This window comes from Acinetobacter sp. 10FS3-1 (assembly GCF_013343215.1).
Classification (GTDB): Bacteria; Pseudomonadota; Gammaproteobacteria; order Pseudomonadales; family Moraxellaceae; genus Acinetobacter; species Acinetobacter lwoffii_C.
On sequence record NZ_CP039143.1, the window covers coordinates 1,383,108 to 1,440,301 of the forward strand.

Annotated in this window: 61 protein-coding genes, 1 tRNA gene and 1 pseudogene (2 of these 63 cut by a window edge); 52 read left to right on the forward strand and 11 right to left on the reverse strand. The window is 43.4% G+C overall.

Annotated elements, in window-relative coordinates:
• From E5Y90_RS06510 to E5Y90_RS06650, 29 genes and pseudogenes are all read left to right on the forward strand, one after another.
• A protein-coding gene (locus E5Y90_RS06510; RefSeq protein ID WP_174659743.1) for a phage minor head protein crosses the window boundary here: on the forward strand, positions 1–1,058 show its 3' portion. Its footprint begins 148 nt before the window's first position; only the last 1,058 of its 1,206 coding nucleotides appear in the window; its start codon lies beyond the left edge, outside the window; the stop codon is at positions 1,056–1,058.
• A gap of 54 nt (positions 1,059–1,112) precedes the next feature.
• The gene (locus E5Y90_RS06515) at positions 1,113–1,511 is read left to right on the forward strand and encodes a hypothetical protein (protein WP_174659744.1); all 399 of its coding nucleotides are present in this window, start codon (positions 1,113–1,115) and stop codon (positions 1,509–1,511) included.
• A 57-nt stretch (positions 1,512–1,568) separates the two neighbouring features.
• Positions 1,569–2,534, forward strand: coding sequence for a hypothetical protein (locus E5Y90_RS06520; RefSeq protein ID WP_174659745.1), 966 nt, complete (start codon positions 1,569–1,571; stop codon positions 2,532–2,534).
• Between the two features lie 3 nt (positions 2,535–2,537).
• A complete protein-coding gene (locus E5Y90_RS06525; protein ID WP_174659746.1) occupies positions 2,538–2,912 on the forward strand; it encodes a hypothetical protein in 375 nt (124 codons plus the stop codon).
• Positions 2,913–2,917: 5 nt separating this feature from the next.
• Positions 2,918–3,997, forward strand: a complete 1,080-nt coding sequence (locus E5Y90_RS06530) for a major capsid protein (protein WP_174659747.1) — start codon at positions 2,918–2,920, stop codon at positions 3,995–3,997.
• Between the two features lie 10 nt (positions 3,998–4,007).
• Positions 4,008–4,346 carry a hypothetical protein gene (locus E5Y90_RS06535; protein ID WP_174659748.1) on the forward strand — a complete coding sequence of 113 codons (339 nt, stop codon included), beginning with the start codon at positions 4,008–4,010 and terminating at the stop codon, positions 4,344–4,346.
• 7 nt (positions 4,347–4,353) lie between these two features.
• Positions 4,354–4,794, forward strand: coding sequence for a gp436 family protein (locus E5Y90_RS06540; protein WP_174659749.1), 441 nt, complete (start codon positions 4,354–4,356; stop codon positions 4,792–4,794).
• Between the two features lie 7 nt (positions 4,795–4,801).
• Positions 4,802–5,296 (forward strand): phage virion morphogenesis protein, encoded by a 495-nt coding sequence (locus E5Y90_RS06545; RefSeq protein ID WP_174659750.1) that lies wholly within the window; start codon positions 4,802–4,804, stop codon positions 5,294–5,296.
• The gene (locus E5Y90_RS06550) at positions 5,274–5,693 is read left to right on the forward strand and encodes a hypothetical protein (protein ID WP_174659751.1); all 420 of its coding nucleotides are present in this window, start codon (positions 5,274–5,276) and stop codon (positions 5,691–5,693) included. Before E5Y90_RS06545 ends, E5Y90_RS06550 begins: the two co-directional genes overlap by 23 nt.
• 9 nt (positions 5,694–5,702) lie before the next feature.
• Entirely contained in the window at positions 5,703–5,885 is a 183-nt protein-coding gene (locus E5Y90_RS06555; protein WP_174659752.1) for a hypothetical protein, read from the forward strand.
• A complete protein-coding gene (locus tag E5Y90_RS06560; RefSeq protein WP_174659753.1) occupies positions 5,878–6,612 on the forward strand; it encodes a hypothetical protein in 735 nt (244 codons plus the stop codon). Before E5Y90_RS06555 ends, E5Y90_RS06560 begins: the two co-directional genes overlap by 8 nt.
• A gap of 284 nt (positions 6,613–6,896) precedes the next feature.
• Positions 6,897–7,430, forward strand: a complete 534-nt coding sequence (locus tag E5Y90_RS06565; RefSeq protein WP_174659754.1) for a Rha family transcriptional regulator — start codon at positions 6,897–6,899, stop codon at positions 7,428–7,430.
• Positions 7,427–7,690: a hypothetical protein gene (locus tag E5Y90_RS06570; RefSeq protein WP_174659755.1), complete on the forward strand. Its 264-nt coding sequence runs from the start codon at positions 7,427–7,429 to the stop codon at positions 7,688–7,690. Before E5Y90_RS06565 ends, E5Y90_RS06570 begins: the two co-directional genes overlap by 4 nt.
• A 40-nt stretch (positions 7,691–7,730) precedes the next feature.
• Positions 7,731–8,303 (forward strand): hypothetical protein, encoded by a 573-nt coding sequence (locus E5Y90_RS06575; protein ID WP_174659756.1) that lies wholly within the window; start codon positions 7,731–7,733, stop codon positions 8,301–8,303.
• 82 nt (positions 8,304–8,385) lie between these two features.
• Entirely contained in the window at positions 8,386–8,637 is a 252-nt protein-coding gene (locus E5Y90_RS06580) for a hypothetical protein (RefSeq protein ID WP_218955281.1), read from the forward strand.
• Positions 8,638–8,639: 2 nt separating this feature from the next.
• Positions 8,640–9,065, forward strand: a complete 426-nt coding sequence (locus E5Y90_RS06585; RefSeq protein ID WP_174659758.1) for a Pmp3 family protein — start codon at positions 8,640–8,642, stop codon at positions 9,063–9,065.
• Positions 9,066–9,140: 75 nt separating this feature from the next.
• On the forward strand, positions 9,141–12,908 hold the full coding sequence (locus E5Y90_RS06590) for a tape measure protein (RefSeq protein WP_174659759.1): 3,768 nt from the start codon (positions 9,141–9,143) through the stop codon (positions 12,906–12,908).
• Positions 12,905–13,324, forward strand: coding sequence for a hypothetical protein (locus tag E5Y90_RS06595; protein ID WP_174659760.1), 420 nt, complete (start codon positions 12,905–12,907; stop codon positions 13,322–13,324). The genes E5Y90_RS06590 and E5Y90_RS06595 overlap by 4 nt, the downstream gene beginning before the upstream one ends.
• On the forward strand, positions 13,314–15,281 hold the full coding sequence (locus E5Y90_RS06600) for a hypothetical protein (protein ID WP_174660573.1): 1,968 nt from the start codon (positions 13,314–13,316) through the stop codon (positions 15,279–15,281). The genes E5Y90_RS06595 and E5Y90_RS06600 overlap by 11 nt, the downstream gene beginning before the upstream one ends.
• Before the next feature lie 8 nt (positions 15,282–15,289).
• Complete coding sequence (locus tag E5Y90_RS06605; protein WP_174659761.1) at positions 15,290–16,906, forward strand: hypothetical protein; 1,617 nt, start codon at positions 15,290–15,292, stop codon at positions 16,904–16,906.
• Positions 16,907–16,966: 60 nt separating this feature from the next.
• Positions 16,967–18,187, forward strand: coding sequence for a hypothetical protein (locus E5Y90_RS06610; RefSeq protein WP_174659762.1), 1,221 nt, complete (start codon positions 16,967–16,969; stop codon positions 18,185–18,187).
• Positions 18,177–18,533 (forward strand): carboxypeptidase regulatory-like domain-containing protein, encoded by a 357-nt coding sequence (locus tag E5Y90_RS06615; RefSeq protein ID WP_228723979.1) that lies wholly within the window; start codon positions 18,177–18,179, stop codon positions 18,531–18,533. The genes E5Y90_RS06610 and E5Y90_RS06615 overlap by 11 nt, the downstream gene beginning before the upstream one ends.
• Positions 18,530–18,916, forward strand: a complete 387-nt coding sequence (locus tag E5Y90_RS06620) for a hypothetical protein (RefSeq protein WP_174659763.1) — start codon at positions 18,530–18,532, stop codon at positions 18,914–18,916. Before E5Y90_RS06615 ends, E5Y90_RS06620 begins: the two co-directional genes overlap by 4 nt.
• A gap of 17 nt (positions 18,917–18,933) precedes the next feature.
• The gene (locus tag E5Y90_RS06625; protein ID WP_174659764.1) at positions 18,934–21,021 is read left to right on the forward strand and encodes a hypothetical protein; all 2,088 of its coding nucleotides are present in this window, start codon (positions 18,934–18,936) and stop codon (positions 21,019–21,021) included.
• On the forward strand, positions 21,014–21,247 hold the full coding sequence (locus E5Y90_RS06630; protein WP_174659765.1) for a hypothetical protein: 234 nt from the start codon (positions 21,014–21,016) through the stop codon (positions 21,245–21,247). The genes E5Y90_RS06625 and E5Y90_RS06630 overlap by 8 nt, the downstream gene beginning before the upstream one ends.
• A gap of 80 nt (positions 21,248–21,327) precedes the next feature.
• Complete coding sequence (locus E5Y90_RS06635; protein WP_004646469.1) at positions 21,328–21,654, forward strand: hypothetical protein; 327 nt, start codon at positions 21,328–21,330, stop codon at positions 21,652–21,654.
• Complete coding sequence (locus tag E5Y90_RS06640; protein WP_151206237.1) at positions 21,635–21,937, forward strand: hypothetical protein; 303 nt, start codon at positions 21,635–21,637, stop codon at positions 21,935–21,937. Before E5Y90_RS06635 ends, E5Y90_RS06640 begins: the two co-directional genes overlap by 20 nt.
• On the forward strand, positions 21,918–22,505 hold the full coding sequence (locus tag E5Y90_RS06645; RefSeq protein ID WP_174659766.1) for a glycoside hydrolase family 19 protein: 588 nt from the start codon (positions 21,918–21,920) through the stop codon (positions 22,503–22,505). Before E5Y90_RS06640 ends, E5Y90_RS06645 begins: the two co-directional genes overlap by 20 nt.
• Positions 22,505–22,880 (forward strand): annotated as a pseudogene (locus E5Y90_RS06650) (hypothetical protein). Before E5Y90_RS06645 ends, E5Y90_RS06650 begins: the two are co-directional and overlap by 1 nt.
• Before the next feature lie 197 nt (positions 22,881–23,077).
• On the opposite strand, the gene E5Y90_RS06655 reads toward E5Y90_RS06650, so the two are convergent.
• Both E5Y90_RS06655 and E5Y90_RS06660 read right to left on the reverse strand, forming a co-directional pair.
• Entirely contained in the window at positions 23,078–23,734 is a 657-nt protein-coding gene (locus E5Y90_RS06655) for a hypothetical protein (RefSeq protein WP_174659767.1), read from the reverse strand.
• A 115-nt stretch (positions 23,735–23,849) separates the two neighbouring features.
• Positions 23,850–25,472: a tyrosine-type recombinase/integrase gene (locus E5Y90_RS06660; RefSeq protein ID WP_174659768.1), complete on the reverse strand. Its 1,623-nt coding sequence runs from the start codon at positions 25,470–25,472 to the stop codon at positions 23,850–23,852.
• A gap of 189 nt (positions 25,473–25,661) precedes the next feature.
• On the opposite strand from E5Y90_RS06660, the gene dusB reads away from it, so the two are divergent.
• Both dusB and E5Y90_RS06670 read left to right on the forward strand, forming a co-directional pair.
• A complete protein-coding gene (dusB, locus tag E5Y90_RS06665) occupies positions 25,662–26,639 on the forward strand; it encodes a tRNA dihydrouridine synthase DusB (RefSeq protein ID WP_267314043.1) in 978 nt (325 codons plus the stop codon).
• Positions 26,640–26,886: 247 nt separating this feature from the next.
• Positions 26,887–27,564 (forward strand): hypothetical protein, encoded by a 678-nt coding sequence (locus E5Y90_RS06670; protein ID WP_151203172.1) that lies wholly within the window; start codon positions 26,887–26,889, stop codon positions 27,562–27,564.
• 69 nt (positions 27,565–27,633) lie between these two features.
• Here the strand turns inward: E5Y90_RS06670 and E5Y90_RS06675 are convergent, their stop codons facing one another.
• Entirely contained in the window at positions 27,634–28,680 is a 1,047-nt protein-coding gene (locus E5Y90_RS06675; RefSeq protein WP_174659770.1) for an NAD(P)H-dependent flavin oxidoreductase, read from the reverse strand.
• Positions 28,681–29,081: 401 nt separating this feature from the next.
• Here E5Y90_RS06675 and E5Y90_RS06680 point away from each other — a divergent pair, with 401 nt between their 5' ends.
• Positions 29,082–29,600, forward strand: coding sequence for a hypothetical protein (locus tag E5Y90_RS06680; protein WP_174659771.1), 519 nt, complete (start codon positions 29,082–29,084; stop codon positions 29,598–29,600).
• A gap of 44 nt (positions 29,601–29,644) precedes the next feature.
• On the opposite strand, the gene E5Y90_RS06685 is transcribed toward E5Y90_RS06680, so the two are convergent.
• The 4 genes from E5Y90_RS06685 to metK form a co-directional block, all read right to left on the reverse strand.
• Positions 29,645–30,856, reverse strand: coding sequence for a YeeE/YedE family protein (locus tag E5Y90_RS06685; protein ID WP_174660575.1), 1,212 nt, complete (start codon positions 30,854–30,856; stop codon positions 29,645–29,647).
• A 129-nt stretch (positions 30,857–30,985) separates the two neighbouring features.
• Positions 30,986–31,687, reverse strand: a complete 702-nt coding sequence (locus E5Y90_RS06690; RefSeq protein ID WP_151203169.1) for a VIT1/CCC1 transporter family protein — start codon at positions 31,685–31,687, stop codon at positions 30,986–30,988.
• Positions 31,688–31,807: 120 nt separating this feature from the next.
• The gene (locus E5Y90_RS06695) at positions 31,808–32,152 is read right to left on the reverse strand and encodes a hypothetical protein (RefSeq protein WP_174659772.1); all 345 of its coding nucleotides are present in this window, start codon (positions 32,150–32,152) and stop codon (positions 31,808–31,810) included.
• Positions 32,153–32,479: 327 nt separating this feature from the next.
• On the reverse strand, positions 32,480–33,646 hold the full coding sequence (gene metK, locus E5Y90_RS06700; protein WP_151203167.1) for a methionine adenosyltransferase: 1,167 nt from the start codon (positions 33,644–33,646) through the stop codon (positions 32,480–32,482).
• A gap of 462 nt (positions 33,647–34,108) precedes the next feature.
• Here metK and E5Y90_RS06705 point away from each other — a divergent pair, with 462 nt between their 5' ends.
• From E5Y90_RS06705 to E5Y90_RS06725, 5 genes are all read left to right on the forward strand, one after another.
• Complete coding sequence (locus E5Y90_RS06705; protein ID WP_174659773.1) at positions 34,109–34,492, forward strand: pilin; 384 nt, start codon at positions 34,109–34,111, stop codon at positions 34,490–34,492.
• Between the two features lie 162 nt (positions 34,493–34,654).
• The gene (locus tag E5Y90_RS06710) at positions 34,655–35,623 is read left to right on the forward strand and encodes an IS30 family transposase (RefSeq protein ID WP_253156838.1); all 969 of its coding nucleotides are present in this window, start codon (positions 34,655–34,657) and stop codon (positions 35,621–35,623) included.
• A gap of 434 nt (positions 35,624–36,057) precedes the next feature.
• Positions 36,058–38,046, forward strand: coding sequence for a transketolase (gene tkt, locus E5Y90_RS06715; protein ID WP_174659775.1), 1,989 nt, complete (start codon positions 36,058–36,060; stop codon positions 38,044–38,046).
• Between the two features lie 244 nt (positions 38,047–38,290).
• Positions 38,291–38,713, forward strand: coding sequence for a GNAT family N-acetyltransferase (locus E5Y90_RS06720; protein WP_174660576.1), 423 nt, complete (start codon positions 38,291–38,293; stop codon positions 38,711–38,713).
• A gap of 127 nt (positions 38,714–38,840) precedes the next feature.
• Entirely contained in the window at positions 38,841–39,434 is a 594-nt protein-coding gene (locus tag E5Y90_RS06725; protein ID WP_151203164.1) for a YceI family protein, read from the forward strand.
• A gap of 240 nt (positions 39,435–39,674) precedes the next feature.
• Here the strand turns inward: E5Y90_RS06725 and E5Y90_RS17680 are convergent, their stop codons facing one another.
• The gene (locus E5Y90_RS17680; protein ID WP_174659776.1) at positions 39,675–39,938 is read right to left on the reverse strand and encodes a LysE family transporter; all 264 of its coding nucleotides are present in this window, start codon (positions 39,936–39,938) and stop codon (positions 39,675–39,677) included.
• Positions 39,939–40,125: 187 nt separating this feature from the next.
• Positions 40,126–40,860, reverse strand: a complete 735-nt coding sequence (locus tag E5Y90_RS06735; protein ID WP_174659777.1) for a glutamine amidotransferase — start codon at positions 40,858–40,860, stop codon at positions 40,126–40,128.
• Between the two features lie 223 nt (positions 40,861–41,083).
• On the opposite strand from E5Y90_RS06735, the gene yfcF reads away from it, so the two are divergent.
• From yfcF to E5Y90_RS06810, 15 genes are all read left to right on the forward strand, one after another.
• Positions 41,084–41,722 (forward strand): glutathione transferase, encoded by a 639-nt coding sequence (gene yfcF / locus E5Y90_RS06740; RefSeq protein WP_174659778.1) that lies wholly within the window; start codon positions 41,084–41,086, stop codon positions 41,720–41,722.
• 262 nt (positions 41,723–41,984) lie between these two features.
• On the forward strand, positions 41,985–42,920 hold the full coding sequence (locus tag E5Y90_RS06745) for a cation diffusion facilitator family transporter (protein WP_174659779.1): 936 nt from the start codon (positions 41,985–41,987) through the stop codon (positions 42,918–42,920).
• 190 nt (positions 42,921–43,110) lie between these two features.
• Positions 43,111–44,532, forward strand: coding sequence for a cysteine--tRNA ligase (gene cysS / locus E5Y90_RS06750; protein WP_151207748.1), 1,422 nt, complete (start codon positions 43,111–43,113; stop codon positions 44,530–44,532).
• 65 nt (positions 44,533–44,597) lie between these two features.
• Positions 44,598–44,673: transfer RNA gene (locus E5Y90_RS06755), tRNA-Gly, on the forward strand.
• Between the two features lie 252 nt (positions 44,674–44,925).
• Positions 44,926–45,918 (forward strand): KpsF/GutQ family sugar-phosphate isomerase, encoded by a 993-nt coding sequence (locus tag E5Y90_RS06760; protein WP_151207750.1) that lies wholly within the window; start codon positions 44,926–44,928, stop codon positions 45,916–45,918.
• Positions 45,919–45,921: 3 nt separating this feature from the next.
• Positions 45,922–46,461 (forward strand): KdsC family phosphatase, encoded by a 540-nt coding sequence (locus tag E5Y90_RS06765; RefSeq protein ID WP_174659780.1) that lies wholly within the window; start codon positions 45,922–45,924, stop codon positions 46,459–46,461.
• Positions 46,462–46,494: 33 nt separating this feature from the next.
• Positions 46,495–47,043, forward strand: a complete 549-nt coding sequence (gene lptC, locus E5Y90_RS06770) for an LPS export ABC transporter periplasmic protein LptC (RefSeq protein WP_174659781.1) — start codon at positions 46,495–46,497, stop codon at positions 47,041–47,043.
• Positions 47,027–47,593 (forward strand): lipopolysaccharide transport periplasmic protein LptA, encoded by a 567-nt coding sequence (gene lptA, locus E5Y90_RS06775; RefSeq protein ID WP_174659782.1) that lies wholly within the window; start codon positions 47,027–47,029, stop codon positions 47,591–47,593. The genes lptC and lptA overlap by 17 nt, the downstream gene beginning before the upstream one ends.
• Positions 47,593–48,336, forward strand: a complete 744-nt coding sequence (lptB, locus tag E5Y90_RS06780; RefSeq protein ID WP_174659783.1) for an LPS export ABC transporter ATP-binding protein — start codon at positions 47,593–47,595, stop codon at positions 48,334–48,336. The genes lptA and lptB overlap by 1 nt, the downstream gene beginning before the upstream one ends.
• 141 nt (positions 48,337–48,477) lie before the next feature.
• Positions 48,478–50,013 (forward strand): TolC family outer membrane protein, encoded by a 1,536-nt coding sequence (locus E5Y90_RS06785; protein ID WP_174659784.1) that lies wholly within the window; start codon positions 48,478–48,480, stop codon positions 50,011–50,013.
• A complete protein-coding gene (locus E5Y90_RS06790; protein WP_174659785.1) occupies positions 50,010–52,148 on the forward strand; it encodes a type I secretion system permease/ATPase in 2,139 nt (712 codons plus the stop codon). The genes E5Y90_RS06785 and E5Y90_RS06790 overlap by 4 nt, the downstream gene beginning before the upstream one ends.
• Complete coding sequence (locus tag E5Y90_RS06795) at positions 52,145–53,332, forward strand: HlyD family efflux transporter periplasmic adaptor subunit (RefSeq protein ID WP_174659786.1); 1,188 nt, start codon at positions 52,145–52,147, stop codon at positions 53,330–53,332. The genes E5Y90_RS06790 and E5Y90_RS06795 overlap by 4 nt, the downstream gene beginning before the upstream one ends.
• A 103-nt stretch (positions 53,333–53,435) precedes the next feature.
• Positions 53,436–54,035, forward strand: a complete 600-nt coding sequence (locus E5Y90_RS06800) for an IMPACT family protein (RefSeq protein ID WP_151207761.1) — start codon at positions 53,436–53,438, stop codon at positions 54,033–54,035.
• Entirely contained in the window at positions 54,028–54,645 is a 618-nt protein-coding gene (locus tag E5Y90_RS06805) for an acyltransferase (RefSeq protein WP_174659787.1), read from the forward strand. The genes E5Y90_RS06800 and E5Y90_RS06805 overlap by 8 nt, the downstream gene beginning before the upstream one ends.
• Positions 54,646–54,812: 167 nt before the next feature.
• Positions 54,813–55,655, forward strand: coding sequence for a universal stress protein (locus E5Y90_RS06810; RefSeq protein ID WP_151203149.1), 843 nt, complete (start codon positions 54,813–54,815; stop codon positions 55,653–55,655).
• A 170-nt stretch (positions 55,656–55,825) separates the two neighbouring features.
• Here E5Y90_RS06810 and E5Y90_RS06815 read toward each other — a convergent pair whose 3' ends face one another.
• Both E5Y90_RS06815 and E5Y90_RS06820 read right to left on the reverse strand, forming a co-directional pair.
• Positions 55,826–56,491, reverse strand: a complete 666-nt coding sequence (locus E5Y90_RS06815) for an O-methyltransferase (protein WP_151208120.1) — start codon at positions 56,489–56,491, stop codon at positions 55,826–55,828.
• 132 nt (positions 56,492–56,623) lie between these two features.
• Positions 56,624–57,194, reverse strand: the 3' portion of a protein-coding gene (locus tag E5Y90_RS06820) for a D-Ala-D-Ala carboxypeptidase family metallohydrolase (RefSeq protein WP_174659788.1). The gene runs 146 nt beyond the window's last position; the window shows 571 of its 717 coding nt (coding positions 147–717); the start codon falls outside the window, past its right edge; the stop codon is at positions 56,624–56,626.

Sequence of the window (57,194 nt, forward strand, 5' to 3'; positions counted from 1 at the left end):
TCATTAAGGCCGTGAATAAATCGATTGCCGATGGCGGTACTTTCAAGGACTTTCAGAAGCTGATTGAAGAATCTGAAATCATCCTGCCTAAACACTATTTGGATAATGTATTTCGTACCAATATCCAAAGTGCTTATGGACATGGACGATGGCAACAGCAGCAACGGAATAAAGCTAAACGACAATACCTGATGTACTCGGCGATCAATGATAGTCGCGTACGTCCTGCTCATTTAGCTTTGAATCGTATCGTACTGCCGATTGATCATCCATTCTGGCTAACACATTATCCACCATTGGGATTTCGTTGCCGGTGCACCGTGATTGCCTTAACCGAGAAGCAGGCACTGAAATACGGCATTACACCTGATGATCAGTTGCCTGAAATTGCCGAGGCTTTGGATTGGAGTTCTCACCCATTGCAGTTTGGTGAACTTGAAACGCTGGTAGATAAAAAGATCAGTGCTTCATCCTTAGATAAAGAATATCTCCTCGAACAGAAAGAGGTCATCAAAGCAGAATGGACGGCGAGTAAAAAGCTCACCAGTCTATTTGCTCCAATGGATGATAACGCCCGGGACCTGTTCGACACAGTGGCCAATACGGTGATTCCACTTGATCCAAGTATTCGGCCAAGTGCAATTCGTACCTTCTTGGACTATGTGCAAGGAAATGATGCTGCACTGAGCGGCTATTTAAACTCTGCTACAAGCTCACTGGCTGATGATGTGCTTAAGCGGTGGCTGAGTACCGATATGGCAGCTATTCAGGCTGTGGCAAGCAATGCCGCTTCAACCGTGGTGGGTGCTGCGACACTTCAACAAGTAGCAGCTTATCAGGTAGGGCAGACAGTTCAGTTAAATGCGCCGTTGCTGATGGTAGATACAGCTTCGGATATCGTCATCAAGATTGAGAATGCTAAAGGGCTCGGTATTGATCTGGATATGTTGAATGCTGGCAATGGTGTTTTATTTCCAATTGGACTGTCGTTTGAGGTTATTTCGATTGAAGCGGTTGAAGGGCAGATGATTTATACCCTAAAGGCTTTAATGAACTAATTTTAAAATGAATATGACCGCCTCTTGGGCGGTTTTTTATTGAGGAAAATAAAAATGCGTGTATCTGGAATCGACAGTATGATGTCTATTGATGTTAAAGAAGGTGTGGAGCTACCCAAATTTATTCGGACTTTAACCGTCGAAACAGCGGAAGAAGAACAGCAGTTACGTTTATTTCTAACAGGTGCCTTAAAGGTCGACGAGCATGGTTGTCATGCATTAGGACGCGATTTTAGGGCAAAAGCTTTAGCAGTACCATGCACGGCCAATGGGGATATGTCATTGGGTAATGGTGGATCTATGGATGCTGTATTAAAAGTCGATTACTCATTAGAAGAGAAGTTGCGAATCATTGATACCTTAACCGCTGCAATACAACACAATGAACCAATGATGTATTCCCATACCAAAGAAGCTGAAACAAAGCTTTTAGCGTTGGTTCAAAGTATTTAAACAATCTCAAACATTTAAAACCGCCTTAATTGGCGGTTTTTTTATGGAGCATGAAAAATGCCAGATCCAAATGAAGAACGGCTGAAATATTTATTCAATGCCTCAGCAATCGAAGTGCCGAAAGCCGAAGAAGGGCAGAAGCGGAAATTTAAAGGCACTGCTTATGCTGGTGGTCGTGTAGATGGTCACTGGTATTGGGGGCGCTCTGGTGTCGTTTTTGATCTTGATGGGATCGAGATTGATAAGCCAACAGCCTTGCTTGAAGAGCACTTTGGTTCAAGTCGAATTGGTGTTGTTCAAACAGTAGATACCAACGGAAAGATTGATGTATCTGGTGATTTCCTTACGAATACCAAGGCACAAGAGATTGTCCAGGACTCTGATGATGGTTTCCCGTTCCAGATGTCGATGATGATTGATCCTGGATCGATTGAAGAAGTCTCACAAGGCAAAACTGTCATCGTGAATGGCCAGTCGTTTGAAGGTCCAATCACTATCTTCCGTCAAAACCGTATTCGTGAATTCACGATCTGCTCAACAGGTGCTGATCGCAATACATCAATTAAAGCCTTCTCGGGCAAAGCCAACCCAAACCCAACCAAAGAGGACACAGACGTGACCGAATTAGAAAAAGCACAACAAGCCAAAGAACAAGCAGAGCGCGAACGTGATGATGCCTTGGCTGAACTTAAGCAATTTAAAGCGCAAAAGCGTGCTGATGAAATTGCAGCTTTAGAAGCTGAGCTGAAAACACAATTTAGTGCTGAAGATAAAACGGCTTATACCAATATGGATGATTCAGTTTTCACCTTCACGGCTAAGCAGCTTCGTCAATTCTCGGCAGGTAATACACAGCCACCTGCAGAACAAACACCACAACCTGCGCCAGCTGTAAATCCGGCATTTGCACACTTATTTACTCATCAAGCAAATCCGGGGCAAGGTGGTCAGCCAAATAATACCGACACTCACAAATTCACTTCTGGTGCACAAGCATTTGCACAACAAAACAAGGGGAAATAATTCATGGCCATTCACTATGTACCGCCTATCTCAGTCACTTCAAAACGACTGATCCTGGACAATGAAAAACTACGTCGTGCCAATGCAAAGGTGACAACTGCAACCGCATATAAATACGGCGATCTATTAACGCTGTCAGCTGACAACGTGTTGTCTCATGCTACTGATGAGTCCACTTGGGATGTAATCTGCGGTCAGAATGTCACTGCGGCTGAAGCAACAATCAAGGCAGCTGACGGGATTGAAATTCCAGTGTATTACGGCGGGGTTTTTAGTATTGAAGCCGTATCACTTGATGGAACTTTGCTTGCTGCTGAAAAATATGATGCAGCACGTGCACAGGCAACTAAAAATAAAATCGAACTTTCTAAGGTGTAATTAACATGCCACAGTCTTTTAATATTGAAGGTGCTCCACTTGAGTTGCTTGATGTGGGCGAACTCGCACTGATTCACTCGAATTACCGTCCGATGGATACTTGGCTTTTAGATAAGCTTTTCCCAAATCGCCCGTTATTCACCCGTGATGATGTGCCACTGGCTGAATTGTCAGCTGAGCATGATCTGGCACCATTAGTATCACCGCAACAGCCTGGTAAGCCATTTGATACCACGCAATCAGGTGAAGTGCGTCATGTAAAACCAGCTTACTACAAGCCAAAGAATCAGGTCACTCCGGCCGAAACTTTTGAAATCGCATTGCTGGAACGTTTACGTACTGCAGGCATCATCTCTACAGGCAACCAGCGACTGTCTGAGCAAGAGCAAATGATCATTGCTCAAATTTCAGTGATGAAGCGTAACCATGATGCAATTGATAACTCGGTCCTGATGATGGCAATTGATTTACTGAAAAATGGTAAATATGCGCTTCACTCGGATGATTATGAATACAACCTGGTGGATTACCGTCGTGATGCATCTTTAACATTTACGCCGCTGACCAAGTGGAATGAAGCGGGTGCCAAGCCGGTAACGGATATCCGTACCATGCTTGAACGTCAATTGGCTGCTGATGGTGGTGAAGCTAAGCTGTCTGTTATGTCTGGCTTGGTTTGGGCAGCTCTCTGGAACAATGAGGAATTCAAAAAAGAATTTATCACGCCGTATGCCGGTATTTCTGTTCCAGTGAATCCAAGCTTTGGTGTCAAAGAGTCAGCGACCTTCAAAGGTACTTTTGATGGAATCGAATTCTGGGTATATGACGCAACCTACCGCAACAAAGGTCAAGTGAAGCGCTTCATTCCTAAAGATTACTTCTCACTGATCTCTGATACCAATGGTTCGGTAGCTCACTGTAAGATCAAAAACATGTTGGCCAATGGCGTTGCTCAACAGTACTTTGATCGTCAATGGTACTGTGAAGACCCAAGCGGCATCATGCTGATGACCGAATCTGCTCCACTGGTTGTGCCTTCTAACAAGAATGGTGTCGTTGGTGGTACTGGCTTTATCACTCTATAAGGAGGCTTAAATGCCGAAGTACACAGCAAAACAATCCATCGGGCATTTTATGCCAGGTGATGAAATCAAAGGGCTTGAAGCTAAACAACTTCAGGCCCTTTTAGCATCTGGGGCTATTGAAGAGTATCAAGAGCCGGAAGAACCTAAGGCAGATGGTACCGCCGCACGTTTGGCTGAACTTGAAAAGACCAATGCTGAACTAACAGCAGCAAATAAAACCTTAGCAGATGACAAGGCTAAGGTTGATCAAGAGGTCGCTGATCTGAAGGCTAAGGTGGCTGAACTCGAAAAGGCTAAACCTGCTGCAAAACCTAAAGCAGACTCTAAAGCGGCTGACGAAACCAAGTAGGTGATCTATGTATGCGACTGAAGAAGATTTGGTCGCACGATTTGGTGATGAGATCGAAAATCTGAAAACGATGCTTCCTTCTCAGTCTTCAGTAACTGATGCAATTCAGGACGCAACAGAGGAGATTAATGGTCATATCGGTGGTCGTTATCCTTTGCCGCTACCCAATGTGCCCAGTAATTTAAAGCGTATGGCGTGTGACATTGCACGTTATCGTCTTTACTTTCAGCAACCCATCGAAGAGGCTCGAAAGCGTTATGAGGATGCAATCGCATTTTTAAAACGTGTTGCTGATAACAAAGCACATTTGCAGATTCAGTTGCAGGAAACAAACCAGATCGTGGATGATCAACCTAAAGGGCGGCCTTCGACAGCACCGGTCGGTACAAGTTACACCGGTGGTGTATTTGGTGATGCCACTTTAGACATGATGCCCAGCATGAAGTGAGGTGTTTATGGCTTTCGCAATAACCATCCGAGCTGATAGCTCACCTATTGAAGCAGTGCTTAAGCAATTAGGTAATTTCGATGCTTATAAAGGGGACTTATTTACCGAGATTGGTGGGCATGGAGTTGCATCCACTCAAGCACGATTTATGAATGAGCGTGATCTTAATGGTAATCCATGGAAGATCTCGTGGCGTGCTCGTTTGCAGGGAGGCCAAACAGGTCGAGATACTGGCGACCTAATGAATGAACTTCATTACAACCTTCGCTCAAACGGTGTGGAGTGGGGGTCAAATAAAACTTACGCCCACATCTTTCATTATGGTGCTCACATTACCCCTAAAAACGGTCAATACATTACGTTTGCGGTGGGTGGTCAATTTCGAAAGGTAAAAGAGGTCAATATTCCCTCAAGAACTTTTCTTGGTATTGATGCCGAGGATGAAGCTTCAATTCTTAATATCGTCGGGGGTTTTATAGATGACATTCTTCGCAGTACGTGACGAGATTGCAGAAAAACTGAAAGAGATTCCAGAGTTTCTAAAGATCTATACGCCGTTGAACTCAGTCAGTGTGACCGAGATGTCGCAAGTCACGCCATCGGCACATGTCAATTTTGTCCGTATAGATAAGAAAGCCAGTGCAGGTCGTGGAAGCATCAACCAGATCGGCCAGCAATGGGCGGTCACAGTCGCATGCCGGAATGCTCAATCCCAGATGACCGACGGTCGGGCAGTGAGTGATGAAGCGGGCCTTTTGACTGAGAAGGTTATTCAACTACTTTCCGGCTGGCAGCCTCAAGCATCACGTACTGCACTGGATTTCATATCGGTTCGGGATGGCTATAGTCCAGGCTTTGCATACATCACCATTATTTTTGAATCACAAAAATTCATTTAGGAGCCAGTCATGGCAAAACAATATAAAGCATTACAGCCTGTCGGCCGCTTTCAAAAGGGCGAAGTCGTTGGTGGGCTGGATGATGCTCAAATTCAGGATCTACTGCGGCGCGGTGTGATTGAATTGGATAAAAAACCTACCCAGGCCAAAGCAACTCAAGCCAAGAAAGAAGAGGTGAAAACCGATGGCTAAAAACTATATCTCACTGCAGGGCAAATTCTATTTATCAGAAATTGCTAATGGTGTTGCAGGCGCTATGCGCCATATTGGTAACGTGCCTGAATTTGAGCTTGAAATCACAACGGATCAAGTTGAACATCAGGAAAGCACGTCTGGTCAGCGCACAACTGATTTCGTGCTGACAAAGACCACTGGTGTGAACTTCTCAGGGCAACTTGAAGAAGTGGACGAGGCTAATCTGCAATACATTCTCTCGGGTATGAAATCGGAGGTTGCTAGTGATACGGTGACGGATCAAGCCTTGGGTACCGTGAAAGTTGGTGAAGAAATCAAGCTGAATGGTTATAGCCTAACTGCTGTTGTATTTAAGTCGGGCATTGAAGAAATTGACGATTCTAAATATGACCTGGATACCGTGTTTGGTACTGTGATTTTTAGAGAAACCATTGCAGAGCCAGTCACCGCTACATACACCACTGGTGCCGTAACACATACCACGATCGCCAGTGATTTCAATAAAGAATATGAATTGTTCTTTAAGGGGATTAACACTGCCACTGGTGACAATATGGCTGTTCGCTTGTGGCGTACTAAAAAGTCACCAGAAACAACATTCCCATTGATTCATGAAGACCTTGGCCAGTATGAAATTTCAGGTCAGGCCTTATCTGATGTGACCAAGGGAACGGATGCAACACTAGGTTTATATGGCCATGTTGTGACAATTCCTAAAGTGTAAAACCCCAGGCACAAAGAACTCCACGGCGCTATGCGTCTTTTTTTGTGCCTGTTTTTAGATGGTTTCGAATTGTATTAACTAGTTTTTACAACTCAAAGTCATTTACCAAACTATTGACAGAAATCTATATTTTAAAAGCGAAGCCGGCCTTAACAAGTCGGCTTTTTTAATGCCCGCAATTTGGGCAAACCACTGGCTAGGGCGACGGTTCGAAAAGCACGTTTCCATGTTCAACGTGCCTGCCAGTTTCTTTTTTTGAACATGATCATATAAGAGGAAATCTTATGAACATGATGACAACATTAAATTTACGAGCCATGGTCTCAAATGAAAATGGCGAACCAAAGACAACCAGTTATGCAGTGGCGGAAGCATTTAAAAAACGACACTCCGATGTGCTTCGAGCAATTAAAAACATGAAGTGCTCGCAGAAATTCCGTGAGCGCAATTTTGCGTTTACCTTAGAAAACAAACAGATAGGTAACACGAAAAGAAATACGGGCTTTTATCAAATGACAGAACGTGGCTTCATGTTTCTTGTCATGGGGTTTAGTGGTGAAAAAGCCGATGCTATCAAAGAATCATTTATTGATGCATTTGAGTGGATGTCAAACCAAATAACTCAAGCCTTCCAATCTAAATGGGCCAGATATAACCATATTGTTGGGTATCGCGAAAATCGCAAACAGCAAGTTAGTTGCTCAGCTAGAGACATGAATGTGTGGAAACATGAAAAGCATCCACTTGATCATGAAATAGCGCAATTAGAAAGAGAATTACAGCCATCGCTACCATTTGCGAGCGTGGTGCAATCATGAATATTGCCTATGTAGTTGCAGAATGTCGACCAAGCACAGACGAAGAAAATTATGCGGACATTAATATTGGTGATGATAGCTATGTGTTTTGCTCAATAGAGCCAGTACCAGACACAGGTGATTGGCAGAAAAATATTGAAGCAGCCATATTGATTGGAATTGATATTGAGCGAACCAGGCCAAACCATCGACATATCACGCTGCATGCCCAAAGCATCCTGAAACTATGCAAAGGCATTCAAGGCATAGCGCAGGACTGACAACCTTCGCCACCTTCGGGTGGTTTTTTGAGACCCCATCATGAATGATTTTTTCCTAGCAACGAATCGAAGCATCAAGGTGCCAGTACTTAAAACAGATATCGAAGTTCGCCAGATCCAGATGAAAGACTTCGATACCTGGGCAATGCATGCTGAAGTATTAAAAAACTTCATCAAAGACCAGAATCATTCAGATGAGATTTTGACGGCGCTATTCACAGCTCATACTGTGCAAGTCATTTCGACTATGGCATGCGTCACCAATCTGGACCATGAATCACTGTTAGAACTTGCTGCTGAAGAACAGGGATTTAAGGATCTGCTTAAGGCAGTACTCTTGATCAATCAAGTTTACTTCAAATACGAAAAGCCAAAACGTGGCATCAAAAAGAAAGATGACTCCACCTGGTTTGATTCATTCCAGTTTCTGGTATCAATGGGCCACCAGCATAGCGAAATCATGGAAATGACCTACGGCACATTCCAGGGCTATGTTAAGGCTGCAAACAAGCTGTATAAGCAAGGAATCCTCAATAACGCCGTTGCCGGACGTGTAGCTCAATCTGATAAAAAAGGTTTTGAGTCATTTAAAAAAGAAATGATCTCTGATTGATCAGGCGATAACCTAAAGATATGATGTGCAAATAACTATTTAGGGGGTTATTGTGAAAAAATTATTATTAATTACGATTCTTATGCTTAGTACCACAGCTTTTGCTGTAGAAGTAAACTCTGTGCGTGGCAGCACTAGCTACGTGAAACTCGGCTTTTCATTGGGGCAAATGTTTGATGTCTTGGGTGATCCTGAATCTTCTTATAATCATGTAATTCATGACCGAAATGGCTGGCCGCATAAAGCTACTTCTTATCGCTACACGGTGAATGGTCAGAAATACACAATTACTGTGGTGGATGGTCGGGTTTATAAGATTGATTGGGAGCGTTGAGGATGGCTACAGTTGAGTGTTTAGTGTGTGGTCATGTTGGGGCCCCAAAGACAAAGGGTAGTTTTGCTATAACCATCATTTTGCTATTTATAGGTCTTCTCCCCGGAATAATATATGAAATTTGGCGAAGATCTGGAGGCAAGGTGTGTGGTGCTTGTGGTAGCCACAGTGTAAAGCTTTATATGCCTGTGCAAAGAGTCATACAGCAGCCTGTTAATCATGCACCACATGTTGAGCCAATCAAAACCTATAATAAAACCAAATTGGTGGCAGAAGATGCTTACTCATACAATGCTGGAGTAAGACTTAATCAAGAGGGAAAAAATGAAAATCCTGATTTTAAAGAATGCCCATTTTGCGCTGAAGAAATAAAGATAGCTGCAATTAAGTGTAAGCACTGCGGCTCAGCATTAGAAGGCACTTCCTGAAAAACTTATTAAAACCGAAACTAAGCCCGCTTTAAGCGGGTTTTTTATTGCCTGCAATTTAGATTAGAGGTCAGCATGTCTGGTAAAAACTTAACATTCAAATTGATCATGGATGCCGACACTAAAGGTTTTGTTGGTAACATCAAGCAATCAGAGGATGCAGCTAAGTCAGTATTTAATGCAATAAAACAAGAATCAGAACGGTTGAAACAAGCAACTGCCGATGCTTCGAAAGAAATTGGAAATATTATCCCTAAAGGCACCAGTGAGTTAGCAGATAAGCTCTCCCAATCTTTAAATGCTGCCACAGGCATTATTAAGGATGCGGGTGATAATGCAAAATCTACAGCTAGTAATTTTACTGATTTCGGCAACAAAGCTGAAAAAGCATTAGGCCAACTTAAGGGTGATTTAGCAGAAGCTAAGCGAAACCTTGAGGCATTCTCCAAAACTAGTGCTTCGCCAGCAGACATTGAAACTGCAAAACTTCAAGTAGATCAGTTAGAAAAAGAAGTTCAACAGGCAGACCAGGCATTTAATAATTTTCAGGCAGAAGTAGGCAAAGCAAACACAAACTTAAGAGAAGCAGATACAGCAGCTCAGTCAGCACAAAAAGGAATAGATGGCGCAAAATTTGCGGTAAATGCTCTAGTTGGTGCTATGGCTGCAATCGGTGTTGGCTTGGGTATTCGTGAGCTTGCTGAAGCAGCAGATTCTTATACTAACCTTTCAGCCCGGATCAACATTGCAACCAGTGAAGGCGGGAACTTTACCCATGCCATGGCTGGGGTGCACCAAGTTGCGCTGATGACCAATTCAAGTCTGGATGCTACTGCAGGCCTATTCACAAAAGTGAATGATACTGGTAAGCAGATGGGGATGACCCAACAGCAAAGTCTTGATCTGGTCAAAACCATTAACATGGCCATTCAGACTGGTGGTGGATCAGCAGCTGCAGCTGATGCAGCAATAACCCAATTCACGCAAGCATTACAATCTGGCGTACTCCGTGGTGATGAATTCAACTCCATCATGGAGCAAGCTCCGGGCATCTCAAAAGCATTGGCTCAGTCACTTGGTGTAACTACCGGTGAGCTGCGTAAGATGGCCGAGAATGGTGAGCTGTCAGCCGAGAAGGTTATTAAGGCCCTACAAGGTCAATCAGCCGCGATTGAAGCTGATTACAACAAGTTCCCTACTACTATTGGCAATGCCTTACAGCGTATCCAGACACAGTGGCAAATATTGATTGGCACCATGGACCAATCAACAGGGGCATCTGCAACTGTAGCTCAGTGGTTGGTTACCTTAGCTGATAATATGAGCACTGTAGAGACATTGCTTAAGGATATCGGCAGTGGCTTTGTTTGGATTGGAGATCAATTAACATTTATTGATATCTCTATTTTTGAAAGTCTTAAATCTGCTTTATCCAGTGCTTATGATGCCATTAAGGATGTTGTTTCAACTCTATTTGATCTAGGAAAAACAATTGCAGATATCTTGGGCACCTCGCTAACCAATGCCTTATCTGTACTTTCATCATTCACTGGTGAAGCAACAGCAGCTGGTGAACAAGTCAGTTTCTTAGAGCGTGTGCTACAAGGCTTATCTATTGCATTTGGTTTTATTGCGGATGGCGCAACAGCTATTAAAATTAGTATTAATCTTTTAGCAGGTGCGATGTTTGATTTAGCCAGTGCGGCAAATAGTGTACTGGCTGCTGTAACGTGGGGTGATGTAAGCAAGCAGTTCGCCGCAAATGCAGACACCATGAAAGCCAAAGCAAAGCAGTATTACGCTGAGGCGGATAAGGATGCAATGGATTTCGAATCCAAGGGTATGCAGCGCATGGAGGAGGCTGCGCAAACTCAGGATGAAAAAAATGCCAAAACTATAGCTAAAAATAAAGAGACTTTTGCAGAGCTTGCCAAACAAGCTATTGACTACACAGAAAAATCCAAAGGCTTGGCAGACGAACGTGCTGCCATCGATGCGCAATTAAATCAAGCGCGTAAGGATGGCAACCAGTCGACCATTGATGCAATTATCCAGAAATCTAATGAGCTAGAAGGCCGTGAGAAGGAGCATGCAGCCAATAAAGCCGCATTAGATAAGGATATGCTAGCTTCTGCTCAGGACTATGCTGAGGCCGCTATCAAGGCCAATGGCGGTGTCATGGATGGCGTGATGCAGGCCGATCTATTAACTAAGGGCTATATCGTTACCATCGATGAGGCTGGCAAGGTTAGTGTTCAGGCAGGTCAGAGTGCAGAGCAGGCTGCTGAAAGCGCTGCCAAAAAAGAAGAAGCTCTAAGGCTGGCCAAGGAAAATGTTAAGAAAGCCGATGAGGAATATCTGGCTTATCAGAAACAGGCAGCAGCTGAACGTGCACTCTTGGAGCAGCAGATTGAACAGGCCAAAAAGACTGGTGACTTAAATGCATTAGCATCTGCCCAATCCTCAATTAATGCCATCAACGCTAAAGAAGCAGAGTTGGCCAATAACCGTGATTTACGTATAGCTGAATTAAATAAAGCTAATACTGGATCTGGCCAAGTGGCTGAAACAGCATATTCAAGAGCATCTGCAGCGGCGAAACTATTTGGTGTAGATCTGGATGTCTCGCTAAACAAGGTTTCTAAATCATTCAATAGCTCTGGGAATGACTTGAATGATCTAAAGACCAGATTAGAGGAGGCCGGTATTACCGGCAAGCAGGCTGGTGATGTAACCTATCAGGCTTGGCTTAACTGGCTGGAAACCGCCAAAAGCCAAGCTGAAATTGATATGGCCAAAGCCAAGCTTGAGCAGTTTGGTGAACAGGGTAAGCTATCAACTTCGCAAGTTGAGCAAGGTCTGATTGCAATTAAGCATCAAGCACAAGGTTTGCCAGATGATATTGATCCTGTAACGGCTGCTTTTAAGCGATTAGGGATTGAGACTAAAGAGAATCTTAAGCTTTCTGCGCAACAGGCGTTAATGGATTACATCACTATCCGTGATAGTGGTCAGGCTACGGCTGAAGGCATCCAAAAGGCTTATGAGAAAGCAGCACAAGCAGCCGCCTTGTCTGGTGATCAAGCAGTAATTGCATCGGCTAATGCAGCAGGTGCAGGTCGAGATCTGAGAGTTGAAATCGACGAAACAGGCAAAGCCTCTGTTAAAGCGATGGATGATTTAACCGAAGCCAACCACCGCGTACGTGAATCAGCACGCCGTATTGGTGACGGTTATCGTCATGCTGGGCAGATTGCACGTGAAGAAGCCAAATCTTCTACCGAGGCCTGGGCTGATGCGGTCAATAAGGCCAGAGGTGATTTCAATAAGGAAATGAAACGCCAAGGCGAAGCGCTGAGCAAGGGAATTTATGGATATGACTCCTATACCAAGGACGATGTCTTATCTCAACTCAAGAGCAAAGGCTACAGCGATAAGGAAGCGCAAAAGCTTGCCGGCACCATCTGGTCTAAGGCTATGGCAGCGGATCGCAGCGCCAAAGAGCAGGGTTTAGGTAAAGAGAGCAGTGTCGCAATGAAAGCATTAATCAATGCTGAATTTGATCGGGCAGCAGCGAATGGTCTGACCACTCAACACGGAACCAACAAGATCAATGAGCTGCTTCGTTCTATCAATGTAGCTTCAACTGGTTCCAGTCTGAGTGACTACGCACCATCTATTCCTTCGGTGCCATCTGTCAGAGATACTAGTCAGCCTACCAAAGAAGTTACTTATAACTTTGATTTCAATGGTAAGCAGATGAAATTTAGCGGGCCTGCTGGACAGGAATCCTTAATGAATGAACTTGTGAATCAATTAAAAATACAGGCGAAATCAACATGAAACTCATTCGCTTAGCAACATCCGAAACCGTCCCATTAGAGGACGGTTTTTTATGGCCTGATGAATTCTCATGGAAGGCCATTGAGCAGAATCAGGCCTATGCCATGGATGGCACTCTGCATATTCAGGAAGGCAAAAAGAAATCTGGCCGGCCAATCACTTTACAGCCGGCGGATCCGCAAATGGGCTGGATCAAGCTACGTGAACTACGGACTGTTTTGGAATGGTCCAAGCTGCAAGGTGAAAATTTCAGACTGCAGTTTGAACAACCACATGACAGCCGACAATTCACAGTCAAATTTAATCACCAGGATGGGGCCTTAGAGGCCACACCAGTAAGAGGGATTCCAGCGGTATCACTGGATGATTATTTTAATGTGACTTTGCGCTTTACGGAGTTAGATGATGGCGATTGAAACCAAAGATTTAGTGATCTACAAGTCTGAGCGTTTAACTGATAACTCCGACGGTGGTGGTAAATACTCCGGCGTGGTTGTTCAGGACGGCATCAGCAACAACCTGTTCAATGATGTGTCAGAAATGGATCGAACCATGGGTGATGTCTCCATGCGTAAAGTCTTTCCGGCAGTTACTACTGAAGACACTGATTTATTGATGGGTGCAACGGTTTTTGTATCTGAGCCACCAGAAGATCCAAACGTCTCAGCACTGTTATTCAGCACCAAGAACTGGACTGATGAGCGCCAGTCCGCCCAAAACCGGGTAGAAAACTACTTGGCCAAAGGTGGTCAGATTGCCGGTACGCCGTTGGATACTCACTGGCAGGGTATGTCATCGCTTCAAGTCGCTATGTTTCCGCAAGAAGTTGAATCATCTGTTGGGGATACGATTGTTCTGATTAGTGATGAAGGTAAGGCCTTAGAGCGCGAGCAGTATGTGCGTATCACTAAAGTTGAAACCCGTACCGCAGTCATGGTCATCGATGGTAAAAACATTGAATACAAGGTTGCTACGTATTCCTTGAATGATGCTCTTGAAGTTGACTTTGTCGGATTATCAGCACGCCAGTGGTACAACGGTGAAAAATCAAAAACCATCATCCGCGATACCATTGTGGCGGATACTGGCTTGTATTACTCATCGACTGCACTGGCATCTGATGCGAATGTGGGTGAGTTTACAGTCGATGCTAAAAGCATCTTTGCCCAACTGATTCCATCGGCTCAGACTGAAACACCGATTATTGATGTCAATGCGGCTGGTGAAAGTGTGGTACTGGTGGCGGGTAATGAAGACGCGATTACTGTTAATTATCCAAATATGGTAATTGGTGTTAGTCAGAATCTCTATATTGGCTCTGCAGTGATTCCATCCAGTGTGACTTTCACCTTGCAAGGCCAGCAGATCACCGATCAGGGTGGCCTGCTTAAAAATACTCAAGGCACTCAAGTCGGCACAATTGATTATCAGCGTGGTTTGATTCAATGGACTGCGGCAGCACCAGCCGGCACCATGAGCCTGAATATCACGTTCAAGCCTGCCGCTGCACCAAATCAGTATTATCAAAGCGATGCATTTCCGGTGACTCAGAATAACCAAGGCACCAACTGGACCGGAGTGTTAATTCCGATTCCTGCACCGGGTGCTTTGTCGATCTCATATATGAGTCAAGGCAAGTTTTACGAGCTTAAAGATGATGGTTCAGGACAATTAAAAGCCTCGAGCCCATCCTTTGGTTCGGGCATGATTAATTATGAAACTGGATCTTGGCTACTCACCACAGGTGCTTTGCCGGATGTGGATACACCAATCTTGCTGAACTGGGGTACACCGATTGTTACCTTTGTTCGATCAAACTTAAGTGTTGAAAAGGCTGCATTTGAGTTTGATTTAGGGCGATTAGGCGTATTGCCAGGTGTCACGATTAACTGGACGCTTGAAGGCAAAGCCAAAACAGCGACTTCCAATGCTCGGGGTAAATTTACTGGTGATGCTAAAGGTGAAATTAACTATTCCGCGGGTACTGGAAAAATCATTCCATATGAGTTGCCACAAAAAGGTACGATTTTTTCGGTGATCTATAACTATGGATCATCACTTGAACAGACCAAAATGGATGTTGTGCCAGATCCAAGGCAAAAGCTCACCTTCACCATTGGTACAGGGTCAGCGATCCAGCCTAACAGTGTATATCTGGAAATTCCCGTACAGAGTGCTGACCGGAAAATAGCAGGAACAGTGCGGCTATCTGACGTGCCAGTTGATGCAACTATGGGGGAACTTGTCAATAGTCGCGGACAAGTACAAGGCAAGATTATCTATGTTACGGGCGCGGTTGAAGTTACACCACAAAGCACAGCGAATAGATTTGTGTCGATCTATACACCTACAAATGTCTACGGCGCTGCATAGGAGGAAATATGTCTTTTTATTCTCCACAAACATCCGGTATTCGAGGCGATCAGGTTGAGCTGAAAGCTTTTGATGCTGTCGATATACGAGTGAAATACCGCGATACATCCGGCTCTAACTCAGCAACACACACCGTGACTGCAAACAAGCTTAAGCTGGATTTATCTTCCGGCTTTGATGAACAGATTCTAACAGGTTCTGCGCGTTTTAAGGTTGGCGCTGATACCTTCTTGGACCGTACTGGCTTGCTGTATCGCAATGTGAATCCAACCAATAATAGTGGGATTCAGTCTGGTGTCATTCAATATGGCACTGGTATTGTTGAAATTGATTCCTGGACGCCTAATGCAGATAACACCATTACTCTGGAATCCCTGACTACAACAACTGATATGTTGCCAGTTAATAAGATCAGTTTCAGAACGCCAATCATGCCGATCCGGCCACAATCCCTAACTGTGGTTGTGGGTACTATTGAGCATGGTCAATTAACACTAACTGCAGATGAAAACGGGGTGATTGAAACCAGCCGGGCGCATGGTCAAGTGAACTGGGATAATGGTTTTGTCACGATTTACTTCTACACCAAAACTAAGATCACCGAAGAAAATCGGGCAGAGATTGAAGCGAATGACTGGTACGATCCGCTGCTTGAATATGATGAGTTGGATGGCCGTTATATCAATATTCCAGTTTGGGTCGATGCTTCATCAGTACGTTATAACGCAGTCGCTTATACCTATATTCCGCTTGATTCTGAAATTCTCGGCTTATCAGCTACCCGTTTACCGATCGATGGCCGGGTGCCAATTTTCCGGGTCGGTGGCATTGGAATCGTCAGTTCAAGCAAAGTGCAAGAGCTACCCAGTGCAATTGCAGGTACCACCTATGATTTGAATGATCAGCGCATTTCATGGGCAGAGCTTGAAGACAGCAACGGTACGAAAGTAGGTTTTGATTTATACACAGTTGATTATGACTATGGTCGAGTAACTCTGGGCGGTGACTTTGTACTGAGTAATCTATTTGCCCCGCTGACAGTGAAATACCGCTATCAGGACATGGGCCTGATCCGTGATGTACAGATCAATGGCCAGCTAACCTTTACCAAGCCTTTAACCCATAACTATGATGCGGTGGATACCATTGTTGGATCTGCTTTAGTCATCGGTGACATGCAAGCGCGCTACACACGTAAATTTGTGCAGCAGTCATGGAACAATGCCTGGGCAGATGAGGCGACTGGCGGCGGTATCTCGGCAAACTACAATGATGCTCTGTATCCAATTGTTGTAACGAACAAAGGCGCAATTCAGGAGCGCTGGGCGCTGATATTTACTGATGCAACAAACTTCCGTTGTGTTGGTGAATATTCAGGGCAAATCGGTACTGGCAGCGTGAATGCAGATTTTGCACCGATTAACCCTGTGACTGGTTTGCCTTATTTCACAGTAAAAAAGGAAGGCTGGGGCGCAGGTTGGGCAAATGGTAACGTTTTGCGCTTTAACACTGTAGCTGCAAACTTCCCAGTTTGGGTGATTCGTACAGTGAAGCAATCTGAGCCAGCTGTGCTGTCTGACCAGTTTCAGATCATGCTGCGTGGTGACATTGACCGCGTGGTTTAAAGGTTAAATCAAATATGACCGCTTTATGCGGTCTTTTTTTATGAGCAAAAGAATATGACGATGAAGCAAACACAAACAAAAGTATTTAGATTCTCTGATGTAGACTTGGACCTAACTCCAGCAAGTAAAATTAAGCTTCCTATAGCATTTAAGAAAATTCTATCAAGTGGCTACAATACTCAAATTGTTTCAAGCGTTAGTGTGAGTGGGGGTAGCGTTACTTTAAGTTATGGTGTATCACACGGCTATGTGGCTGGCCGTGTCTTAAAAGTCAATGCACCTGAACTTTTAAGCATTAATGGTGGTGAGTTTGTCATTGATAGCGTAACGGATAATACTGTTAGTTTAACAATTGACGACGCACCATCTCTAATTACAGGTGGGTTTACAACATTGGTTGCCCCGCTAGGGTGGCAGCTATGTTATGAGTCTGAAAGCACATTTGTTCATCTCTACAAGTTAAAGAATCTTAATGGGTCCGAATTGTACTGTCGAATGGTTTTTAGTATGGCAAACGGTGCCACAGCTAGAAGTATGATACAAGCGACTTTAGGTCACACTGCAGATGAATCTACAGGAGTCATCACAGATCAACAATCAAGCGCACAAGGCTTAACAAATACTATAATAGACAATAATTCAGGCTCAATCTGGAAGTTGGCTAAATATGCGAACTCAACACACAATAATTTCACTCACGCACAAGGATTATCTTTATTCCAAGACACTGTAATTATTGGCAGTCAGTTCCACTTGCTCGGTTTGATAACATACATTAGTGAGAACAAAGGGTTCTTTGGTTTTGCGCCAGCAGCCACTCTTTCTTATGAAAAACTTAACTATCCAGTTAATTTTGCAAGTACATTATCAGCCATTTACTCTGAAGATGCAGGTTGGTATTTAAGTAATAATAACTGGAATATCAATGGCATAAAAGTAATAGCTCGACCATATATCTCGACTGGTGCAGCACCAACTCACACCTATCCCACAGCAAATGCATCATATTTGCCAAACAATATAGATGGATTTGAAACAAGTATTGCTTACCCCATTGAGCTTTTTGAAGCATCAACAACGCAGTTTTTAGGTTTTGTCTCGGGCGGCTTGTATAGATGGGCTCACTCATCCTCCAATCTACCAGGACCAACAGAGCTACCAAAACTAACAACAGATGTGGATTTTAACAATCCAATTTACATTCACAACGGTGGATTTAATGGGCCTTCTTCTAGTTTTTGGTTTGTGGCACCAGTTGAGGAGATAAGAATTGAAGGTTAAATTATTTCGAGCGCATTTTTCTAATTATGATGTATCAAATATCATCCTTGCACAAAAGAAATATAGATTGATTCCTTTGCCGATACGCATGTTTTGCCCCAGAACACCTAATCAGGGATTTGGTCGAATTAAAGGGAATATAAAAAAGATGGGGCAGCAGTATCAGTACGCTAAAATCTGTTGTTTTGATAAAGCATCAAGATTGCTTTTATGGGAGGTGAGTCCAACAAAAAATGGCGCATATCACTTCAGAAACATAAAAGAGGGAGTTGAGTATTTCATCATAGCATTTGATTTAAATAATCAATACAACGCGGTTATTCAAGATAATGTGGTGGCAAAATGAGTAAAACATCTATCAATGCTCGGCTTGCCATGATTCAAGCCTTTGCAAATTTTATGGATAACGGTAGCCAAAGTGCTACCGTTATTTTTTATGAAGGTGTTCAGCCTGCAAATACATCAGTTGCAGCAGATTCAAATAATGCTTTGGTCACTTTGGTTTTTCCTGAGCCATGCATTAAAGAAACCACACCAACTTATGTTGAATTACACCCAACTGACACAGGCTCGGTTATTAAGACTGGTACAGCCACATGGGCGCGTATTTTTAACGGTGCGGGCGAGGTGGCAGCAGATCTAACTGTGGGTACTGATATATCACTGGCAAATAGCAATTTAGTCGTGGGCGGCACGCTGTTTATCCAGTCCATCAAACTTAGACCGTAACTGAAAAGGGTGCTCATGTGGATTTTAAAAATAAGCTCGGCACCGTTGATGCTCACAACCTAAACTTAAACTTTAAGCCTGATAATACTGACAGCCATAACATCATTCTGAATTTTGAGCATCTGGCCGATGGCTCAACCAATCTCAATTTTGGCGATGATGTTACAGCTGTAATCGATACGGTACTCGATGCTGAATTCTCATTTGAAATTAACGCAGTGTATGCGGAGAGTGGTGCGAATACTGCGGTCATAGATACGGTACTCGACACTGGATTTAGCTTTGATGCAGTTGCTGTATTTAGTGAAAACACTGATGTTATTGGCCAGATCGATACGATTTTAGATACCAATTTTAGCTTTGAAATCGAAGCAGTATTTAATGAAAATCTGTGCACCATTGATACGGTTTTAGATACTGATTTTAAATTTGAAGTTAAAGCATTATTCGACATCAACCATCTGGTCGGGGTGTCTTATGGTTTTGACATGCGATATCAGAAAGCGATTGCATGCCTGAGCACCTCAGAAATACCGTGGGCCAAACCAGTATTAAGAGTCTCAAATGAGGCTCTTTTTTATGACCAGGGTTTGGTGATTTCCAATCAGGCAGATATCCAGTATGAGCAGGCAGGGTCATTAACCCGGGCGATTAGATCCATACATGAGCAAGCAACCGGTTTAAGTTCTGATGCATATGTGGTTTGGGAAGAAGGTGATAAACGCTTTATTCATCAGCGCTACCTGCATGAAGAAACGATCAAACTGCGGCATAACCGGCAAACGGTCTGGCAGGAAATGATCCGTCGGCGTAAGACTTTTACTTACTCACATGAAGTGGCTCAAGTATTTGAGCACCGTTTTTCATTTGAGTGGGATAATGGCCTGGAGATTGTTACCAAGTCAGATTTGCCTTGGGATAAAGCCAAAGCAATTCACTACAGAAAGCATCCTGTTCAACCATGGCCAAAGCCTGAATTACCCAAATATGAAGGTAGTACGGATCTCAATTTTATCTGTCTCTGTCATGACGTTGATTCACATGATGTTGTTTTAAATTTTGGCGCAGATGACTGTATCCCAGCACTGCCAAAACGAAACTGGTGGTATATCGTGAATACATTAACAGCCGAGCGATTGGATACCGGCGAGAAGATTCAAGTGATTGATGGCAGCTACACTACCAGCAGGTCACAGTGGTGCTGGACTTACTCGATTACCGTGGCTCACACGGAAAAAGACAAGCTGCAGCCGATTAACAGTCAGCCAGTGATTCTCAAAGTCACAATCAATGGGTTCGAACATCATATTCTACTGGAAGATCCAGAGGAAACCCGTCGCTTTGCCAGTGTTTTATACACTTATCCGGGTCGAAGCGTGACCGCTTTGAACTCAGATAAGTACGGGCCAACACGCTCATTCATTCAGGATAACGAACGCACCTCTGTTCAACTGGTTCAGACTGAGATTGATCGGGCGAATAGCGGTACCAACCTGGACTGGAAGCTAATTGATGAGCTAGGCTGGATCGTACCGGTTGAAAGCTTGAGCTATGCCGAACTTGCACCAATTGATGCAATAAAGCAGGTGGTTGATGCAGGTGGTGGTTTTATCTATAGCCAGAAAGCGGGTAATACGCTGACTATCTTACCCCGGTACCAGAAAGGCTACTGGGATTCGATGACGGTAGAGGATTACGACATTCTGCTATCTGAAAGCCTGGTCATGCAGCAGACCATTAAACAGAACGATGAATATATTGCTGACTTTAACGCCATCACAGTGGTGAATAGTCGTAGTGGTGAAAGCCTGAAAGTACAGCAGCGTGGCACCTCGGGTGATGTACCGCTTGAGACGGTCACAGGTCCATTGTTTAATGTGGTATCGGGTGCCAGCTATGGCAAAAATGAACTGGTCAAAGCTAATATTCAAGAGCTGCATACTTTCTCGGATATTCCGGTCAGTCAAGAAATTGGCGAGATGCTACCCGGTAAATCGATTGCATTTAATGGCCAGTGGTGGGGCGTGATTGATGGGGTGAGTGGCAGTTTCTCGCATGAAAAGGTGAATGAAACCATTATCGTGGAGCGCATTAGCCGTGAGTAATCCTTTATTTGAACTGCGTAAGCTGCTTAATCCGACCCATGCGGAATACATCGGTACCATCACTTCAGTGAAGCACCCAGAATACCGGGTGCAGATCGATGGAGGCTCTGGTCCTGTACTTTGTACTTCTGGTACAGCCTACAATTTAGGTGCCCGGGTATTTATTGCAAACCAAATCATTTTGCGGCCAGCACCAACAGGGCAGCATTCACAAGTAGAAGTTTAACGATCAACAAAATAACAGCACCTTCGGGTGCTTTTTTAATGTCAATAATTTAGGGGGATGTATGGCTAAAGGGGATGTATATGGACTTTCTTAGTCAAGTATTGGAAAGCATAAAGAACCATTCACACATCCTTTTTACGGGTGTGCTGGGTGCGACTTTTGGCTTTCTATTAAGCAAGGAGCCGACTCGGGATCGCTGGATAGGATTCTTTGCTGGCTTTATTTTATGTGTGGTCTTTGCTAAACCGGCAAGTTTATTTCTTGCTAGCGGTAACTACCCAGAACTATTTGGTTTCATTCTGGGTGCTGCTGGTAAAAGTACAGCTGAAGCATTGCTGAGTTTGGCTCGATCAAGAGTTCTTGGTTTGGTCAAAAAGGAGAATGAAGATGCTGCTAATCATAAGTAAGACGGCTTTGGTGTTATTTATAGTTTCGTTTGCCATCATGGCATTTCATCCAAAAATTCAACTTCCAAAACATATCGATTTTCTATTGGTGTTGTCGATCCTTTTTGGGGCAGCACTTTTTGTTAAAGATGAGTATTCGCCCAGTCCAGCTGGAACACTTTTTTACACCACTGTAAGCATTTTATTCGCACTCTTTACCCGACAACTCTATATTTGGGGTAAGGGTGGTGCACGTCCTAAATTTTTCACTACGGATAAAGATGATGAACACCACTCAAATTAAAAAACTCCAGCGAGCAGTAGATGTGCATGATGACGGCATTATTGGTCGTGGCACCCTGACTGCGGTATTTAAAAAACTAGGTGCCAGCCAATCACGCGCTGAAGAATTGGGTCTTGCTGCTAATGTTCACTTGAAAAACTATGGCATTCTCGATAATCCACTTCGCTTCACCCATTTCCTTTCACAACTTGCACATGAGTCGGGCAACTTCCGATACATGGAGGAAATTGCATCCGGTGCAGCATATGAAGGCCGAAAGGATTTAGGTAATACACAGCCAGGGGATGGGAAACGATTCAAGGGCCGCGGACCAATCCAATTAACTGGCCGCGCAAACTATCGCAAGTATGGCCAGCAGCTCGGCATTGACTTTGAAAACAATCCAGAGATTGTAGCTATACCAAGTATCGGCCTGATGGTTGCTTGTAAGTTCTGGTCTGATAATGGTTTGAACTCCTTGGCTGATCAAGACGGCGTGCAGATGATTACACGCCGGATCAATGGCGGTACCAATGGCCTTGCAGACCGTAAAGCTCATCTGGCGAAATTAAGAGGATGGATAGTCTAATGCCAATACTCACAGTCTTATGGAAATACAAACACTGGATCGCAATTGCGATCTTTTTTGCTTTATGGGTGGGGCAAATTGCTTACACCAATCATTTGAGTGGAAAGTTGCGTAAAGCCAGTGAGCAATGCACAGCCAAAATTCAGGACATTGAGCAAAAGCACCTCAAGGCTTTGACTGAAAAACAAAATCAAATTAACCAGATGAGTTTCGATTATGAAAACAAAGTCAGAACAGCGTGTACAAGTCGAAACAGTTACACGTGAAGTGCAAAAGATCATTGATCGTCCTGTTTATCTCAATCACTGCTTTGATGATGACGGCCTGCAGCAACTCAACTCACTTATCGCCAGTGGTACCAGCGAACCTCCTTGAGCCATGCGCTGATTTACAGCAGTTGGAGTCCGGGCGGGGTAAGGTTGCTTTAGCCTGGTCCGTGAATACGGTTGCTAAATATAATGACTGTAAGGCGCGACATGGTGCAATTGTAAAAGCCCTCAAGTGAGGGCTACACAGCCCGCTCGATTACGACGAATGTGAATGTGGGGGTGTGTGTTGGTGTGGTTTAAGAGTTAAGCTTTATAGTACCGGCGCAACTCTTCAATTACAGATCTGTATTTCATCCTGCTATTTTCACACAACATATTATACTTTTGAATAAACTCACTAGGCATAGGAGTGTTGAGTCCCCTAAACGTGGTATCTATGGTCTTGTGGTATTCCTCCAAATCATCAATAACTCCTTGCAGGCTGGGTAAAAAATTTCGATTATAATCATTTTTTGGTATTATATGACCCAATATGCATAAGGATGAAGCCATAATATTTATAATATCCCTTAACTGATTCAGATTAACATTCAGTTCTCTTTGATAAGAAATCTTATTAGGTTCTGATAAATAATCCACCAAGAAGGAGTTAATTCTCAAGAGGTTTAAATCGCAATCGTAAACCGAATCCATAACCTTCATGCAAAGCTGAGCATCTATGTTTTTATTATGACTTATTCTCCAATCATTAAATAAATAAGCCGCAATAATTGCCGCACCAAATGTTGCTAACCCACCAAAAATACCACCAGCGAAGCTCAAAGCATCCTTGAATGAGTCTTTTGGATTTTCAGCAGGAAAGCCAATCCAAACAATAAAAAATGAAACTATTGCTATAATCCCTATACCTACGGCTGTACTTATTAAGACGATAGTTATTTCTCTTTTTATCAACTCCATACCCCACTCAAAATCACATAATTACTTTGCAAATTTAAAGCCCACCCCGGCTCCTTCCTGAAAATTTTCCCATTCTTTATCGTGTGCTCTATATGAAAGTAGTCCCATGTTTTCATTATTTATCCTTTTTAATAAGTACCGACTGATCAACATTGTAGTACTTACTAATATCAAACCAGATTTTGATTTGACTTTCCCATTTATAAATACGGTCATTTTCAATTTTTAGCACATCTAGCCCGCTAAAATTAAAGTGTGTAGCATCTGCAGGTAACTGTTCCCATGCAATTACGGCATGGTCTTTAAACCAGCTTTCCCAAGCATTCTGAATGTAAGGCACCACGAAACTTTGCTGGATATCATTCCAGGCAAAAATGTTTTGAATGCTAGATTTTTGCTTGTATGTATCAACAATACTTTTTGTTGGTCTAAAAGACTTTATAAATTGATCTAATAATTCCCCCACAAACGTATATTCTGTATTAATGACATCAGGCGCTTCAATCTGCGTATACAATTCTTCTGCATCAACAATATCAACTGCAGATACATAGCGTTGTTTTAGAGCAAACTGTGAATAGTTATCGTCAAACTGCATTTTTGCAGACTGAATTGCTTCTGAGTAATCCAGACGTTTGCCTCGTTTTTTAAGATTCACGTAACGCTTAAGACTATTCCAAGATGAATGCAATGTAATTGTCTGCAGCTGGGGAATAGTAAAACCATCTTCGGCGTAACGTGTGGCAGCTTCATGGCGTAAATCATGGAACCTCAGGTCTTCAATTTCATTTAAGCGACATGCTCTACGAAAATAATCACTGACTGTTTGCACATTAACTGGGAGTAGAAGGGCATCACTATATCCAAGTTCAAGCATTCTTTTTCGTGTAGACGGCTCAAGTAGTTCATCAATGATCTGCAGGGCTTTCGGCTCTAAATGAGCATATTTATGATTCCCCTTGGATCCATCTGGGTTTTTAACATCACGAATTTTCCACTGGCTATTTTTTCTATCAAAGTCTTCAAGGCGCATTTCACAGAGTTCACCCTCACGACGACCTGTATATATAGCCAGCCACATGACCAGGTGCATTGGAACAGCGTTGCGGATTCGCTTCCAACCTTTATAAAAGTGATTGGTAAGGATCTGCAACTCTTCTGATGTAATTAAACGATCACGTTCTTTGGATTTTGTGACAATCCGGGCCTTCTTTAAACCAATTAATGCATGTGATAGCTCATTTTTAGAATGTGCAACATCTTCACCCCATACCAATTCAGCATGATTCAGAACTGAAGAAATATGAGATAAGTCTTTTAAAACTGTTGAGGGTGCTACGCCGCCAAGTAAGTCTGTAGGATTGCCTCTGCGTCGCTCAATAGCAAAGGATGAAAAATCCTGCCGAGAAAGAGTGTATACATCCTTAAGGGCAATATCGTATGTACATAAATTTTTTAATGCCCAAGATTTAGTTTCTGCAAACTCATCTCCGATTTCGGTCAGATACCGGGTAATGAATTGTTCTAAAGTTTTTGACAAAACTTTGGCTTCAGGATTTAGAATAGTGGGGTTAACAAGGATCTCCGCTTCTAGTCGCTTTATCCACTCTTTTGCTTGTGACTCTTTAGCAAAGGTTCTTGTTTTAATAAATGGTGGTAAGCCTTTGCGAGTTATTCGTATTTGAGCTCTATACCGCAATTTACCATCAGCTGTTTTCCGTTCTGCAATTGTTCCCATTTTTTACGCCACAAATTAGTTTTACGCCATAAGCGGGATTATGGCGCAAATTAGGCGCAAAGAATAGCTAGGAATGATGGAGAATCATGTAAAATCATTGAGAATGTGGGAAAGTAAAAATTGAGTAAAAACAAAGTAATTGAAGAATTGTTTGATAAATCAAAGCATTCCCCTATTTTTGTTGCCCCGATGGCGGGCGTAACTGACCGTCCCTTCAGGACTTTATGCAAGTACTTTGGTGCAGGCCATGCCGTCAGTGAAATGATGACCTCGGATAAAACCCTGCGCATGAGTAAAAAGAGTTTGTATCGTGCAAATTTTGATGGTGAGCTGGCACCCATTTCAGCACAGATTGCAGGTTCGGACCCGCAGGATCTGGCAGAAGCTGCCCGTTATCAGGTTGCCAATGGGGCGCAAATAGTTGATATTAATATGGGTTGTCCAGCCAAAAAAGTCTGCAATAAACTGGCAGGCTCTGCCTTGCTGCAAGATGAAGATCTGGTGGCCCGAATTATGGACACTGTGGTCGCAGCCGTAGATGTGCCTGTGACGCTCAAAACCCGTCTGGGTTTTCTGAATGGCCAGGAAAATATTCTACGTGTCGCCAAGCGTGCTGAAGAAGCAGGTATTGCAGCATTGGCCTTGCATGGCCGTACCCGGGAAGATATGTACCTGAATACGGCACGGTATTCGCTTATTAAAAATGTGAAAGAAATATTGACTATTCCTGTGATTGCCAATGGTGATATCGACAGTCCTGAAAAAGCCAAATATGTGCTCGACTATACGGGTGCCGATGCCATTATGATCGGCCGGGCTGCTCAAGGCAGACCCTGGATTTTTCGTGAAATTGGTCATTATCTGAAAACCGGAGAATATCTGGCTGCGCCAAGCATTCATGAAGTTAAACAGGTTTTGCTTGGGCACCTGTCTGAACTTTATGAATTTTATGGTGAATACTCCGGTTGCCGTATTTCGCGTAAACATATTGCCTGGTACACCAAGGGGCTGCATTCGAGCAATGAATTCCGGCAAAGTATGTATCAGGTGGAGAACACTGCTGATCAATATAAAGTAGTGGAAGATTATTTTAATCATTTACTTGAATATGGTCAGATCATGAGTGATGTGCAGGTCGATCAAGTCAACCTGCTGGAAACCAAATAAATCAGCTCCATCGCTAATGAATTAAGGAAAGGTGCTGTAGTGAAAACAGTACCTTTTTTATCTTGAGTCGAAGCTTTTAAGTGTTCCCGTTACATTCTATTCTGACTTAAACATAGCTGCATATTATATTCACCTAAACTGGACAGGACTTGGACACTGTTTACGTGAACCTTCTCTAAGATGGGTCTCTAGCATGGCAAGATGTAGTTTCAGTCTTGTTCATTCTCATGATCAAGGGAGATTCATAATGACTAATACTAATCGTCCAGTGACAGAATTCAGCCATAAAACTTCAACAGAATTACCAGAAGAACGCAGTGAAGCCTTAGATATTGATGCTACAGATGCAAGCGCACGTCCAGATTTAAATACACCTCCTAAAGAGAGTCATCGTGTTCCAGACATGAATGAAGGTGAAGATCATCTGGTGGCTACTGGTGCCGGTACTTTAGGCGGAGCTGCTGTAGGTGCCGCATTTGGTGCTGTGGGTGGTCCTCCTGGTGCAGTCGTTGGCGGTATAGTAGGGGGTATAGTGGGCGGTATTGCAGGTAATGATATCGCAACACCCGATCATCCAAATCAGGCAGATAATTACCAGCATCCCGAAAATTTGCGAGAGGCTGATAACTATCGGCAGCCAAGTGATCTAATTCAGGAAGATAACTACTGGAGAGATGAGTACCATAATCGCCCCTATTATAGTGAAACCCGTAATATGTATAGCGACTTGGACTATGACCGTGATTATCGGGGTGCCTATCAGGTCGGATATGAGAACCGTTCACGCTATGATCGCCAGACTGAATTCTCTCATGCTGAACCGGAACTGCGTACGAAGTGGGAACAGGTCAAAGGCAATACCCGTTTAAACTGGGAAGAAGCCAAGTTCGCAGTTAAGGATGCCTGGGATCGTATGACGCGTTAAATAGCAGGTGAACATTTTGCAAATAAAAAAGCCTCTTTTTATAAGAGGCTTTTTTAAACTCTGACTGTGTTATGAGCTATGTTTCATTTCCAGAACTAGCTGATTCACCAGATCTGAGGCTTCTATTTCACGGATCTGTGCCACATTTGAACCTGCCCAGAAAGCCCCATAACCGTGATCGCCATGTTGGGCAGCTGCTGCGTATAGCTGCTTGGCCAGATCATAGGTATAAGGATAGGCCGGTACATCCAGGCGCTCAGGAGTATCTACTTCAATATGCCAGTGGTTGATAATCCCGCGAGCAGGACGACCAGAAATGCTGGCACTTACCTGAGTAAGCGGCTTAGACAATAAAGCTCTGCGATAAGCATCACTGGCATTCGAGGACTTGCATTGTACAAAGGCAGTGCCAAGCTGAACGGCTTCTGCACCCAGCTCCATCATTTGGTGTGCCTGCTGGCCATCCATAATACCGCCCGCTGCAACAACAGGCAGAGAAAAGTGCTGTTTGATCAGTTTGACTAAATTAGAGGTTTTGACAGAGGCATCAAATTTTGTGCAAAAAATTCCACGATGTCCTCCCGCTTCAATGCCTTGAGCAATAATAATATCAATTCCTGCAGCTTCAATTGCTTTGGCTTCGGCAAAGTTGGTGGCCGATACCATAGTTACAATCCCAGCTTCTTTTAAGGCCTGAATCTGGTGTGGATGCGGAATTCCGAAATGAAAACTTACCGCACTGGGCTTAGTGTCCAGAACCAAATTCAGAAAATCATCATTGTCTTTAAAGCTGGGATAGATACATTTGAGCTGGGTAGGAGCATTGGCGCCGTATTCTGCAAATTTATCTTTAAACTGCGCAATCCATGCTTGGGCGATGCTGTCATCAAGTTCTTCACTGTCATGGCAGAAAAAATTGACCTGAAAAGGGCAATCTGTCAGCTCTTGAGTCTTTAAAATCTGTGCACGAGCAGACTCAACACTGCTAGCTCCGAGACCCAGTGAACCCAAGCCTCCCTGGTTAGACACTTCAGCAGCAAGTTCAGGTGTTGAAACCCCAGCCATAGGTGCTAAAAAAATAGGATGTCGTATTCCCAATTTCTCTAATAAAGACATAGATTTGCTCCTTGTTATTTTTATTACTTTGCCTCTGGCAACAGAATTAAGCAAATAATATTGGTTATTTTATTATGAAATATAAGCTCTTTAGTAACAGGCTGATTACATTCTGCTCAGCATGAAGGCTTATGAAAAAGAGAGTCTATTTCCAAGTGCAATAAACAAAGTAGTTATCATCAACTTTTACCCAAGTGTGGCCTAAATTCATGTCTGATGATGTCCATAAAAAACTGCAAACTTGAGCTGAAATGGTCAAATCTTGAGGCATCTAAGAATATGAAGCTGTATGGTTAATCTGTCCAAACCCTATTGGTGGCGAGATGAGTGAGAAAAATACTTTAAACCTAATAGGGGTCTGCCATAATAGGCTTATCTAGCATGAAACTGAGAAGGTTATTATGAAGGCAAGGCTAATGTCATTGGCCCTTGTGGTGGGATTAACCGCTTGTACGGCAGAGCAGCAACCTAAAGATAGGGTTAATCCGGTGCAATATCAGGTGAAAACTGCTGCAGAGCTGCAACAACGCTTTAATACGCTCAATGTCCAGCTGGCGCAGGATTTCCAGCAGTTTAAAAAAGTAGAAAGCATAGCTTTTTCTCACCAGCTTCCACTGGATGTCAATAATCTGCAAACCTTGAATCAGCATCCGGTGAGCCGGACAGCATTGAAATCCAGCAAGCTTGCTTATTGCGATATGATGAATGCTTACTTTGCCGAAATGTATCGTTTGGGCCACTATAATCTGGATCTGGTCCATGCTATTCAATTGCCGAATGCCAAAGAGGAAGATCTGAAAAAGAACTTCTCTGATTCTGATCAGTTCTACAGTTTTATTCTGGATCGTTATACCACCTATCGTCAGGTTCAGCAGACCATGAATTATGGTTGTAATTTAAAAGCAGCTTTATCAGTTTAGGCGCTGAATACAAAAGCCCATCTTTAGTAGATGGGCTTTATGGTTTAGCAGCCTGTTAATTTTTCAGTTTTCGGCTTTTCACCGGGGAAGAAAAACGGGCGGAATTTAACACCAAGGATATTGCCCAGAAAGGCAAAGACCAGCCATAACCAGCCATGGATACTGCCAGAGGCGATCCCGCTAAAATAAGCACCAATATTGCAGCCATAAGCCAAACGCGCACCATAACCCAGAAGTAATCCACCGAGCACAGCAGCCAGCAGGGAGCGGCGTGGGATCTTAAAATTCGGCGCAAATTTACCTGCCAGACTAGCTGCCAGCAAGGCACCCAGCATAATGCCAAAGTTCATCATCGAGGTAATATCAAACCAGAGCGATTGAGCCAAAGCTTTGGCATTGCCCGGTTGCTGCCAGTAATCCCAGGCACTAACCTCTATTCCTGCAAGACTGGCGACTTTTGCTGCCCAAACAGCAAGAGCAGAGGTGACTCCCCATGGACGACCTGCCAAAGCAAGCGTGGCAAAGTTGAGCAGGGTTAAAATAATACCCCCCCATATTAAAGGCCAAGGCCCGCGCAGAAAACGTTTCCAGCCTTGATATTCGCTGACAGGTTCCGCTTCCAGACTGCCATGGCGTTTCTTTTCAAAATACACTGTTGCAGCAGCAATCAGGCCGAAAATGATAAAGCTTAAAACAAGTGCCGGGATCACCCCAAAACTTTCTACCACGGAAATCGGTGCCAAATGAGGCAGGTTAAACCACCAGTCCAGATGTGAAGTGGCAATCAATGAGCCTGTACAGAAGAAAAATAGCGTAACCAGCATACGGGCACTGCCACTACCGACAGTATAGAGTGTACCTGAAGCACAACCACCGCCGAGCTGCATGCCAATACCGAAAATAAATGCACCAATCATCACGGACATCGAGATTGGATTAATATTACCTTTAACCGGATTACCAAACAGTTCACCAGCTCCCAATGCAGGGAAAAACAAGAGAACTGCCAAGCCCAGCATAATCATTTGTGCACGCAGGCCGCGACCACGGCGCTCTTTAATAAAGACGCGCCAGCTTGAAGTAAAACCAAAGGAGGCATGATACAGGGTCATTCCCAGTGCGCCGCCGATGAGAAAAAGCAAAGCCTGGTTAAGACCGACGACTTGATAGGCACCAATCGTACCGACAATAAGCAAGATAAAAGCCACCCAGACCGAAAGATTCGATCGCTGGGAGGATGCAGCAATAACTGACATGGGAGATAAAGCTTTAGAGATTAAACCGCTATATTCTACGCGACTTCTCCCCTCAACTGAGATCAGTTCAGTCATTTAAAGAGCAATTGCTCAGTCTTATAATTGATATGATTTATTGGGTTAGCTGATTTATATCGTGTTGAGATTAAACAGCGAACCGATCCAGCTGGAAAATAACATCGCTGCTACTCCCCAAAGGAGTACCCTTAAGCTGCCTTTCAACATGGATGTGCCAGAAAAGTAACTGGCGAGTGCGCCTAATAAAGCTAGAGAAAACAAGCCTACAAACCCCACCACAGACTCAACCCACTGTGCCGGGCTGAGCAAAATCGAGAAGGTGGGGAGTAAGGCACCCAGAGAGAAAGCCAGTGCCGATGATGCGGCTGCCTGTATAGGTCTGGCTGTCGTATGTTCCATAATCCCGATTTCATCACGTGCATGAGCTTGCAAGGCATTATGTTGAGTCAGCTGCAATGCAACCTCCCGGGCAAGTTCGGGTGTTAAGCCACGTTGAATATAAATCTGACTAAGTTCTCCAAGCTCTGCTGCCGGATTTTTAAGTAATTCACGATGTTCCATATGCAGGTCGGCTGTTTCAATATCTTGCTGGGATTTAACAGAAATATACTCTCCGGCCGCCATGGAGGAAGCACCTGAAATCAGTCCCGCAATACAGGTAATCAGAAGTGTCTGCGTAGACGCACCGCTAGCTGCCATTCCCATAATCAGACTGGTGACTGAAATAATCCCGTCATTTGCACCTAATACGCTCGCTCTTAACCAGCCCGTGCGGCTAATATAATGTTTTTCATGATGCTGGGAATGAATCATAGGTATAAGCTCTAACAAGTCGGAACTTGGATACAATGCATTGTTTTTTAAAAAAATTCAATAAAAAATCACGATAAAAAAAGCCTGCATTTTGCAGGCTTTTTAACATAATAACTGATCTTAGTTTTCAGCTTTTTCACGCACATTACCTGCGCCTTCTTCAACTGCAGCAGCAGTCGCAGCAGTCGCATTTTTAGCTGCTTCAGCCGTAGCATCTGCGGCACGAGATGCAGCGGCGGCTGCCTCATCAGCTGCCTGTGCTGTATTTTCGGCAGCATTATCCATGGCTCTTTCAGTTTTTACAGCAGCTTCATGACTTGCATCTTCCATATCATGACCAGCTTGGGTCGCTGCATTTTCCAGATGTTCACCTGTGGTCGCACCTGTTTCAGGGGCGTCTTCTTTCGCACAGCCTACAAGAGATACAGTTGCCACCAGACCTAAAGCAATAAGTAACTTATTCATCAAATAATATCCTTTGTTGTTGTATGAATGGCATTCAGTTTAACGACTGTTGGTAGGGTTTTGTGCTACAGAAAAGATCATAATTTGTTGAGCAAATGTAACTTTTATAAAGGCTTATAACGTTTTTTACTGCATATGTAGTGAGTCAAGGATTTTGAGCGGCCTGTTTTTAAATATTCAGTGGAGTGAAAATAAAGCAGAAGAAAAATAGGCACAATAGGTTGAATGATGACGTATAGGAGGGTGCTACATCTACCCACTCTGTATGAAATATAAAATCTGCAATAAAAAAGCCCGTAATTATACGGGCTTTTCGGGTCTGGAGAATTAAAGACCGGCAGAGGCTTTCAATGCTTCGACCTTGTCGGTTTTTTCCCAGGTAAATGCAGTATCAGAACCTTCACGGCCAAAGTGACCATAAGCAGCGGTCTGTTTATACATCGGCTGAATCAGGTTTAACATATGAGTAATGCCATATGGGCGTAAGTCAAAGTGCTCACGTACCAGCGCAATGATCAATTCTTCTGACACTTTAGCAGTGTTAAAGGTATTGATAGAAATCGAAGTTGGCTCCGCAACACCAATTGCATAAGACACCTGAATTTCACATTTATCTGCAAGACCGGCAGCTACAATATTTTTAGCAACATAACGGCCGGCATAAGCTGCAGAACGGTCAACTTTGGATGGATCTTTACCCGAGAAAGCACCACCACCATGACGCGCCATACCACCATAAGTATCTACAATGATTTTACGGCCAGTTAAACCGCAGTCACCCACCGGACCACCGATTACAAACATGCCGGTCGGGTTGATATGGAACTTGGTATCCGCATGGAACATATCGGCTGGAATGATTTTTTTTACGATTTCTTCAATTACAGCTTCTTTTAAGTTTGATTGTGTAATTTCTGGATCGTGCTGGGTAGACAGTACCACTGCATCCAGACGCACAGGTACGCCATTTTCATAGGCAAAAGTCACCTGGCTTTTAGCATCCGGGCGTAACCATGGCAGCGCACCACTACGACGCAATTCTGCCTGTTTTTCCATTAGACGATGTGCGTAAGAAATTGGCGCTGGCATTAACACATCAGTTTCACGGCTGGCATAACCAAACATGAGACCCTGGTCGCCGGCACCTTGATCTTCCGGTTTCTGGCGGTCTACACCCTGAGCAATTTCAGGAGACTGTTTACCAATCATGTTAATGACTGCACACGTTGAGCCATCAAAACCCAGATCAGAGTGGTGATAACCAATACCGTTTACGGTATGGCGTACAACTGCTTCAAAATCGATATTGGCAGTTGTTGTGATTTCACCAGCAAGTATCACCGCACCCGTTTTTACAAGCGTTTCACAAGCAACCCGTGCATATGGGTCTTCTTTTAAGATTGCATCCAAAATAGCATCACTGATTTGGTCAGCCATTTTATCTGGATGGCCTTCGCTTACAGATTCCGAAGTAAATACAGCGTACTCGCGCATAGTCCTATCACAGTTAATTTTAAAGACCCGGTATGTTACATCGACTTGCGTTTTAGAACTAGCATAAGACGACAAAATTGTCTAAAAATGTTTCAAATTATTGTGTTTTTATTTGATTATTGGAATTAAAAAAACTGATATGGCTGTTTGATTTGCTCTCCTTCAGCAATCCAGTATAGAAAATACTGACTCTATTCAGCAGAATAATAAAATTAACTGGTGATATTTTTGAATAAATTTTAGAAACAGGCAGTCCAGAAAAATAATCACCTTCATACCGGATAAATACTAAGAAAGTGATTGTTATATTAATAAAAAATCAGCGCCTTCATCATGTTCGATAAGCTGTCTTGTGGCAGGGTTAGTTTATTCTGCATATTAGCTCCAATTCTTCACTAGTCGCCAGTCGGGGTAACCAACTTTTTATATGACTTGTTTAGGACGCTATGGGGAGAGCAAGAGATGTACCAAAAGGCTTTTAGTTTGATTGAAATGATGATGGTGCTCACGATGGTTGCTATTCTGACCACTGTAGCCGTGATGAGCTATCAGGGCTATATTGTTCGGGCCCAGTTGGCCGAAGTATTTCAGTTGTCAGGTGCTTATCGAACCCAGTTTATTGCCTCAAATGAGCATTGTGATGCGGGGCGCCAGATTGGAAATGGAAGCCGGTATATTGAAAAAGTTGTGATTAATGCTGCTTGCCGGATTGAATTTCAATTACGTCAGGATGGAATCAATGCCGCCATTCGCGGAAAGTCGATTGCTTTTGAGGTCTATAGTGGCAACTGCTTTTCCAGCAATATCAGTCAACGCTATTTACCTAAAGATTGTATTGGGCAATAAATATCTGGCTTGGGCCAAAGTTCACTTTAGCGATATTTACGTCAAGACTTGGCAGCCTAAAACTTGAAGTGCGACATAAACTACCTAATTAATTTTAAAGGGTTTATGGAGTATATAAAATTGTCATACCATCATCTTAACTTTGAAGATCGTACTGCATTAATGCTTGAGTCAAGAAAAGAAGGCTTTTCACCCAGAAAATTTGCTGAACTCATTAAAAGACATCCTAGTACGATCTATCGTGAGCTTAAAAGAAATAGCATCAATGACGTTTATCAAGCTCAATGTGCTTCTAATAATTCATTCACTAGACGTAGGCGTGGTCACAGAAAACTCAAAATCGATTCAATCCTCTGGAAATTTATTGTTGAAGCGATCCGTTGTTTATGGTCTCCTCAGCAAATATCAAAGCGTTTAAAGAAATTTTCTGATTTGGATCAAACAATGAATGTTAGCTATACAACGATTTATTCAACTATTCGAGCATTACCAAAGGGTGAGTTGAAAAAAGACTTATTATCCTGCCTTCGTCATGAAAATAAAAAGCGAAAAGCTAACGGTGAACCTAAAAAAGATTCTATATTACAGGATATTAAAACTATTCATGAGCGCCCAGCCGAAGTTCAAGAAAGAAAAATACCGGGTCATTGGGAAGCCGATTTAATTAAAGGTAAAGACAATAAAAGTGCGATAGCAACACTTATTGAACGAAATACACGGCTCTGTGTCTTGGCAACATTACCTGATGCAAAGGCGGAATCAGTCCGCAAGGCTTTAACTGAAGCTCTCAAATATTTACCTGCAGAACTGCGTAAAACGTTGACCTATGACCGTGGACGTGAGATGTCAGAACATAAAATACTCGAAGAGGATTTAGGCATAGATGTATATTTCTGTGACCCGCATTCACCATGGCAAAAAGGCACATGCGAAAATATGAATGGTTTAATTAGGCAATATTTACCTAAAGGGATTGATTTGAATCAGGCAGATCAGCATTATTTAAATCAAGTTGCCATGTCACTGAATACTCGTCCTAGAAAAGCATTAGATTGGCTTACACCATTAGAGAAATTTGCTCAGCTTGTTGATTATCATAAGGCTTTTGAAACTGTCGCACCTCATGTTTGAATTCGCCCTTATATATGGAGGTACTGAATTATAAAAACTAGATAAGGGGTGTTTAAAATCTACCTTAGATTGACATTTTAAATCTAAAAAATAGCACAAAAACAGCACATGCCTTACTCTGGTTAAAATCAGATATTTTGCTGAACAAAAAGATCATTTTTTCTTAAAAGCTCTTTCTAGGCGACAGATTTAAAATATATGGAAGTGATTTGAAAACTTTATTTTTGAACGGTTGTCAGGATTTGATGGTCTGGAATGAAAGGCTTTTCTCTAAAAAGTGCAGAATATTCACCCGATAAAAAAATACAAGATCAATAAATTGATAAATATTGTAGGGGAGTCTTTACCCCTCGCTGTTTTTTTAAGACAATAGAACACAGTTTTGAAAGTCTTTTCATCATTTCCTATTTCTGAATTATTTTGGACTCTGATTTATGACAACCCCGCTTAATGAACGTCGTATTGCAAACGCAATTCGTGTATTGGCAATGGATGCTGTGCAAAAAGCAAACTCAGGACATCCAGGTGCTCCAATGGGGATGGCAGACATCGCTGATGTGGTCTGGCGCGAATTCCTGAACCATAACCCAGCTAACCCGAATTGGGCTAACCGTGACCGTTTTGTATTGTCGAATGGTCATGGTTCTATGCTTCAATACGCACTTCTTCATTTAACGGGCTATGATCTTTCAATTGAAGATCTGAAAGCATTCCGTCAGCTTCATTCGAAAACTCCGGGTCACCCTGAGCTGGGCTATGCGCCCGGGATTGAAACGACCACCGGTCCATTGGGTCAAGGTATTGCCAATGCTGTTGGTTTTGCGCTGGCAGAAAAAACCTTAGCAGCACAATTCAACAAAGACGACATCAAGGTTGTCGATCACTACACTTACTGCTTCCTGGGCGATGGCTGCTTAATGGAAGGCGTTTCACATGAAGTCTGTTCATTGGCAGGTACTTTGGGTCTGGGTAAGCTAATTGCTTACTACGATGACAATGGCATCTCGATTGATGGCGAAGTAGAAGGCTGGTTCTCTGACGATACAGAACAGCGCTTCCTGGCTTATGGCTGGCAAGTACTAAAAGTTGATGGTCACGATGCAGATGCGATCCGTCAGGCAACTGTTGAAGCAAAAGCAGAAGCGAACAAACCAACCATTATTATCTGTAAAACCGTGATTGGTTTGGGTTCACCAAACAAACAGGGTAAAGAAGACAGTCATGGTGCACCACTCGGTCATGACGAAATCGTGTTGACTCGTGAAGCGCTAGGCTGGACTGACGAAGCATTTGTGATTCCTGAAGATGTGTATGCAGCTTGGGATGCGAAAGCCAAAGGTGCTGAATCAGAAGCAGCCTGGAATGAAACTTTTGCCGCTTATGCAGCAAAATACCCAACTGAAGCCGCTGAACTTAAACGTCGTTTATCTGGTGAACTACCAGCCGACTTCGTCGCTAAAGCAGATGCATATATTGCAGAAGTGAATGCCAAAGCTGAAACCATTGCAACACGTAAAGCCAGTCAAAATACCCTGCAAGCGCTGGTCCCTTCTTTACCGGAGGTTCTGGGTGGTTCTGCTGACCTTGCAGGCTCTAACCTGACTTTATGGAAGGGCGCACAAGGCGTACAGGACAATCCGGCAGGTAACTACGTACACTATGGCGTACGTGAGTTCGGTATGACTGCAATTGCCAATGGTGTAGCACTACACGGTGGTTTCATTCCGTATGTAGCAACATTCCTGATGTTTATGGAATATGCACGTAATGCGGTGCGTATGTCTGCTCTGATGAAACAGCGTGTGATCCATGTCTATACGCATGACTCAATCGGTCTGGGTGAGGATGGTCCTACGCATCAGCCAATCGAGCAAATTGCATCTTTACGTGGTACACCAAACCTGAATACATGGCGTCCATGTGACACAGTTGAAGCAGCGATTTCCTGGAAATCTGCTTTGATGCGTGCTGAAGGTCCGACGGCGTTGATCTTCTCTCGTCAAAACCTGCCATTCCAGAACCGTACAGATGCTCAAATTGCTGACGTGGCAAAAGGCGGTTATGTACTGGCTGAAGAAAAAGGCGAGTTAAAAGCGATCATCATTGCAACAGGTTCTGAAGTAAGCCTGGCGATGGAAGCTTATGCTCAGCTAGAAGGTGTGCGTGTCGTCTCTATGCCATGTGCAGAAGAATTCATGAAGCAGGAAGCGGCTTATCGCGAAGCAGTCTTGCCGACCCATATCCGTGCACGTATTGCAGTTGAAGCGGCGCATGTAGATTACTGGTGGAAATTTGTAGGTCTTGATGGTCGCGTAATTGGCATGACCACATATGGTGAATCTGCACCTGCAAAAGATTTATTCCAGTACTTTGGTATCACCACTGAAGCTGTGGTTGCGGCGGTAAAAGAAATCACTGCTTAATCTTTAAATAGGCTGTAGAAAAACGCTCCGGATTCGGGGCGTTTTTTGTTGATAAACAAAAATATAGTTCAAGTTGTTTTATAGAGGTGTTGATTCAAATCCTCAGAGATCGTCATCAATATTATTTTAAAAGAACGGTGTTTATTATGGTATAAACTTAAACACTAAGAATATTCCATTATTTTTTAATAATATAGAAACCTACAGGGCTGTTTTAAGCGTGGCAGAAATTACTATTAAAGACATGATGAAAATTCCACAACAAGAATGGCTTGTATTGTGGAAAGGCTATCAAAAGTTTTATCAAACCGAAATATCAGAAGAGGTGAGTTCTAATACTTGGTCAAAACTGACCAGCCCTGAACAGGACAATATGTACGGTTTTGCTGCACTCATTGATCAAAAGGTCGTAGGGGTGGTGCATGTGGTTGAGCATGAAAGTAGCTGGACCATGCGGCCTTATGCTTATGTGCAGGATCTATTTACTCATCCGGATTATCGGGGACAGGGTGTGGCGCGCAAACTGATTGAGCATGTATATCAGGTGGCACAGCAGCGTAATTGTGATCGGGTCTATTGGCTAACGCAGGAAAGTAATCGTCAGGCACAAGTCCTGTATGACAAAGTGGCCAAAAAAACCGGATTTATCCAATATCGTATGGCCTAAATGCCTAGCTTTACATGAGAATTTACAATTTCATTGTTTCATGGTTGCAACAAAACGTTTTATCTTTAGGGATGTAATCATTTTAATAGTCTATAAACTGAAGCTTATTCAGATGAGAGATAACCACATGAATTTGAAAACATTAACTTTAGGGTTAGCTGTTGCATCCGTTGCAACTTTTAGTTTTGCAAAACCATTGACTTATACGATTGACCCGACACATACAGCGACAGTATTTAGCTGGAGCCATTTTGGTTTCTCTACACCATCAGCCAATTTCTCTGATATTCAGGGTAAGATCGTGGTTGATAATGCGAAGCCAGAAAAGTCATCGGTCAATGTTACCATTCCAGTGTCGAGTATTAATACCAACGTAAAAGCACTGGATGAGCATATACTGAAGGCTGATTTCTTTGATGCGGCTAAATACCCAAACATTACATTTAAAAGTACCAAAGTAGAAACGAAGGATAAAAAGAACTTCAAGATTACCGGTGATTTAACCATTAAGGGAATTACCAAGCCAGTGGTACTGGATGCAGTATTGAATAAACAGGCTGAACACCCAATGGCTAAAGTGCCTGCAATTGGTTTTAATGCGACGACTTCTTTTGATCGTTCAGCATTTGGTGTAGGGGCTTATACACCTAATGTAGGTGATAAAGTGACGGTGCAGATTACTACCGAAGCAAGCATTCCTGCTCAGCCAGCCAAAAAATAAGTTTGTAGCCATAAACTTATCAAAAAGCACTCTTCTGGAGTGCTTTTTTTGTTGCTGAATCAGGCAGCTGTAGTTAATAAAAACTCTTCCTTTCTATCAATCTATTGAACAGATTTTTGATCATAAAGATTCATTTTTAGTATCGAAAAAATAATGGCTACAGTTATAAACCAGAATAAGCTCTCTACAAAGACCTGAACCAAAAGAGAAGATTGTTCGGCTAAGCTGCTGGAGGGCGAATTACCCAAGAAAAATACTGTTGAAGTCAATCAGGGCTTTGGGGGTGCCATATTGGTGTAAAAGCCTTGAAGTCACAGTTTGAAGTATGAAAGTTGATGGTTGGAGATTGCCCCCTTGCTTTCTGGTCTGATACAGGAAGAGAAGCTTTAAACTTGACCTCAACATCAGACTGCCCAGATAAAACAGATAGAATCCGCCAAAGATTATTAAAACCTGTTGTAACCAGATAATTTTATGAAATAGAAAATGGGCCACTGAGCGCACAGACTGACACCCAGAATACCAGTAAAATACCTAAGGCTGCACATAAAGCCTGTTGGCTGGACTACCGGATGGCACTTGATGTCACAGAGAAAACTTTGGCCCGGGACTGATCAGGGCGAAAAATGAATCATAGCAATCCCAAATCATGCGCCCATAAAATTTCTACAGGTAAGAGTCAAGTTTAGGTCTAAAATGCCGCTGGCTTGGAGGTCATATTTAATTGCGCCAAAAATTTGCTTAATACAGTCTGTGAAGTTGCCTCAAGTGTAGGAGCAAACTGTAGACTGGCAGTTCGTAATTCAGGAATATTAATCTTTGCCTGACGCAATTCAGAGCTATGGCCAATCAGCCATTTTTCCAGACTGTCACTGGCCACTTCAGCATGAAATTGTAGCGCCAGGATATTTGAACCCACACGAAAGGCTTGATTTGGGTAATGTTTGGAGCTAGCCAGCAATATTGCCTGTTCAGGTAAATCAAAGCTGTCACCATACCAGTGCAGTACATTAATATTTTTTAAATCTTCTAAGGGATTGTTTTCAATACAGGAAAGACTCAGTTGAGACCAGCCGATTTCTTTATACGGTCCTGCATAGACTCGAGCACCGAGTGCATGAGCAATCAATTGAGCACCTAGACAGATACCTAAAGTAGGGAGATTCTTTTTCAAACGAACTTTAAGTAAGTCTATTTCCTGATGTAAGAAAGGATAGTCTTCTGTGTCATAAACCCCAATCGGGCCACCTAAAATAACAGTCAGACCTGAGTGCTCATACGCTTGACGCAAGTCATCTACACCGGCTTCAAAATAGCGTACCCGTAGTCCCAATTGATAAAAGACATCCTCCCAGGCACCTAAATCCTCAAAAGCCAGATGTTGAATTGCATATACAGTATCGGGTAAATGGTCCAAGTTCAGCATAATGGTGAGATTAAAAAAGGAAATATTGATTTAACGTCATTTTGCGTAAAAATAGAAGTCTTTTTAACTCAAAGGCTGGGTGTGCTAGAAAGAGCTTCTGTGCTCAAGCTAGCCTGATATTAAACATGAAAACAGCTTAGTATCATGGTGCCGCCGTATTTTCCTTTTTAGCCGGAAAAGCGGTAGAGTAACGATAATAGAGAAAAAGAGTTCCAGAAGAAAAATGCCAAACATCTGCCTTTATATTGATAAAAAACGTATCAGCCCTTATGCCATGTCAGTGTATGTGGCTTTGACAGAAAAAGGACTTCATTTTCAGGAAAAAGTGATTGATCTGGATCAGCAGGAACAACACTCTCTGGCTTATCGCAGAATTTGTCCAACTGGCAAAATTCCCTGTTTGGTGGTTAACGATTTCCATTTATTTGAATCCTGGGCCATTACGGAGTATGTGGAAAATAACTTTCCATTCCCGGAGTATCCCGCACTTTATCCTGATGAAACTAAAGCCAGAGCAAAGTGCCGCGCAGTTCAGGCCTTGGTAAAAACTGACTTTATCTCAATCCGGCAGGCAATGCCTTCAGATTCAATTTTTGTGCCACCTCAAGTACCTGCCATTTTTTCAGCCGAGGCCATGCAGGATATTCAGCGTTTATTGGCAGTCACAGACACTGTATTAGGAGAGGAGCTTTGGTTAACTGAACACTGGTCCATTGCCGACTTTGATCTGGCCTTTATGCTACACCGCTTACTTAGTCATCAGATTGAACTGCCTGAAAAAATTCAGGCGTATATCCAACGTAATTTCCAGCGTAGTTCGGTTCAGTCCTGGATTCAGGAAAATGCAAAGTTAGGTGCCTAAGCTATTTTTTATTGAGGCTGGGTTATGCAGATAGCTATGGCTGTTATAGGCAGACTATAAAAATTGGGTGGAGATTTAAGTGACCGAGGATAGACATTCCTGATAGGAGTTTTATCCCAATTATGTGATCTGTGTATTTTTAGATGAACCAGACTATACAAAAAAGAGTTTAAATATCAGTAGTTCCAACGTAGTATTGAAAATAAGCAGCGAAAAAACAGCTTAAAATCAAAGGTAATATTAAAAATAGAAGGAGCATTGTATGGGAGGCTCACATCAACATGATCACAGTCATGTAGAAGTCAGTGCTAAAAATGCTAAAAAACTGTCCTTGGCATTGCTTCTGACCACGACCTTTTTAATTGTAGAGGTCATAGCAGGTTTCATGACCCAAAGTCTGGCATTGCTCTCTGATGCTGCCCATATGTTTACTGATGCAGCCGCACTGGCCATTGCACTGGCGGCGATTAAAATTGGCCAAAAACCGGCAGATGATAAACGTACATTTGGTTATCAGCGATTTGAAATTCTGGCTGCTCTGTTTAATGCGCTCATGCTTTTTGTGGTGGCGCTTTATATCCTGTTTGAAGCCTATCAGCGTTTTAGTCATCCTCCTGAAATTCAAAGTGTGTGCATGTTGGCCGTTGCGGTACTTGGTCTGATCATCAATCTGATTTCAATGAGGATTCTGGTTTCTAGTAGTCAGGAAAGCTTAAATGTTAAAGGGGCTTATCTGGAAGTGCTAAGTGATGCGATAGGCTCAGTCGGCGTCATTATCGGGGCCATCATGATCTATTTTAGCGGATGGATGTGGATTGATACGCTGATTGCCGTCCTGATTGGTTTTTGGGTGATGCCACGCACCTGGGTTTTGCTGAAACAAAGTATCAATATCCTGCTGGAAGGTGTGCCAGATGAAATTGATATTGAAAAGCTGCGTAATGACCTGTTGTCACTGGAGGGCGTGAAAGAGATTCACCAGTTAAAAGTCTGGGCTATTACTTCTAAGAAAGTCATGTTAACGGTTCATCTGGTTGCGCCAGAGGTTGATTATAAAAAACTGCATCAGCAAGCATTTGAGATGTTGAAGCATGCGCATCATATTACCGAAATGACCCTACAAATTGAAGATGAGCATTGTCTACTAGAACAGCATCAACATGAGTCATATGAAGGGCAGGAAAACCATTCACATTGATCAGTGGATGGTTATTGCAAAGCCATTATTTTATTCATTTTCATTTGGCAACTAGAAAGACGGGGTTGAGGCTCTAATTTCGTGTAGAAATTGTTTTCAATGAAGCTATAAAAATGATTCTTAAAACTTTATGAAAAATAATGCTTAGGTTAAGATGAGTGATCATTTGTAAACGTACTTTAGAAGACCTATGCAACCATTTGTTCTATATAACTCAGAGCAACGTAAAAAAGTTGAATTTGTTCCACGCAAAGCAGGGCATATCGACATGTATGTGTGTGGTATGACAGTTTATGATTACTGTCATATTGGACATGCTCGGGTCATGGTTGCATTCGACTATATTATTCGTTTCCTGCGTAGTCAGGGCTGGAACGTAAAATATGTACGTAACATCACCGATATTGATGACAAGATTATTAAGCGTGCTAATGAAAATGGCGAAAGCATCACGGCACTGACAGATCGCTTTATTCAAGCCATGAATGAAGATGCAGCCAACTTGGGGTGCTTGGAGCCAGATGAGGCGCCTCGTGCTACGGAATACATCGACCAGATGCAAAGCATGATTGGCAATCTGGTTGAAAAGGGAACCGCCTATCCGGCAGCAAATGGTGATGTATATTTTCAGGTAGAAAAGTTTGAAAAATATGGCCGTCTTTCGGGGCGTAAACTGGACGACATGCAGGCAGGTGCTTCGGAACGTGTAGATGTCGAAGTTGAAAAAAAACATCCTTTTGACTTTGTGCTCTGGAAACATGCCAAGGAGAATGAGCCGGCTTGGGCTTCTCCATGGGGCAATGGCCGTCCGGGCTGGCATATTGAATGCTCTGCCATGTCGACCTGCTGCCTGGGTAACCACTTTGATATTCATGGCGGTGGTTCGGACCTGATGTTTCCGCATCATGAAAATGAAATTGCGCAATCAGAAGCCTCTACAGGTGAACAGTATGTGAATTACTGGATGCATGTGGGCTTTATCAATGTCGATGGCGAAAAAATGTCGAAGTCGCTGGGTAACTTCTTTACCATTCGTGATGTCATGGAAAAGTTTCATCCGGAAGTGATTCGCTATTTCATTGTGTCTTCACACTACCGCAGTCCGGTGAACTTCTCTGATGTGGCACTGAAGGAAGCTAAAACTGCGTTGTCACGTTTCTATCATTCATTTAAGGCGTATCAGGCTGTTTATGGTGACAAGCGAGTAGACAACTTGGATGAAACCCTAGTGGAGCGCTTCAATGCCGCTATGCGTGATGACTTTAATACGGCAGAGGCAATTGCAGTCCTGTTTGAAATCAATAAAGAGCTGAATCGCGCGGTTAAAGAGGACAAGGCTGAACAGGCTGCTATTCTGTATGCTACTTTAAGCCACCTAACCAATATTCTGGGTCTGGTACAGCACAATGTCGATGAGTTTTTAAAATCTGATATTGGGCAGGATGCTTTGGGTCTAACTGAAGAACAGATCGAAGATCTGATTCAGCAGCGCCAAGACGCCAAAAAAGACAAAAACTTTGCCCGTGCTGATGAAATTCGTCAGTCCTTACTGGACCAAGGAGTGGTTTTGGAAGATACCCGTCAAGGAACAGTATGGCGTCGTGCTGATTAATTCGACACTTGATCGCATGGAGAGTTGACAGTTGTAAGAAACTCTCTATAATTCATTTCCATATTGCGGGAATAGCTCAGTTGGTAGAGCACAACCTTGCCAAGGTTGGGGTCGCGAGTTCGAGTCTCGTTTCCCGCTCCAAAATTTTAAAAACCCTGATCGAAAAATTGGGGTTTTTTATTGCTTGCTAAAAAACTATAAAAAACCGATCAGGAAAAGAGAACTGTATAGCTCTAGATTCGGGGCGAATGAAGAATTTAAAGGCATTCTGTTTAAGTTTTATTAAAAGCACACTATTTTCAAAACTGCGATTCGCATAGATATGATAAAATTGCGAAAATTATTCGTATCTCACGAAAGTTTTTCTCTGTCCTTAGTGTAGGTAAACAGGCTTTGAATCAAGAAAAAACAGCGAACTTATTCGATTTCCAGAAGGTTGCACTTGAAACATTACGCATTGAAGAAAATGCGTTACAGATTTTAGCTACGCAGATTGATGGCCGTTTTAGTCGGGCATGTGAAATTATCCTGCGATGCAAAGGGCGTCTGGTCATCACCGGGATGGGGAAATCTGGTCATATTGGCCGTAAAATGGCAGCCACCTTTGCTTCCACAGGTACGCCGTCTTTTTTCATGCATCCAGGTGAAGCGGGGCATGGTGACTTAGGAATGCTGGTCGAAGGAGATGTGCTGATTGCCATTTCTAATTCAGGCAAAAGTGATGAAATCATGATGCTGATGCCTTTGATCAAGCACCTTGGTGTACCTTTAATTACCATTAGTGGTGATGATCGCGGCCCGATGCCACAAAATGCTGATGTTGCCCTGACTTTGGGCGATATTCAGGAAGCTTGTCCACTGGGCCTGGCACCGACATCTTCAACGACTGCCACCTTGGCGCTGGGGGATGCTTTGGCAGTGGCCTTGCTGGATGCTCGCGGGTTCACCTCAGATGACTTTGCACGATCACATCCTGCAGGTGCGCTTGGTAAGCGCTTGCTGCTGCATGTAAAGCATTTGATGCATACGGGGGAAGATTTGCCGAAGGTCGCACCTGATACCCCGATGAATAAAGTGCTTTATGAAATTTCTGATAAGCGTTTAGGTTTGACCACAATTGTGGATGAGCAGGAGCGTTTGCTCGGAATTTTTACCGATGGTGACTTGCGCCGCCTGATTGATAAACAGCAAGGTTTTGATGTTAATCTTCTGGTGCAGGACGTGATGATTCAAAATCCATGGACGATTTCTCAGGAAGCACGTGCAGTCGAAGCCTTGGAACGTATGAACGAGCGTAAAATAAACCAATTTGTAGTGGTGGATGAGACCAATAAGGTGATTGGTGTGATCAGTATGCATGACCTGATTCAGGCTGGGGTAAATTAATCGATGGCATCTTATGTATTACTAGAGCAGGCACGTCATATTAAAGCATTGGTGCTAGATGTAGATGGTATTTTAAGCGATGGTTTTGTCACGTTGACCAATACAGGCGATGAAATCAAATCTTTTGATATTCGCGATGGCTTGGGGGTGAAACTGGTTCAGCAGGCTGGTATCAAAGTGATTATCATCACTGGACGTAAAAGTAATATCGTTGAAAAGCGTATGTCAGATCTGGGAGTCGATCTGGTCTATCAGGGTCGTGAAGACAAAGGTCTGGCTTTGAGTGAGGCTTGTACACAACTGGAGATTGCGGTAGAAGATTGCCTGTATATGGGGGATGACTGGCCAGACCTGTCTGCATTTGCCATTGCTGGTATGAAGGTGACAGTACCGAATGGTCATGTGGAAGTTCGCCGTCGTGCCGATCTGGTGACTCAGGCCATGGGCGGGCGCGGCGCAGTGCGTGAAATTTGCGATATGCTGCTGACCTCTAAAGGCGTATACCAAGAGTTACTTGAAAAATATATGCGTGCACCTTATTAATAATTCATACGATTTGGATTAAGTACACCGCTTATGGATACTAGATTTTTATACCTTACGGCTGTCATTATTGCCGCAATAAGTGGTGGTTATTACTATTACAGTGGAAAAGGCAACAAGCTGCAGACAGATTCTGCCCGCAGCATGACTTATTCTGCCAAGGATATTAACTTAACCCAAACTGATGAAAATGGCATGCTGTCAGTTCGTGCACAAGTCGATGAGCTTGAACAAAACCTACAGCAACGAAGTTCGTATCTGAAAAATCTGCTAGCTTCCACCTATAAAGATGGCAAAGTAGAGGCCACTTTTATTGCCAAGCTGGGAAATGGTTATGATGACAATACAAAAGTGGTACTTTCGGATGGCGTGATCGCGACCAAGTTCCTGGACAATGGAAGAATCCGCTTTCGTACGGATGAGCTGACAGGTTTTCCGAAAACACGTGAAATTGAAACCGACAAAACCGTTCTGGTGGATTCTCCCCAGGCCGAGTTTGTGAGTCAGGGGCTTAAAGCCGATCTTAATGATGGTCAATACGAGTTCTTTAATATTCGAGGAAAGTATGAACCAAATTCGTAGAGTTAAAATGATGAGCACTTTCCTGAAGCGCATGGCGCTCGTGACGATAGCCGGATGCTGTTCAGTGACGGCTTTCGCTTTGCCATCTGACCGTAATCAGGCAATTACCCTGCTGGCAGACCGTGCAACCTTTAATGAGCGTACAGGGGTAACCACTTACTCCGGGAATGTCATTATCGAGCAGGGCACTATGAAGTTGCAGGCCAACTCAATTGTGGCCAATCTGAACAGTAAAAAGCAGATCAGTGTTATTACTGCAACAGGTAGTCCGGCTCGGTTCCAGCAAAAAATAGACGCGGCGAAAGGTCTGGCGAAAGGACAAGCACAAAAAATTGTTTATAATGCTGAAACCGGTATTATTACCCTGTCAGGCAATGCTTACCTGCAGCAGGATGGTGCCAGCATTCGCGGTAATATCCTTAAATACAGTATGAATAAAGGGGATATTGAGGCCATCGGTACACCGAACAAAACCGGTTCATCTTCAGGTCGTGTAGAGATTGTGATTCCGCCATCCGCGAGTCAGTCCTTCCCGGGAGCACGTGATTAATGGAGCAAGTGCAGCAGGTTCAGACTTTATGCATCAAACATCTGGCAAAAAACTATAGCAAACGCTGGGTAGTTAAAGATGTTTCTTTCAGCATGGAAAGTGGTCAGATTGTAGGGCTTTTGGGTCCTAATGGTGCCGGAAAAACCACCAGTTTCTATATGGTAGTCGGACTGGTGCGCATGGATAAAGGTGAAATTCATCTAGATAATCTGGATTTATCTGATCTGGCCATGCATGAACGTGCCCGTAAAGGCATTGGCTATTTGCCACAGGAAGCCTCTATTTTCAGAAAGTTGACTATCGCTGAAAATATTATGGCAATTCTGGAAACCCGTAAGGATTTGAATAAGGAGCAACGTCAGCAGCGCCTCAAGGAATTGCTGGCAGATTTTAAAATTACTCATATCAAAGATTCATTAGGGATGAGTGTTTCCGGTGGAGAACGCCGTCGTGCTGAAATCGCACGGGCATTGGCTGCTGATCCGAAATTTATGCTCTTGGATGAACCTTTTGCAGGGGTCGATCCAATCTCGGTTGGTGATATTAAAGACATTATCATGACCTTGAAAGAACGTGGAATCGGGGTGCTGATCACCGATCATAACGTACGTGAAACTCTGGCGATCTGTGAGCATGCTTATATTGTCAGTGAGGGTGCTGTCATTGCAGAGGGTACGCCGAATGAAATTCTGGCCAATGAAACGGTGAGAAAAGTTTATTTGGGTGATGATTTTACTGTTTAAGTCCGTTACTATTTTCTTTAAAATTCCCTCATTATCAGCTTAGAATGATGAGGGAATTTTTTTAAGCATTTATTTGAAAGAACACAGTCTTTTTAAACAAACTTTGTTATAGTCTTTGCAAAATGTAAAATATAAGAAATCATGTTATTTCGGGTAAAACACAGCGTTAAAAATCAGAGGAAAGTTTACGTGAAAAGTGGAATATTTATGTTTTTCCTTTTTCCTCTGCAAATCTCTCTCGTTCATGCAGAAACCAGCTATTTTTCAAATATAAAAAATAGTTTTGGAAAACTGATTGCTCCTGAGCCTACCTCTTCTGCCTATAAGGTGGAGATGTCTAGTTTAAGTCAATACTCTATGGATACCTCCCGAGTCGCAGAGCTGCCTCAGGTGATACGCCCGCAGCCAGGACAGGGTGTAGTCAATCCAATGGCTGTAGCTTTGCCCCGAAAAATGGGTTTAATTGATGCAGTGCATACAGCGGTACAAAGGCGTCCTGAAATTTCACAAAGTGTTTCTCAATTATCTGCGCAGGCTGCCAGTATTGATGTAGCGAAAGCCGCCTATTATCCCCAGATATCCGGGGGGCTAGGGACAGGTGATTTCACTACCGGAGAGCGTGGGCGGCAGGTCATTTCTTTAAATGCTACTCAAGTTGTATATGATTTTGGCAAAATTAAAACCAATGTCAGTGTCGAAGAAGCCAGACTGACAGAAGAACAGGCACGTGTACTGATCAGTCTGGATCAGATTGCTCTGGAAGTTGCGGATGCCATTATTAATATCAAGCGCTATCAGGAAATTACCAAGATTGCCCAGCAACAGATTGAGGGCATTGGGCGGATCGCAGAAATTGCGAATTTACGTGCCCAAGCCGGAATCAGCAGTCAGGCTGACCCTATCCAGGCCCAATCCAATCTTGAAGCAGCAGAGTCGAATCTACTGATTCAGCAAACCCAGTTAAGACAGTACCAGCAGCGCTTGCGCAATCTGCTGGGATTTGATGTTTCTCATATTGAATGGGTCATTCCAGAGAAGATTGTGCAGCAAGCCCATCTGTATCAAGATCCTGATTTTACCCGGATTCCCAATATGATTTTGGCCAATGCCGGTGTGGAAGTGGCACGCTTACAGAAAAATCAGGCACGCTTAAGCAGCTATCCGACCTTTAACTTGAAAGGTAGTGTAAGCCAGGCCGTGAATGGGCGAAACCCGAATAATAATGAAGATGACGGTTTCTACAATTCTATTATGCTGGAAGCCAGCAGTAACTTTTATCAAGGTGGAGCGATGCGTTCTCAGGCTCGTGCAGCCAGTTTTGCCGAAGAAGCAGCGCGTGCTCAGGTCAATACCGTTTATTTGGATGTGCAGGATCAAATCCGTCTTATCCGTGAACAGATAGAGAACAAGCAAAAGCAGATGGATGTTTTGGCTAAACGCCGCTCGACCACTGCCCGGACCAAAGAGCTTTATCAAGAACAATATAAATTAGGTACGCGTACCGTGGTGGATCTGTTGAATGCCGAGCAGGCGATTCATAGTGCGGCTCAAGAGATTGAGGCAGCGCGTTATGATATTTATGCTGCGATTGTGCAATATATTCAGGTCACTGGTCGTACGCGCGATCTTTATGCGCTTAATGATATTTCAATTCAAGGATTTGAAGTTCAGCCATGAGTACTATAATAAATTATCAACCGTGGCTCCAAGCGGTTTTGAATATTGCAAAACATTATCGAATTGAGCCTTCTGAAGAGCGGATCCGTTTACAGCTAGATTGGAGTCAGCATCAGGATGCCGATGAGATACTGAAAATCGTCAGCCGCCAGATTGGTTTAAATGTCCGTAAAAATAACTTTGACAGTGGTTTGCTAAACCCGTGGCGTTTACCTTTGCTGGTTGAATTTCAGAATGGTGATGTGGGTGTCATTGAGCGGATTGATACGGCAGGAAATGTCAGTGTTCAACTGAGTGGAGATCAAGGTCTTTCTCAGGTATTTAAAGTCGAGCAGCTGAATGAAGGGGTAAAACATCTTTATATTTTACGTCCCGAATCATCCGTACCTGATGCCCGTGTTGATGAATATATCAAGCCCTTTGAAAAAAACTGGTTCTGGTCCATTGTTCTGAATGACTGGAAGCGTTATATCGATGTTATGTTTGCCTCATTGATTGCCAATATTCTGGCACTGGCAACCATCGTATTTTCAATGAATGTCTATGACCGGGTAATTCCATCCCAGTCTGTTCCTACTTTATGGGTGCTGGCAAGTGGGGTACTCATTGCGGCGATTTTTGAGTTTATCTTGCGTGTCTCCCGGATTTATCTGTCCGATATTATTGGGAAACGCGCAGACCTGAAAATCTCTGACCGGGTATTTGGACATTCGCTCCGAATTAAAAATAGTGAGCGCTCCAAATCTACCGGTACTTTTATTTCACAGATTCGAGAACTGGAAGGGGTACGTGAACTGGTCACCTCAACCACTGTGACCGCAATTGCAGATCTTCCATTCTTCTTCCTGTTTCTGGGGATTTTCTGGATCATTGGCGGTAACCTGTTCTGGGTGATGCTGCTGGTTGTACCCTTAATGATTTTGCCGGGTATTCTGGCACAGAAAAAACTGGCAGAGCTGGCTCAGCTGGGGATGCGTGAATCCTCCATCCGTAATGCCTTGCTGGTAGAGGCCGTACAAGGCATTGAAGATGTCAAGCTATTACGTGCAGAAGCCCGTTTCCAGAATCAGTGGAATCATATGAACGAAGTTTCTGCTGATGTCAGCATGCAGCAACGTAAAATTGTCGGCTTGATGACCGCATGGACTCAAAAAATTCAGGGTTTAACCTTTGCAATTGTAGTGCTGGTGGGGTGCTTTGCGGTTATGGAAGGCGAAATGACAACCGGTGCACTGGTGGCCTGTTCAATTCTGTCTTCACGTATGCTTGCACCGATTTCACAACTAACAGGTGTTTTGGGGCGTTTACAGCAGGCGAAAGCTGCAAAAGCCGGGCTGGATGAGTTGATGAAAAAGCCGGTAGACCAGCCTGATTATGCTCACCTGATTCATCGTCCGGTTTTAAGTGGCCATTATGAGCTGAATAATGTGGTATTTAAATACACCGAAGATGATACAAAACCGAGTTTAATGATTCAAAAACTGGAAATTAAACCGGGAGAAAAAATTGCGATTCTTGGTCGAAACGGTGCTGGAAAATCAACCCTGTTACAGTTGCTATCGGGAATGCAGGTGCCTATACAAGGTACAGTTAAACTCGATGGACTCGATTTAAACCTGATTGATCCGGCAGATGTGCGTCGGGATATGGGCTTGCTTAATCAGCACTCACAACTGTTCTATGGCTCTATTCGTGAAAACCTGACGCTTGGTGCACCATTGGCAACCGATCAGCAGCTTATCGAAGCCCTTCAGATTACTGGTGCTCTGGGATTTGTGCAGGAGAAAAAGGAAGGGCTGGATCATATTATTCTGGAAGGTGGTGTAGGCTTTTCAGGTGGCCAGCGTCAGGCGCTGATGCTGGCGCGATTATTGATCCGTCAGCCCAATATTGTATTAATGGATGAACCGACTGCGGCTCTGGATGAGGTGTCGGAAAAACAGCTTATTGATCATTTAAAAACTTACCTGACTCACCGGACCATGATTGTAGCCACGCATCGCCGCGCTGTTCTGGAGTTGGTGGACCGGATTATTGTGGTCAATGAAGGCAAGATTGTGATGGATGGACCACGTGACCAGATTTTGAATCAGTCACCAACTGGAACAAAACGGGCAGCTGGAGCAAGTACATGAGCGAACAAGCAGAATTAAAACGTTCAACCAAAGCCAGCTTTCAGGAGCCTCCTTTACCCAAGTCTAGTATCATTATCTGGATTATCGGTATTGGGCTGTTAATTCTATTGACATGGGCTTGGCTGTTTAAGCTGGAAGAAGTATCGACCGGTACCGGTAAAGTGATTCCATCTTCCAAAGAACAGGTCATTCAGTCTCTGGAAGGGGGAATTCTCACCAAGTTAAATGTCAAGGAAGGTGAAATTGTCGAGCAGGGGCAGGTGCTGGCCCAACTGGACCCTACACGGTTTGAATCGAATGTCGGTGAGTCGGAGTCCTTACTCGTCGCATCACGTGCCACGTCCGCGCGTTTACGTGCAGAAGTCAGTGGTCTAGCTTTAGAGTTTCCAGAAGAGGTATTGAAATATCCAAAACTGGTCGCAGAAGAAACAGCACTGTATCAGTCACGTCGTGCCAATCTGGAAGACTCACTGGCTGGGCTTAAGCAGGCGTTGGTGCTGGTACGACAAGAACTGGAAATGACAGAACCTCTGGTGGCCAAAGGCGCTGCCAGTGAAGTAGAAGTTTTGCGCTTAAAACGCGAAGCCAATGACTTGCAGAATCAGATGAATGACATTCGTAACCAGTATTTTGTACAGGCGCGGGAAGAGTTGTCTAAGGCCAATACCGATGTACAAACCCAGCAGCAGATTGTACGTGGCAAATCAGATACCTTAAGCCGGACTGTATTCAAGTCACCAGTACGCGGTGTGGTTAAAGAAATTGATGTTATGACTTTGGGCGGCGTGATTCCGCAAAATGGCAAGCTGATGACCATTGTCCCGCTGGATGAAAAACTCTTGGTAGAAGCGCGTATTTCACCTCGTGATATTGCCTTCATCCGCCCGGATCAGGAAGCACTGGTCAAGATTACCGCTTATGACTATTCCATTTATGGTGGCCTAAAAGGTAAAGTGACGGTGATTTCACCGGATACTCTGCGTGATGAAGTCAAACAGGATCAGTTCTATTACCGGGTATATATCCGCACAGATAGTGACAAGCTGAGTAATAAGACCGGACAGGAATTTAATATTACGCCGGGGATGGTGGCTACAGTGGATATCCGTACGGGTGAAAAAACCATCTTGGATTATCTGATCAAGCCGTTTAATAAAGCCAAGGAAGCCTTGCGTGAACGCTAAGCTGGGTATGAGCTGAATAAAAAAGCCTCTTTATCAAGAGGCTTTTTTATTTCATTGTGCAAAGCGGGTATACTTTAAGCCTGAGTGTTAACAGCCTGAATTTATGCCATTTACCATTGCCAGTCTAGTGACTTTTGAAGAAGAAATTAAAAAAAGCCGCTTTCAGGCTTTTGCAACTCCTGTAGAAAATGAGCAGGAAGTGAAGGATTTTTTGGAAACTTACCGTGACCCGACCACCACGCATCAATGCTGGGCCTGGAAAATCGGCCATCAGGTGCGTTTTAATGATGATGGTGAGCCTTCAGGGACCGCAGGTCGGCCCATACTGGCGACCATTGAAGGCAATGAGCTGACCAATATACTGGTTCTGGTTAATCGCTGGTATGGTGGAATCAAGTTGGGAACTGGTGGACTGGTGCGGGCTTATGGTGGCTGTGCCGGACAATGCTTGCTGTTGGCAGAAAAAATTGAACTAATCGAAAAGAAAAAAGCCAGTTTCTTTTGCCAGTTTAATGAATGGGCTATTTTTCAATATGAATTGAATCATCAAGGTATTGATTACCAAGAAGAATATATAGCCGAAGGTGTGCAGGTCAGTGCCTTGTTTCAGGCGCATCAGATCGAAGCTTTTGCCTTAAAACTTCAGGATGTGACCCGTGGCCGTGAACAACTGAAGATCATAGAAGAAGACACAGATGACTGAGATAAATCCGCTGCTCAAATACCGTGAACAGCATAAGCATCGTCTAAATTATATGCCTTGGTTGTATTACTCCCTAAAGCCTAAACATCGGGGCTGGGCAGAGGAGTGGCAGCAGGAATATCAGGCCTATCTCATGGAGATGGAAACAGTCGAGATAGGCAAAAACTGTTTTATTTCTCCGCTGGCACATATTTTTGCCGAACCGGGCCGCAAGATCAGTATTGGGGATAATACTTTTATTGCCGCAGATTGTACCTTGCATGGTCCACTAGAGATTGGCAATGAAGTAGCAATAAATCATCATTGTATTCTGGATGGGGGGCGGGTCGGTATCAAATTACATGATCAGGTGCGTCTAGCTGCGTATTGTCACCTTTATGCTTTTGATCATGGAATGGCGCTAGAGCAGCCGATTTATCAGCAACCGGTTCGTTCCCAAGGAATTGAAATTGGTCGGGATGTGTGGTTAGGCGCTCATGTGGGTATCAAGGATGGGGTAAAGATTGCAGATCAGGCCATTATAGGTATGAATAGCATGGTGACCAAAGATGTTGCAGCGCGTGCTATCATGGCAGGTAATCCGGCCAAATTGATCCGCTATCGCGATTAAGGGAGATTCGCTAGCACCCTGCCTAGAATCAATCTAGTACTTAGTTTAATCAAATAAAAATTAACATATTTCAATTTAAGCCATACAGATTTTGCTGCACATTGTTAAGAACATATGCTAAGTTAAAAATAACTAAGAAAATTTTATTATAATGAGAGGGGCTAAACATGAAACGTGTCATTGCCTGCATAGATTCCTCACCCTGTACCAATGCCTTGGCCGATGCTGCCGCCTGGATTGCCAGAAAGACCGGACGTGAGCTGGTGCTGTTACAGGTCGTGGACTATTATCCGGCCAGTTATCATCTGGGGGAAATCAGTGGGGTCATTGGCTTTGAAAGTAATGCGATGTTGCTTAAAGAACTGGCGGAGCTAGAACAAAAACAAAGTGAGATTGCACTTAACTATAGTAATAATTTACTTCAGCATATCTCTGACCGTATTTTTAAGGAATATAGCATTCCGACTACGCATATTCAGGAAAAAGGGGATTTTCTGGAACAGAGCTTTCAGATTTTACGACCTGATGATATTGCCGTAATCGGATTAATTGGAGAACGTTCTGCCGAAAAAAATAAACCCGTTGGCACCAACGTGGAAAACTTTATCCGTGGCGCCAATTGTACGGTCATGACGGTAGGAGAGCAATTCAAGCCACCTACACGTTTTATCTTTGCTTATGAATACTCTCCAACCTGCCTTAAAATGATGAAACGGGTTGCAGAAAGTGATTTGTTACGTCAGCTAGAGTGCCATTTATTATATATTGGGGATCATGTGGAGGTTCTGAATGAACCTCTGCAATATTTAACGCAGGCTGGACTCGAAGTGATTCCGAAATACCGTTATGGAGAGGTGGCTGAAAATATTTTGTCCTATCAGCAGGAGCAGGGCATCCAGCTGATTGTACTGGGCGCATTTAGTCATAGCAAAATTCATCAGTTTTTCCTGGGAAGTATTGCCACCACAATTTTCCGTAATTCAAAAGTGCCTTTACTGGTCGTCAAGTAAGCAAGAGGGTAAACATAAGACAGAATTTAATCACCAGATTATTTGTTACAGATTGATTTAAAAATAACCAGAGTTATCCTCATAAATTGTGGATAACTCTGTGGTTATATTTTATAAAACCATGTTATTTATAGAAAATATATTGTCGGTTGATTTTTGTGCGTAAGCTTTTATTTCACAATCGCGAGTGCAAAACCATCATGTCCTTTACTGCCTACTGTCTGTAAAGCGGTACAAGACAGAATTTTGGGATGATTTTCCATGGCTTGGAACATTTCCCGAATACCTTCAATACTGGGCTTTTTATTCTCCGGATTAATAATCTCGCCGGCACGAATTACATTGTCCAGAAAGATGATAGTACCGGAACGTGACAGCTTTAAGCTGAGTTCCAGATATTCAGGATAACTTTGTTTATCGGCATCAATAAAAATAAAGTCAAAGGCTTCAGTATCTTCAGGCAATGCCCTCAGGACATCTGCCGCACGGCCACACTTAAGCTCGACTGTTGGTTTAAGCTGGGCACGGTCAATATTTTCCTGGCCCATAGCGGCATGAGTATCTCGTCCTTCAATGGTCAGGATATACCCATCTTTAGGCAGGGCACGCGCCAGCCACATGGTGCTATAGGCAGCAAAAGTTCCCAATTCTAATACCCGTTTGCAGTGGTTCATCTGAATCAGCATTTGCAGGAGCATGCCTTGATTAGGTGCAACTGCAAGATGGTCTGGGAAGCCATGTGCGGCGGTATTTTCAAGCGTCTGGGTCAGGATCGGATCTTCAGGGATTAAATGTGAATCAATGTAGCCGTCAATATCTGTCCACATTTGTTGCATAGTATGAGCACCTTTGTTGCGATGGGTGCATTTTAAACTTTTCGTGGCATAGCGCAATTTATTGTTCAATAATTGTATGATTTTTACACTATACAAAGCCACTACTATGCCTTGTATAGCAGAAGTAATGTATTAGTAATTACACATTGAAGAGTTGCGGGTCAGATCAGGACCCCAAGTGCGATAACCCTGAGTATCAATATGAATCTGGCCGGATGCATATAATCCCAAGCCCATATTCAGGCTTTGACCATGCTGGTTCCAGAATTGACACAATTTAAATTTGGTATTTTCAATATAAGTATAGTCTTGGGCTTGCGGATATTCCGGTCCGATTCTGAAATCAATCGCTGAGTTAAACAGATGTCGGGAAGAATTGGCGCCACCTGCACACCGGTTTAAAGGTAGGTCGCGATAAACTGAAGTCACTTCAAAATCTGTCAGTACATTGGCTGCGACCAGATATTTAAATACTCGTAAAGTCGGTACCTGATTGGCCCATAATTCACGACTTGGAATCATGTATTGTGAGCGGCCGCACTTGGCCCAATCGCGTGCTGTTCGCATCAGCTCGAAACTTGGAATGATATTACCCACCCCATGACGCTCCAGATAAACCTCATATTCACGTACACGTGACAGATTGTCGAGTGCTGAAACCCAGTGTGTATAAACATAAGGAACGGTTTTAGACCGTGCTTTG

What these genes read in the sequence shown, in the direction of transcription:
- E5Y90_RS06515 (WP_174659744.1), top strand. Translation starts at nt 1,113, where the DNA reads ATGCGTGTATCTGGAATCGACAGTATGATGTCTATTGATGTTAAAGAA.
- E5Y90_RS06520 (WP_174659745.1), top strand. Translation starts at nt 1,569, where the DNA reads ATGCCAGATCCAAATGAAGAACGGCTGAAATATTTATTCAATGCCTCA.
- E5Y90_RS06525 (WP_174659746.1), top strand. Translation starts at nt 2,538, where the DNA reads ATGGCCATTCACTATGTACCGCCTATCTCAGTCACTTCAAAACGACTG.
- E5Y90_RS06530 (WP_174659747.1), top strand. Translation starts at nt 2,918, where the DNA reads ATGCCACAGTCTTTTAATATTGAAGGTGCTCCACTTGAGTTGCTTGAT.
- E5Y90_RS06535 (WP_174659748.1), top strand. Translation starts at nt 4,008, where the DNA reads ATGCCGAAGTACACAGCAAAACAATCCATCGGGCATTTTATGCCAGGT.
- E5Y90_RS06540 (WP_174659749.1), top strand. Translation starts at nt 4,354, where the DNA reads ATGTATGCGACTGAAGAAGATTTGGTCGCACGATTTGGTGATGAGATC.
- E5Y90_RS06545 (WP_174659750.1), top strand. Translation starts at nt 4,802, where the DNA reads ATGGCTTTCGCAATAACCATCCGAGCTGATAGCTCACCTATTGAAGCA.
- E5Y90_RS06550 (WP_174659751.1), top strand. Translation starts at nt 5,274, where the DNA reads ATGACATTCTTCGCAGTACGTGACGAGATTGCAGAAAAACTGAAAGAG.
- E5Y90_RS06555 (WP_174659752.1), top strand. Translation starts at nt 5,703, where the DNA reads ATGGCAAAACAATATAAAGCATTACAGCCTGTCGGCCGCTTTCAAAAG.
- E5Y90_RS06560 (WP_174659753.1), top strand. Translation starts at nt 5,878, where the DNA reads ATGGCTAAAAACTATATCTCACTGCAGGGCAAATTCTATTTATCAGAA.
- E5Y90_RS06565 (WP_174659754.1), top strand. Translation starts at nt 6,897, where the DNA reads ATGAACATGATGACAACATTAAATTTACGAGCCATGGTCTCAAATGAA.
- E5Y90_RS06570 (WP_174659755.1), top strand. Translation starts at nt 7,427, where the DNA reads ATGAATATTGCCTATGTAGTTGCAGAATGTCGACCAAGCACAGACGAA.
- E5Y90_RS06575 (WP_174659756.1), top strand. Translation starts at nt 7,731, where the DNA reads ATGAATGATTTTTTCCTAGCAACGAATCGAAGCATCAAGGTGCCAGTA.
- E5Y90_RS06580 (WP_218955281.1), top strand. Translation starts at nt 8,386, where the DNA reads ATGCTTAGTACCACAGCTTTTGCTGTAGAAGTAAACTCTGTGCGTGGC.
- E5Y90_RS06585 (WP_174659758.1), top strand. Translation starts at nt 8,640, where the DNA reads ATGGCTACAGTTGAGTGTTTAGTGTGTGGTCATGTTGGGGCCCCAAAG.
- E5Y90_RS06590 (WP_174659759.1), top strand. Translation starts at nt 9,141, where the DNA reads ATGTCTGGTAAAAACTTAACATTCAAATTGATCATGGATGCCGACACT.
- E5Y90_RS06595 (WP_174659760.1), top strand. Translation starts at nt 12,905, where the DNA reads ATGAAACTCATTCGCTTAGCAACATCCGAAACCGTCCCATTAGAGGAC.
- E5Y90_RS06600 (WP_174660573.1), top strand. Translation starts at nt 13,314, where the DNA reads ATGGCGATTGAAACCAAAGATTTAGTGATCTACAAGTCTGAGCGTTTA.
- E5Y90_RS06605 (WP_174659761.1), top strand. Translation starts at nt 15,290, where the DNA reads ATGTCTTTTTATTCTCCACAAACATCCGGTATTCGAGGCGATCAGGTT.
- E5Y90_RS06610 (WP_174659762.1), top strand. Translation starts at nt 16,967, where the DNA reads ATGAAGCAAACACAAACAAAAGTATTTAGATTCTCTGATGTAGACTTG.
- E5Y90_RS06620 (WP_174659763.1), top strand. Translation starts at nt 18,530, where the DNA reads ATGAGTAAAACATCTATCAATGCTCGGCTTGCCATGATTCAAGCCTTT.
- E5Y90_RS06635 (WP_004646469.1), top strand. Translation starts at nt 21,328, where the DNA reads ATGGACTTTCTTAGTCAAGTATTGGAAAGCATAAAGAACCATTCACAC.
- E5Y90_RS06640 (WP_151206237.1), top strand. Translation starts at nt 21,635, where the DNA reads ATGCTGCTAATCATAAGTAAGACGGCTTTGGTGTTATTTATAGTTTCG.
- E5Y90_RS06645 (WP_174659766.1), top strand. Translation starts at nt 21,918, where the DNA reads ATGAACACCACTCAAATTAAAAAACTCCAGCGAGCAGTAGATGTGCAT.
- E5Y90_RS06655 (WP_174659767.1), bottom strand. Translation starts at nt 23,734, where the DNA reads ATGGAGTTGATAAAAAGAGAAATAACTATCGTCTTAATAAGTACAGCC.
- E5Y90_RS06660 (WP_174659768.1), bottom strand. Translation starts at nt 25,472, where the DNA reads ATGGGAACAATTGCAGAACGGAAAACAGCTGATGGTAAATTGCGGTAT.
- dusB (WP_267314043.1), top strand. Translation starts at nt 25,662, where the DNA reads ATGGCGGGCGTAACTGACCGTCCCTTCAGGACTTTATGCAAGTACTTT.
- E5Y90_RS06670 (WP_151203172.1), top strand. Translation starts at nt 26,887, where the DNA reads ATGACTAATACTAATCGTCCAGTGACAGAATTCAGCCATAAAACTTCA.
- E5Y90_RS06675 (WP_174659770.1), bottom strand. Translation starts at nt 28,680, where the DNA reads ATGTCTTTATTAGAGAAATTGGGAATACGACATCCTATTTTTTTAGCA.
- E5Y90_RS06680 (WP_174659771.1), top strand. Translation starts at nt 29,082, where the DNA reads ATGAAGGCAAGGCTAATGTCATTGGCCCTTGTGGTGGGATTAACCGCT.
- E5Y90_RS06685 (WP_174660575.1), bottom strand. Translation starts at nt 30,856, where the DNA reads ATGTCAGTTATTGCTGCATCCTCCCAGCGATCGAATCTTTCGGTCTGG.
- E5Y90_RS06690 (WP_151203169.1), bottom strand. Translation starts at nt 31,687, where the DNA reads ATGATTCATTCCCAGCATCATGAAAAACATTATATTAGCCGCACGGGC.
- E5Y90_RS06695 (WP_174659772.1), bottom strand. Translation starts at nt 32,152, where the DNA reads ATGAATAAGTTACTTATTGCTTTAGGTCTGGTGGCAACTGTATCTCTT.
- metK (WP_151203167.1), bottom strand. Translation starts at nt 33,646, where the DNA reads ATGCGCGAGTACGCTGTATTTACTTCGGAATCTGTAAGCGAAGGCCAT.
- E5Y90_RS06705 (WP_174659773.1), top strand. Translation starts at nt 34,109, where the DNA reads ATGTACCAAAAGGCTTTTAGTTTGATTGAAATGATGATGGTGCTCACG.
- E5Y90_RS06710 (WP_253156838.1), top strand. Translation starts at nt 34,655, where the DNA reads ATGCTTGAGTCAAGAAAAGAAGGCTTTTCACCCAGAAAATTTGCTGAA.
- tkt (WP_174659775.1), top strand. Translation starts at nt 36,058, where the DNA reads ATGACAACCCCGCTTAATGAACGTCGTATTGCAAACGCAATTCGTGTA.
- E5Y90_RS06720 (WP_174660576.1), top strand. Translation starts at nt 38,291, where the DNA reads ATGATGAAAATTCCACAACAAGAATGGCTTGTATTGTGGAAAGGCTAT.
- E5Y90_RS06725 (WP_151203164.1), top strand. Translation starts at nt 38,841, where the DNA reads ATGAATTTGAAAACATTAACTTTAGGGTTAGCTGTTGCATCCGTTGCA.
- E5Y90_RS06735 (WP_174659777.1), bottom strand. Translation starts at nt 40,860, where the DNA reads ATGCTGAACTTGGACCATTTACCCGATACTGTATATGCAATTCAACAT.
- yfcF (WP_174659778.1), top strand. Translation starts at nt 41,084, where the DNA reads ATGCCAAACATCTGCCTTTATATTGATAAAAAACGTATCAGCCCTTAT.
- E5Y90_RS06745 (WP_174659779.1), top strand. Translation starts at nt 41,985, where the DNA reads ATGGGAGGCTCACATCAACATGATCACAGTCATGTAGAAGTCAGTGCT.
- cysS (WP_151207748.1), top strand. Translation starts at nt 43,111, where the DNA reads ATGCAACCATTTGTTCTATATAACTCAGAGCAACGTAAAAAAGTTGAA.
- E5Y90_RS06765 (WP_174659780.1), top strand. Translation starts at nt 45,922, where the DNA reads ATGGCATCTTATGTATTACTAGAGCAGGCACGTCATATTAAAGCATTG.
- lptC (WP_174659781.1), top strand. Translation starts at nt 46,495, where the DNA reads ATGGATACTAGATTTTTATACCTTACGGCTGTCATTATTGCCGCAATA.
- lptA (WP_174659782.1), top strand. Translation starts at nt 47,027, where the DNA reads ATGAACCAAATTCGTAGAGTTAAAATGATGAGCACTTTCCTGAAGCGC.
- lptB (WP_174659783.1), top strand. Translation starts at nt 47,593, where the DNA reads ATGGAGCAAGTGCAGCAGGTTCAGACTTTATGCATCAAACATCTGGCA.
- E5Y90_RS06785 (WP_174659784.1), top strand. Translation starts at nt 48,478, where the DNA reads ATGTTATTTCGGGTAAAACACAGCGTTAAAAATCAGAGGAAAGTTTAC.
- E5Y90_RS06790 (WP_174659785.1), top strand. Translation starts at nt 50,010, where the DNA reads ATGAGTACTATAATAAATTATCAACCGTGGCTCCAAGCGGTTTTGAAT.
- E5Y90_RS06795 (WP_174659786.1), top strand. Translation starts at nt 52,145, where the DNA reads ATGAGCGAACAAGCAGAATTAAAACGTTCAACCAAAGCCAGCTTTCAG.
- E5Y90_RS06800 (WP_151207761.1), top strand. Translation starts at nt 53,436, where the DNA reads ATGCCATTTACCATTGCCAGTCTAGTGACTTTTGAAGAAGAAATTAAA.
- E5Y90_RS06805 (WP_174659787.1), top strand. Translation starts at nt 54,028, where the DNA reads ATGACTGAGATAAATCCGCTGCTCAAATACCGTGAACAGCATAAGCAT.
- E5Y90_RS06810 (WP_151203149.1), top strand. Translation starts at nt 54,813, where the DNA reads ATGAAACGTGTCATTGCCTGCATAGATTCCTCACCCTGTACCAATGCC.
- E5Y90_RS06815 (WP_151208120.1), bottom strand. Translation starts at nt 56,491, where the DNA reads ATGCAACAAATGTGGACAGATATTGACGGCTACATTGATTCACATTTA.